This window comes from Streptomyces sp. NPDC056452 (assembly GCF_042796085.1).
GTDB lineage: Bacteria > Actinomycetota > Actinomycetes > Streptomycetales > Streptomycetaceae > Streptomyces.
Map to the genome: position 1 here is coordinate 1 of NZ_JBHTRI010000037.1, position 56,012 is coordinate 56,012.

Genomic DNA, 56,012 nt, shown 5'->3' on the forward strand with positions numbered 1-56,012 from the left:
GACGAGGGGCCCTTGGTGAAGGGCCCCTCGTCCATGCGCCGGACACCGTGTTCAGGAGGCGGCCGGAGCGACCGGGCTGTCGCGGTGGATGACACGGGAGCGGGTCAGCAGGCGGCCGTCACGGCGGACCAGCACGTCGTCCACGGTGAAGGTCGGCTGGAAGGAGACCTTCCCTTCACGGTCGGTCTGGGTGACCAGCGTGTAGTACGAGACACGCAGCGTGTCCTCGTCCGCCGGGTCGGCCTCGATGAGCAGATGGCCGAACCAGTGCCGCACGGCGATGTCCTGGTAGCGGGGCAGGTTGGCCCGCATCCCGGCGATCATCTCCACCCGGCCGCTCTGCCGCTGGCCGCCCGCGTGCACGACCTCGCCGTCGTCCGTGAACGTGTCGGCGAAGCCCTCGATGTCGAGGGCGTCGACCCGTCGCATCTGCTGGGCGTAGAAGGTCTGCACCTCGGCATACAGGTCACCCGTGACCTGCTGGCGGAGGGTCCCGACGGGCTGAGACATGGCAACTCCCTTCGCGACGGCCGCCCTCATGGCTGCGCCGTCACCACCAGGCTGCCGGGTGCGGCTGCAGCGCCGCTGGAGACGCGCTCGCTCCCTGCTCCGGGACGGCCCGCGGCGTCAGCCGAGCCGGCGGACCGGCTCCCCGTCGAGGAACGCGCGGATGTCCTCGACGGCATGCGTGTAGTACGTCGCGTAGTTGGCCCGGGACACATAGCCCAGGTGCGGGGTCGCCAGCAGGCGCGGCGCGGTCCGCATGGGGTGGCCGGCCGGAAGCGGCTCGATGTCGAACACGTCGACCCCGGCCCCCGCGATGGCCCCCCTGTGCAGAACGTCGAGCAGCGCGTCCTGATCGACGATCGCCGCCCGCGAGGTGTTGATCAGATAGCTGCCGGACCGCATCAGTCCGAGCTCCTCCGCCCCGAGCAGCCCGCGGGTGCGCTCGCTCAGCACCAGGTGTACGGAGACGAAGTCGCTGGTCTCCAGAAGCTCTTCCTTGGACGCGGCGAGCACGACACCTGCCTCCGCCGCCCGTTGTGCCGTCAGATTCCGGCTCCAGGCCACGACGTCCATGCCGAAGGCGAGGCCGACCCGGGCGACCCTGCTGCCGATCTTCCCCAGCCCGAGGAGCCCCAGTCTGCGCCCGTGCAGGTCCGCCCCGACGGTCGACTGCCAGGGGCCGCCGTCACGCAGGGCGTTGGCCTCGGGCACGATCCCGCGCGCCAGGCCGAGCAGGAGCGCCCAGGTGAGCTCGACGGGCGGGGTGGTGGTGCTCGCGGTACCGCAGACGGTGACCCCGTGCCGCTCGGCTGCGGCGTAGTCGATGACGGAGTTGCGCATCCCGGACGCGATGAGCAGCCGTAGCCGGGGCAGCCGCTCGATCAGGGAGGCGGGGAACGGCACGCGCTCGCGCAGGGTGACGACGATGTCGAAACCGGCGAGTGCGGCGGCGAGTTCGTCCTCGGAGGCGAAGTGCTCGGCGAAGCCGACGACATCGACGTCGTCGGCGACGGGCGACCAGTCCGCGGCGGTGGTGGCGACGGACTGGAAGTCGTCCAGCACGGCACAGCGAAGTTTCACGGCGTCTTCTCCCTCGGCGGCTCCCTCGGCGGCTCCCTCGGCGGCTCCCGAGGAATCTACCGGCCGCGTTCCGGGCTCACGCGTCCGGCCAGGCGTCCCGGTTCCGGGCGACGTCGTAGACCCTTTCGACCTGGGTGGGGGTGAGGACGTCCTTCAACGGGGCGAGGGCGGACAGGTGGCGGTCCCGGCAGACGCGGACGTCCGGCGGGGTGGCGAGCACGTCGAGGGCGGCGACTCCGACGAACACCAGCACGGACCGGACCGGCACGGCGAAGGCGCAGTGCGTCTCCAGCACCGTCCGGGCATGCCGGGCCCCGGGCACGGCTTCGAGTACGTACGTCTGCGGGGAGCCCTCGTCGATCTGCAGCGTGCCCTCCCCGATCCGTACCGACGCACCGGGCCGGTGCTCGGTGCGCACGGCGAACACCCCTCCGGGGCCGATCAGCAGATGCCCGATCTCCGCACCTCCCGGCAGGGGCAGGGAGTGCAGGACCCGCCAGCCGTGCCGCGTCAGCCACCTCAGCTCGGTCCCGACCCGCCGCTCCCCGGCGAGGGCGCCCCGGCGCGGATCCGCCTCCTTGGTCCGCCGCAGCGCCCCGGTGGTGGCCCGTGCGAGCAGCCCGGGGCCGTTCTCGGCGAGCTGTGCCCGCAGCGCGGCACCGGGCCGTCGGGTCGCCAGGTCGTTCGCGGCGGTGAGCGCGGGCAGCACGGGCCGCCGCCCCGGCGGCTGGTGCCCGGACTGCTCGGGCTGCTCTGCCGGCACCTGTTGCCCGGTGGCGGGCGCGGGCTCCCGGGCCCGGCCCTGCTCCGGCACCCGTATGCCGTCCGGCTCCCGGCCCGACTCCCCGTCCGGCGGGGCCGGGCGGGGAGCGTCGGGTTTCCGCATCCGCCGGAGCGGCGGGATCCGTGGGGCCGACGGCGGCCCCGCGGGCGCCGCCTCGCCGAGCGCGGGCATGTCCGGGACCTGCCGCGCGAGCGCGTCGGTCACGGCGTCGCGGTAGCGCGGGTGCAGGACCGTGATCGTGCCGCTGCCCAGATCCGCCCATCCGATCGCCGTGCCGTCCGGCAGGTTCACATAGAGCCGGTCGTGCCCGAAGAGTTGCCATGACGTGACCTTCAGATCCTGCATTCGTGCCCCCTCGCGTTCACGCGTGCGCCACCCGACTCCCCCAGCCTGTACGGCAGTTCGACGAACGGGCAGGGCGCAGAGCGGGCGCGCGGAGTCGAGCCCCCGGCGGTCCGGGCCGCCCCGCGCCCTCGGAGGCACCCTGGGGCGCCTCTCAGCGGGGCGGCAGACCGGGCGCCGGCCAGGCGTCCATCAGGGCCTTCACCTCGCCGCGGACCTTGGACACGGTGGCCTCGTCACCGGTGCGGGCCGCCTCGACCACGAGGTCGATCCACTGGGCGACGGCACGCATCTCGGACTCCGGAATGCCCCGGGACGTCAGCGCCGGCGTACCGATGCGGATGCCGGACGGGTCGAAGGGCTTACGGGGGTCGTAGGGCACCGTGTTGTAGTTGACGACGATCCCGGCCCGGTCCAGGGCCTTGGCCGCGATCTTGCCCGGTACGTCCTTCCCGGTGAGGTCGACCAGCAGCAGATGGTTGTCCGTGCCGCCGGACACCAGGTCGAAGCCGCGCGCGGCCAGCTCCTCCCCCAGAACCCGGGCATTTGCGACGACCTGACGGGCGTACTCGCGGAACTCGGCGCCGGCAGCCTCCTTCAGCGCGACCGCGATGGCCGCGGTGGTCTGGTTGTGCGGACCGCCCTGCAGACCGGGGAAGACCGCACGGTCGATGGCGCGCGCGTGCTCGGCCCTGGACAGCAGCATCGCCCCGCGGGGCCCGCGCAGGGTCTTGTGGGTGGTGGTGGACACGACGTCCGCGTACGGAGCGGGCGAGGGGTGCGCGCCCCCGGCGATCAGCCCGGCGATGTGGGCGACATCGGCCACCAGCACCGCCCCCACCTCGCGGGCGATGTCGGCGAACCCTGCGAAGTCGATCACCCGGGGCACCGCGGTGCCGCCGCAGAAGATCAGCTTGGGCCGCTCGGCGCGTGCCAGGTCGCGCACCTCGTCCAGGTCGATGCGCCCGGTGTCGCGGCGCACCCCGTACTGCACGCCCCGGAACCACGTGCCGGTCGCGGAGACGCCCCAGCCGTGCGTGAGGTGCCCGCCCATCGGCAGCGACATCCCGAGGACGGTGTCGCCCGGTTCGAGGAAGGCCAGGTACGCGGCGAGGTTGGCCGGCGAGCCGGAGTACGGCTGCACATTGGCGTGGTCCATCCCGAAGAGCGCCTTGGCCCGCTCGACGGCCAGCGTCTCCACCTGGTCGATGACCTGCTGGCCCTCGTAGTAGCGCTTGCCGGGGTAGCCCTCGGAGTACTTGTTCTGCAGGACGGTGCCGGTCGCCTCCAGGACGGCGGCGGACACGTAGTTCTCACTGGGAATCAGGCGCAGGGTGTCCGCCTGGAGCCGCTCCTCGGCGCTCACCAGGGCGGCGAGTTCCGGATCGGCTGCGGTCAGGGCGGGTCGGCGGTCATCGGACGGCTGTACGGCCACGGGGGTCCTCCCGGGTCGGTCGCACTGCTGCGACATGGACCCGGATGCCCAGGCGGACGGCCCTCCGGCGATGACGCCCCGGGCAGGCCCGGGGTGTGCCGCTCCCTCGTGGTCGTTTCCACGGAGCACCCTGCCGGGCACGCGCCAGTCGCGGCGTTCCGCACTTTACTGCCCGGACGTCCGCGGTGCTCGTCGGACGCGGTAGGCGATTTCACCGATGTTCCGGGAGAGCGGGCGGCGCGATGGTGTGCAACGGCACCCGCCCCCCATCCGCTCCCCCGGAGGAATCCCATGCGCATCCCCCGTGTGCTCACCGCGACCTTGCTGGCCATCGGGCTGGCGGGCATCTCGGTACCCGTGTCCGCGGCCACGTCCACCACGGCGGCGGCCGGCCAGTACGTGGCCCTCGGCGACTCGTACGCCTCCGGTACCGGCGCGGGCGACTACTCGGACACGGCCTGCACCCGGAGCAGGAACGCCTATCCGCAGCTCTGGGCGGACGCCCACGCCCCGGCCTCGTTCACCTTCGCCGCCTGCGGCGGGGCGAAGATCCCCGATGTCCTCGCCGGCCAGATGCAGCACCTGGGCACGGGCACCACCCTGGTCAGTCTCAGCATCGGCGGCAACGACTCCGGCTTCGCCTCGACGATGCTGAGCTGCAAGTACTCCACGCTCTCGGCCTGCGAGCGTGCCCTGGACACGGCCGCGGAGTACGTCCGCGACGAACTTCCCGACGAGCTGGACCAGTTGTACGCGACGGTGCGCGACCGGGCACCCGGCGCCCAGGTCGTCGTCGTGGGCTACCCGCACCTCTACAAGGAGGGCGGTCTGTGCCTCGGCGGTCTCAGTGCGGCCAAGCGCACGGCGGTGAACAAGGGTTCCGATCTTCTGAACGCGACGATCGCGGGCCGCGCCGCCGCGGCCGGTTTCGCCTTCGCGGACGGCCGTCCCGCGTTCGCGGGCCACGAGATCTGCACGAGCGACCCGTGGATCAGCGACTCGAACGTGCACCCCACGGCGGAGGGGCACGAGAAGGCCTACCTGCCGGCCCTCGAAGCGGCGGTCCCGGCCGGCTGACGGGCCGGACCGGCGGTCCTCCACCGCGCCCGCCGGTGGAGGACCGCGCCGCCCTTCAGGCCGTGGAGCGGGGCCGGCTCGATGCGGCCCGCTTGCCGGCCGGCTTCCCCGCGGTCTTCGGCGTCGTCCTCTTCGCCGCTGCCTTCTTCGCCGTCGTCTTCTTCGCGGCTGTCTTCTTCGCCGTCGTCTTCTTCGCCGCGGTCTTCTTCTGCGTGGTCTTCGCCGCGGTCTTCTTCTGCGTGGTCTTCGCCGCCGTCTTCTTCGCCGTCGTCTTCCCCGAAGCGGTCTTCTTCGCGCCGCTCGCACCGGTGGAGGCCTTCGCGCCCGTCTTCTTCCGGCCCTTGATGGGGTGGACGTCCGCCACCTCGCCCCCGTCCTCGCCGTGGGACTCCTTCGCCGCCCGCACACTGCTCTCCAGCGCCGCCATGAGGTCGATGACCTGGCCCCCGCCGCCCTCCTCCTCCGCGGTCTCCACGGTCTCCCCGGCGGCCTTCGCCGCGACGAGCTCCTCGACCGCCTCGCGGTAGTCGTCGTGGAGCGTGTCCAGGTCGGCTTCGCCGAGGGTGTTCATCAGGGTGTCCGCCAGGTCGAGTTCGGCATCGCGGACCTTGATGCCTGCGTCCGGGGCGATGCCTTCGGGGGTGCGGATCTCGTCCGGCCAGAGCAGGCCGTGCATCGCGATCACGTCGCCGACCACCCGCAGCATGCCGAGCCGTTCGCGGCCGCGCAGGGCGAACTTCGCGACGGCGACCTTCTCGCTCCGCTTCAGGGCCTCGCGCAGCAGGGCGTACGGCTTGGCCGCGGGCACCCCGTTGGCGGAGAGGTAGTACGCCGAGTCGAGCTGGAGCGGGTCGATCGCGGAGGCGGGCACGAAGCCCTCGATCTCGATCGTCTTGGCGGTGGGCAGCGGGAGTGAGGCGAGATCCTCGTCGGTCACGGGGATCACGGTGCCGTCGGCGTCCTCGTACGCCTTGCCGGTCTCGGCGCCGGTCACCTCCTGCTCGTCCAGTTCGCAGACCTTGTGGTACCGGATCCGGCCACCGTCGGCGAGGTGGATCTGGCGGAAGGAGATCGAATGGTTCTCGGTGGCGTTCATCAGCTTGACCGGGATGCTGACCAGCCCGAAGGAGATGGCTCCGTTCCAGATGGACCTCACCGTTCACCCCTAACGCCCACTAAGTCCTCTTCAGCACGATTTCATGTGATTCTTATCGTATGACGCCGATCACGGAGGTGGAGGGGCGGCGCCTGGCGCTCAGCAATCTCGACAAGGTGCTGTACCCCGCCACCGGCACCACCAAGGGCGAGGTGCTGCACTACTACGCGGCCACGGCGGCGGACGTCCTTCTCGCCCATGTGCGCGACCGGCCGCTGTCCTTCCTCAGATATCCGGACGGCCCGGCGGGACTGCGCTTCTTCACCAAGAATCCGCCCCCCGGTACGCCCGACTGGGTAGGCACCGCCCCGGTGCCCCGCCACGACGATCCGGACGCCCGGCAGATCCTCGTACAGGACCTGCCCTCATTGATGTGGGCCGCGAATCTGGTGGTGGAGTTCCATACGCACCAGTGGTGCCGGGACACGCCCGCGGTCGCCGACCGGATGGTGTTCGACCTGGATCCCGGGGCGCCCGCGAGCATCGTCGAATGCTGCACGGTGGCGCTCTGGCTGCGGGAGCGGCTGGCGGCCGACGGGCTGTCCGCGTACGGGAAGACCTCGGGATCCAAGGGGCTGCATCTGCTCGTCCCCCTGGAGCCCACCCCCAGTGACGAGGTGACGGCCTACGCGAAGGCACTGGCCGTCGAGGCCTGGAGCGAACTGCCCGAACTGGCCGTGCACCGGATGACCCGTGCGCTGCGCCCGGGAAAGATCTTCGTGGATTTCAGCCAGAACGCGGCGGCCAAGACGACCGCGGCCCCCTACACCCTGCGCGCGAAGGACAGCCCGACCGTGTCCGCACCCGTCACCTGGGACGAGATCGAGGCGTGCGGGACCCCCGCCGATCTGGTCTTTCTCGCCGGGGACATGGCCGCGCGGCTGGACCGGCACGGGGACCTGCTCGCCCCGCTGACCGATCCCGGCCAGGCGCGTCCGCTCCCCGGGAGCTGAAGCGGACGGCGGACGGACAGGCGGGGCACAGGCCCTCCACAGCTGCCGTGCCACCTGGCGAGGAAAGGCCACAAGTGGAGGGTGGATTGTCCTGGCAGTGGTGCACACTCTGCGCAGAGATGCTTCCTGAACACGGTGTCCGCCGGATTCGGGGTGCAGAGCATGACACGGGGAGGGAATGGCGTGTTCGCGGGGATCGACGAGGTCGACTGGGCCTCGATGGAGCATGCCTACGGGCCGGCCGACGATGTGCCGGGGCTCCTGCAAGGACTCGCGTCCGCCGATCCGGCGGAGCGCGAGAGCGCGCTCGACGGGATGTACGGCGCGGTTCACCACCAGGGCGACGTGTACGCGTGCACGCTCGCCTGCATTCCGTTTCTCTTCGAACTGGTCGCGGATCCCGGCATTCAGGACCGGGGCTCCGTCGTGGAACTCCTCACCAGCATCGGCGGCATCGATCTGGACGAGGACGACGAGGACGATCTGGACGAGGACGAGATGGAGGGCGCGGCGAACTACGCGATGGCGGCGGCTGCCGTCACCGCCGGAGCGGGGGTGTTCTTCGAGCTGATCGCCGACGAGGACCCGGGCGTGCGGCTCGCCGCCCCGCTCGCCCTCGCCACCCTGCACAGCCACCCGGTCAAGGTGCTGGCGCTGCTGCGGGAGCGCCTGCCGGTGGAGGCCGACGACGAGGTGCGGCTCGCCCTCGTCGAGGCCGCGGGGCGGGTCGCCCTGCGCCACCGGCCGCTGGCCGGGCAGGCCGCGGACTGGCTGAGCAGGCTCGCCGCGGAGGCGTACGCGCCGGGGCTGCGGCTCGCCGCCCTGGCGCAGCTGGCCCGGTGCGCTCCGGACGCGCTGCCCGGCGATGTCGTACGGGTGGTGTCCGGGCTCCTGCGGGAACTGCGCTCGCAGCCCGGACGGCCGGATCCGCACCCCGTGGAGACCCCGGGCGGTGACACCGCGTCGCTGGAGCGCACGTCGGCGCCGACGCTCCTGGGGCAGCTGCGGGCCCTGTCCGCGGAGGAGTCGGCGGGCCGCAGCGCCCCGTGGGCCGCCGATCTGCTGCGGACGCTGCACGTCGGCCTGGACGACCGCGTCGAGGACCGCACCGCGTTGCTGACCGACCAGCTGTGCAGCCCCGATCCCTGGCAGCGGATCGATGCCGTACGGATGAGCAGCGGGCTGATCAGGGCCTGGCGCGGTTCGTACGAGGGGCTGGTCCGGCTGGTCGGCGTACAGCTGGCCGATCCGGAGCCGCGGCTGGCCGAGGCGGCCTCGCACGTGCTGGAGGAGCTGTTCTGTCTGGCCGCGCCGGCCGCCGACGCCCTGGCCGAGCGGGTGGCGGGGGATCCCGGTGGCTGGGTGAAGGAGTGGGCGAGCGGGCCGCCCGGGCTGGGTTCCGCGGTGAAGGCGCTGGCCAGACTGGGCGACGCCCGGGTGCTGCCCGCACTGGCGGCGGCCCTGGAGCGGCCGGAGGTGCCGCACGACGTGGGGTTCGCCATCGGGTACCTCGGTGACACGGCGGCACCGCTCGCCGGGGTGCTGAGGCGCAGGCTCGGCGAGGTCGGCCTGGACGAGGGCGCGTACGACCGGGCGAGTCCGCTGCTCGGCGGGCTGACGGCGCTGCGGGCGGGCGAGGCCGCGCCGGAGGTGCTGCGGGTGCTGCGGGGGGCACCCGAGTACCGGGGCGAGTGGCTGCGTACGGCGGCGCTGCGGGCGCTGAGCTCGTTCGGGTCGGCTGCGCGGTGCGCCGTACCGGAGCTGCGGATGCTGATCAGGCGTCCGGGCACCGCGGCGGCCACGGAGGCGGCCGAGGCCCTCTGGGCGGTCGACGGGGATGCCGGTGCGGTGCTTCCGGTGCTGATCGAGGGTCTCGGAGCGGACCAGGTGCACGACTGCCGGGCTGCGGCGAGCGCGCTGGGCGGGCTGGGGAAGCTCGCGGCGGTGGCCGCGCCCCGGCTGCGCGCCCTGCTGACGCACGACGAGCTGTGGCTCCGGGTCGACGCCGCGATCGCCCTGTGGGAGGTCACGGGGCGGACCGGTGAGTCGGTGCCGGTACTCCTGGCAGCATGGGAGAAGAACCGTCACGTCAGGGTCCGGGTGGCCGGCTGCCTGGCCCGGATGGGTGTGGCGGGGGCGGGACCGGACGCGGCACAGGTGCTGCGTGCCGAACTCCTCTCCGTGCGCCGCCACAACGCGATGGACGGCGGATACGGCAGTCACGACACTTATGAGGACGAGAAACTGCTGGCGCTGTGCCGGCGGGCCCTTCTGGGGAAAACGGGAGAAGGAACGACATCATGATCATTTTCGGCACGCGGGGCTACATCTACCAGCTCGCCATCCTCACGATGGTGTGCGGCTGGTGCGGCAATCCCGCCGCACACACGCTGCGCAAGCGGGTCACGAAGTTCACGCTGTTCTTCGTTCCGCTGTTCCCGTTCTCGACGAAGTACGCGACGCAGTGCACCTTCTGCGGCGGCGAGCGCCAGATACCGAAGGAGCAGGCCGACCAGCTGCTCGCGCAGCACCACGCGGGGCAGGACGGCCTGCAGCACGGCGCCGCGCAGCAGCAGCCGGGCTACGCGCCTCCCGGCCAGAACCCGTACCAGAGCTAAGGACGAGTGCCACGAAGCCGACATAAGGGAAATAGCACCCGCGTCTTGCTACGTTGCGGGGCATGACCGCAACGACGGCGGACGCGCGCCCTCCCGAGCTACGCCTGCCCAAGCGGCGCGGGGTCGAGCTCTCGCTCCTGATCGGGGCCGTGCTGATCTCCGTCTACGGCTACGCGGCCGTCGGCCTCGCCAGGAACAACGCCGTGCCCCCGGATGTCGCCGGGTACGGCGCCGGTCTCGGCCTCCTCGCCCTGCTCGCCCACCTCGCGGTCCGCTTCCGCGCCCCGTACGCCGATCCGCTCCTGCTGCCCATCGCCGTCCTCCTCAACGGGCTGGGCCTGGTGCTGATCTACCGGCTCGACCTGGAGACCCCGAGGGACCAGGCGGCGACCACGCAGCTGGTCTGGTCCACCCTCGGGGTCGCGTTCTTCATCGCCGTCGTCGTCCTGCTGCGCGACCACCGGGTGCTCCAGCGTTACGCGTACCTCTCGGTCGCCGCCGCGCTGGTGCTGATGATCGTGCCGATCTTCTTCCCCGCGGTGAACGGGGCCAAGATCTGGATCAGGGTCGGCGGACTGTCCTTCCAGCCGGGCGAGTTCGCCAAGATCCTGCTCGCCGTCTTCTTCGCCGCGTACCTCGCGGCGAACCACAACGCGCTCGCGTACACCGGCCGCAAGATCTGGAAGCTCCAGTTCCCCACCGGCCGGGTGCTGGGCCCCATCGTGGCGATCTGGCTGATCAGCGTCGGTGTCCTCGTCCTCGAACGGGACCTCGGCACCTCGCTGCTCTTCTTCGGCCTCTTCGTGATCCTCCTGTACGTGGCCACCGGCCGGACCGGCTGGATCGCGGTCGGGCTGCTGCTCGCCGCCGCGGGTGCCTTCGTCGTCGGCTCGTTCGAACCCCATGTGCACAGCCGGGTGGAGGACTGGCTGGACCCGTTCGCGACGATCAACGCCGGGCAGGGGCCGAGCCAGCTCGCCCAGTCGCTCTTCGCGTTCGCGGCGGGCGGCATGCTCGGTACCGGCCTCGGACTCGGCCACTCCATCCTCATCGGTTTCGCCGCCAAGTCCGACTTCATCCTCGCGACGGCGGGCGAGGAGCTCGGCCTGGCCGGACTGACCGCGATCTTCCTGCTGTACGCCCTGCTGGTGGCCCGCGGCTACCGGGCGGGCCTCGCCCTGCGCGACCTGTTCGGGCGGCTGCTGGCGATCGGACTCGCCTCGATCATGGCGCTCCAGGTCTTCGTGATCGCGGGCGGGGTGATGGGGCTGATCCCGCTGACCGGCATGGCCATGCCGTTCCTGGCCCAGGGCGGCTCCTCCGTCGTCACCAACTGGATCATCATCGCGCTGCTGATCAGACTCAGCGACGTGTCCCGCACGCCGGATCCGGGCCGGGCCGGGACCGGGGTCGTCGCACAGGTCACCGAGGACGAGCGGTGATCCGCTACATCCGGCGGGCCGCCGCATTCTGTCTGCTGCTGCTCGTGGCGCTCCTGGCGAACGCCGCCCGCATCCAGCTCTTCGAAGCCGACGAACTGAACAGCAACTCCGCCAACCGCCGCACCACGATCGACCGCTACGACCAGCCGCGCGGCAACATCCTGGTCGGCGACGAGCCCGTCACCGGTTCCAAGAACACCGGCGAGCAGCTCGCGTACGAGCGCACCTACCGGCACGGCCCGCTGTACGCGCCGGTGACCGGCTACGCCTCGCAGACCTACGGCACCACGCTCCTGGAGAACGCCGAGGACGACATCCTGTCCGGCACGGCCTCGATCCTGGCGCCGCTCCCCCTCTGGGGCGACATCACGCGCAGCCGGCAGCCCGGCGGCAACGTCGTCACCACCATCAAGGACTCGATGCAGCGCGCCGCGTACGAGGGCCTCGACGGCCGCCGCGGCGCGGTCGCCGCCCTCGACCCGGCCACCGGCCGGATCCTGGCGCTGGTCTCCTCCCCCTCGTACGACCCCGAACTGCTCTCCGGTACGGGATCCTCCGTCACCGACGCATGGACGCGGCTCAACCGGTCGGCGAGCCAGCCCATGCTCAACAGGGCCATCCGGCAGACCTATCCGCCGGGCTCGGCCTTCAAGATCGTGACGGCCGCGGCGGCCCTGGACGACCGCGTGGTGACCGATCCGGACGCGGAGACGGACACCCCGTCGCCGTACGTCCTGCCCGGCACCTCGACCACGCTGCCCAACGAGGCGCGCGGCTGCGCGAAGGCCTCGCTGGCGGAGGCGATCCGGGTCTCCTGCAACACGGTGATGGCGCACCTGGGGGTGGAGGTGGGGCTGGACGGGATGCTGGAGGCGGCGGGCAGGTTCGGCTTCAACGACAACGACCTGAAGATCCCCTCCAGAGTGGCCCGCAGCAACTTCGACTCGGACATGAGCGACGACCAGCTCGCCCTGTCCTCGATCGGGCAGTTCGACACCACGGCGACGCCGCTGCAGATGGCGATGGTCGCGTCGGCGGTGGCCAACGGCGGCGAACTCAGGCGCCCCCACCTGGTGGACCGCACGACGGACGCCGACGGCGCCACGGTCAGCCAGCAGGGCTCGGACTCGTACCGGCAGGCGATGAACCCGGCAACGGCCATGCAGCTGCAGCGGATGATGGTCGACGTCGTGGAGAGCGGTACGGGGACGAACGCGGCGATCGACGGCGTGACGGTCGGCGGCAAGACCGGCACGGCCCAGCACGGCATCGACAACTCCGGTACGCCGTACGCCTGGTTCATCTCCTGGGCGCAGGCACCGGACTCCGGCCGTCCGGCCGTCGCCGTGGCGGTCGTCGTGGAGGACGCCTCGGCGAACCGCGCCGACATCAGCGGCGGCGGCAACGCGGCCCCGATCGCCAGGGCGGTGATGGAGGCGGCGCTCGAGGGCGGAGACTGACCGCATGAGTTCAGCAGTGGCGGCGGCGCTGGCCCGGATCGGCGAACTGGACCCGGAGCTCTGCGCGTTCACCGAGGTGTGGCACGAGGCCGCCCTGGCCAGGGAGCGGACCGCCCGGGACCTCCCGCTCGCCGGCCTGCCGTTCGCGGTGAAGGGCCGCGCGGGTATCCGCTCGTACGCGGCCCGCCGTCTGACCGCCGCCGGCGCGGTCCCGGTGGGTGCGACCGCGGTCCCCGGCGCGGGCACGCACTGGCAGACCTGGGGGCAGGGCGCGCACGGCCGTACGGTCAACCCCTGGCGCCCCGACCGCACTCCGGGCGGCTCGTCGGCGGGCTCGGCGGTGGCGGTCGCGACGGGCATGGTGGACCTGGCCACGGGCAGCGACGGGGCGGGGTCGGTACGGATCCCGGCGGCGTGGTGCGGTGTGTTCGGCCTGAAGACGACCACGGGGCTGCTGCCCTCCCCCGACCGCACGGGCCTCGCGTCCCCCGGCGTGCTCGCCGGCTCGGCGGCGCGGGCCGGGACGTATCTGCGCCACGTACTGGACGGGTACGCGCCCCGGCCGCCGCAGCTCCCGGTCCGCGCGGCCTACAGCCCGGACCTGGGATTCGCGTCCGTGGACCCGGACGTCGCCGAGGTGACGCGAGCCGCGGTGGAGCGGCTGGCCGCGGCCGGAATCGTCCGCCTCGTCAGGGACCCCGTCACGCTGCTCGACCCGGCGGAGGCCTGGTCGGCGGTACGCGGGCAATCTCCGACCCCCGCCACCCGGGCGCTCCACACCGCCAACGCCCGCGCCCTCGACGCCTTCTTCGCCCGTACGCCCCTGCTGCTCACCCCGGTCACGCCCAACGTGCCGCACGGTCACGACGGCCCGGGTGACGTCTACTCCACGGCTCTCACCTGGGCGTTCAACCTCAGCGGCCATCCGGCGGCGAGTCTGCCGGCCGGATTCACCCCGGACGGCTGCCCGGCCGGCCTCCAGCTGGTGACCGACCGGGGAAGGGACGCGGAGCTGCTGGGCATGGCGTGCGCGGCGGAGCGCGCCCTGCCGCCGTCGCGTCCGCCCCGGTTCAGCTGATCGGCTTGCGGATCTCGGAGCGGACCTTCGCGGTGTCCTCGGCGATCTTCGCCAGGTCGAGCGACTCCGCAGCCTCGTTGAGCTCGGCCGGCCGGATCACGGCGACCGTGGCGGCGGTGTTGCCGTCGCCCCACGCGCACATCGGCATGTTGACGGTCAGGCCGATCTCCTTGGACTGCACGACCTGGCACTCCACCGTGAGGTCGTATCCCTCGGGCGTGAACTCCTTGGGCGGCACGACCACCTTGGCGTTGTCCGCCTCGGCCGCCCCCTCCATCATCTTGCTCCGCATGAGGGCGGGGCCGGCGAGCCGTCCGTACATGCCGGAGAGCACCAGCATGCCGTTCTCCTCCGAGCCGTACTGCGCGACGACGGCCCTGCCGTCCCGGATGCTCGCGTCGGGGGTGTCCTCGATCTTCTTGCCCTCGGTGTCCGACATGTCCTTCGTGAGGGTGAACTCCCCCTCCAGGACGGTCTTCTCCACGACGAGCTTGTGCGTGGCCTCGGGGAACACGGCGTCCGCGCCCTTGCCGACCAGCTTGTAGACACCGAAGACGATGGCGAGGACACCGACGAGCGACCCGGCGACGATGCCGACGATCAGCCCGGTCCGCTTCCTGCGCGGCGGCGGCTGCGGCTGCCAGCCGGACATGCCGGGCTGCGGCTGCGGCTGCCCCCACGGCCCGGGTGCGCCCTGCGGCTGCTGGGGCGGGTACCCGTAGCCCGGTTGCTGGGGCGGGTACCCGTATCCCGGCTGCTGGGGGAACGCGGGCCCCGGGGGCTGCTGGCCGTACGGATTCTGCTGAGGCTGAGGCGGCCCGTACGGGCCCTGGGGCGGCTGCGGCGGCATGGTCATGCGCTCACGTTACGTCACCACAGGGAACAGATATTCGATGCGCGGGCATCGGCATCACGTCACGGCGTTCGTCCCGTCAGCCGGACCGTGGCGTCACGCCGGCGAGGCACCGCCCTCCGCTATCGCGTCCGCGACCTCCGCCACCCTGGCCTGCTCCTCCACCGCGAAGCGGTCCCGGTCCAGCTGCTCGGCTATCTCCTCGTCCTGGGCCATGAGCAGGTCGAGGCTGGAGTCCCCGAGTTCGAAGACACCCATGTCGACGTACGCCTTCTGGAGCCGTTCGCCCCACAGGCCGATGTCCTTGACGCAGGGGACGATCCGGCTGAACAGCAGCTTGCGGAACAGCTGCAGGTACTCCGAGTGCTCGGAGAGCTCCTTGGCCTCCTGCTTGCCGATGCCGAAGTTCTCCAGCACCTCGACGCCGCTGAGCCGGTCGCGCATCAGGTAGCAGCCCTCGATGACGAAGTCCTCGCGCTCACGCAGTTCCGCGTCGCTGAGCTGCTTGTAGTAGTCGCGCAGCGCCATCCGCCCGAAGGCGACGTGCCGGGCCTCGTCCTGCATGACGTAGGCGAGGATCTGCTTCGGCAGCGGCTTGGTCGTCGTGTCGCGGATCATGCCGAACGCGGCGAGCGCGAGGCCCTCGATGAGGACCTGCATGCCGAGGTACGGCATGTCCCAGCGGGAGTCGCGCAGGGTGTCGCCGAGCAGGCCCTGGAGGTTGTCGTTGATCGGGTAGAGCATCCCGATCTTCTCGTGCAGGAAGCGGCCGTAGATCTCCGCGTGCCTGGCCTCGTCCATCGTCTGGGTCGCGGAGTAGAACTTCGCGTCCAGGTCGGGGACCGACTCGACGATCCGCGCCGCGCAGACCATCGCGCCCTGCTCGCCGTGCAGGAACTGGCTGAACTGCCAGGAGGTGTAGTGCTTGCGCAGCTCACCCCGGTCCCGCTCGGTCATCTTCGCCCAGTGCGGGGTGCCGTAGAGCGTGAGGGCCTCGTCCGGGGTGCCCAGCGGGTCGGTGGGGTCGACCTCCAGGCTCCAGTCGATGCGCTTGTTGCCGTCCCACTGCTTGTCCTTGCCCTTCTGGTACAGGGCGAGCAGGCGTTCGCGGCCGTCGTCGTAGTCCCAGCTGAAGCGGGCCGCGCCCGTGGCGGGAACCTGCCACGACGGGGCTTGGGGGGCGTTGATGTAGAGGTCGTGTGTCGACACGGACAGCTCCTTCGCCTGGCAAGGATCGTAAGTTCCGTGGTGCTCACTGCAGTTGGCAGGTTCACACGTTGGTAGACGCCGGGTCAACAAGTCGTGCGCAAGGGATTGACTGCCTTGCTGACGAGCAGTCTCATAAGAGATGACCGCCGGTAACCCACGTGCGAGGTGCCCTCAGCCATGACGACTGTGACCGAGAAGGACGTTCAGGCGCTTCGTGATGCGCTCGGCCCTCTCAAGGACCGCGAACAGCTCGCCGCCCGCCTGCTCGAAGCCTCCGCCAAGCACTCCTTCGACCCCGACACCGAGCTCGACTGGGACTCTCCCGTCGAGGACGGCAAGTGGTTCTGGCCGCCCGAGCTGGTCTCCCTCTACGACACCCCGCTGTGGCGGAAGATGTCCGAGGAGCAGCGGATGGACCTCGCCAGGCAGGAGGCCGCCTCACTCGCCTCACTCGGCATCTGGTTCGAGATCATCCTCATGCAGCTGCTCGTCCGGCACATCTACGACAAGTCGGTGACCAGCAACCACGTCCGCTACGCGCTCACCGAGATAGCCGACGAGTGCCGGCACTCGATGATGTTCGCCCGCATGATCCAGTGGGGCAAGGGGCCCAGCTATCCGGTGCCTCCGCGCTACCACAACCTGGCGCGCGTGCTGAAGACCGTCTCCACCACCCCCGGTTCGTTCGCCGCGACCCTGCTCGGCGAGGAGATCCTCGACTGGATGCAGCGGCTGACCTTCCCGGACGAGCGCGTCCAGACGCTGGTGCGCGGAGTGACCCGCATCCACGTCGTCGAGGAGGCCAGGCACGTCCGGTACGCCCGCGAGGAGCTGCGCCGCCAGATGGTCACCGCGCCGCGCTGGGAACGGGAGTTCACCCGGGTCAGCTGCGGGGAGGCGGCGCGGGTCTTCTCCGTCTGCTTCGTCAACCCCCAGGTGTACGAGAACGTCGGCCTGGACCGCCGCGAGGCCGTCGCCCAGGTGAAGGCGAGCGGCCACCGCACGGAGGTCATGCAGACGGGCGCCAAGCGGCTGACGGACTTCTTCGACGACATCGGGCTGCTGAGCGGCGTCGGCCGCAGGCTGTGGAAGAGCTCGGGCCTGCTGGCCTGAGCGAACTCCCGTTCGCGGGCGCTTCGCTTAGGCTTCGGAGCATGACGCCCGCCGCTGCTGCCCCGCCGACCCGCGCGTACCGAAGGCTGGGCGTGGAGGAACGGCGCGCCCAGCTCCTCGGCGCGGCGCTCAGCCTCTTCGCCCACCGGGCCCCGGACGATGTGTCGCTCGACGAGGTGGCGACGGTCGCCGGGGTCTCCCGGCCACTCGTCTACCGGTACTTCCCCGGCGGACGTCAGCAGTTGTACGAGGCCGCGCTCGGCTCGGCCGCGGAGAAGCTGACGCTGTGCTTCGCGGAACCCGCTGCCGGCCCGCCCACCGAGCGGGTCGGCCGCGTCCTGGACCGCTATCTGGGCTTCGTCGACGAACACGACACCGGGTTCAGCGCGTTGCTGCGGGGCGGGAGCGTCGCCGAGACCTCGCGTACGACCACGATCGTGGACGGCGTACGGCGCGCGGCGGCCGAGCAGATCCTCCTGCACCTGGGCAGGGGACCGGGTCCCGGACTGCAGCCGGCCGGGCCCCGGCTGCGGATGATGGTGCGCACCTGGATCGCGGCCGTCGAGGCGGCCTCCCTCATCTGGCTCGACGAGGAGAAGCAGCCCGCGGCGCCCGAACTGCGCGGCTGGCTGGTCGACCATCTGATCGGCCTGATAGCGGTGACGGCCGCCACGGACTCGGAGACCGCATCCGTGGTGGTGGACCTGCTGGCCCAGGAGACCGCCGACGGCCCGGTCGGACGACTGGCGGCACTGGTGATCCCGGTGGCCGGCGAGGCGGCGACGCACCTGCTGCCCCCGGGACAGGCGGCATCCGGCTGAGGGCCGGCGGACGGTTCCCCCGGCGGATCCCGGGGCCGTCCTGCCCGCCGTACGGGCCGGGGGGCCGCGTCCGGTCCTCTGGGTCAGACTGGCACCGTGAAAAGCGAGAACACCCCCTTCACCGGCGGCCCCCTGGACGGCCGGGTCCTGCCCGTCCTGCTCGGCCCCACCGGACATCCACCCAAGTGGTACGAGGTTCCCGTGCCGGACGCCGACGGCGGACCGGACACCGTGTACGCCTACCGGCGCGCCCCGGCCGGCTATACGAAGCGGCTCGGGCTGCAGCGCGGCTGGGTGTACGAGTACGTGCCCGGGGGCCGCGAGCGCCGCACCCTCAAGTGGCCCTGGAACAAGCCCCGCAGCGGCGCCTGAGCCGGTGCGGGGACCGGACCAACTAAGATCGACGGTCAGGTGCCGAGGGCACGGTGACAAGGGGGGTGCGCCATGGAGGCGCTGCGTCAGGACGATCCACGCCACTTCGGGCCGTACACCGTGCTGGCACGCTTCCGTGAGACCGCGAGCGCTGTGCACTATCTGGGCAGGGGCGCCGACGGCGACGACATCGCCGTCGTGACCGCTGCCCGTCCCGCCCTGGCCGCGGTGCCCGCCTTCCGACGCCGCTTCCAGTCCGAGGCCCGCACGGCCGAGCGGCTGGCAGGCGGCTGGGTGCAGCCGCCGCTCGCAGCACCGGCGGAGGGCCTGTGGACGGCGACGGCGTACGTGCCCGCCCTGACACTCGCCGAGGCGATCGATCTCGCCGGGCCGCTGCCCGAGCGTGCCGTGCGGATACTGGGCGCGGGCCTGGCCGAGACCCTCTCCCGGGTGCACGCCACCGGGGCCGTCCTCCAGGGGCTCGCGCCCGGGACGGTGCTGCTGGCCGAGGACGGGCCCCGGCTGACCGCGTTCGGCCCGCTGGGCGCGGCTGCCGCGGCCGAGGCGAACGCGAGCGGGCAACTGTCCGTGCGGCTCGGCTACCTCACCCCCGAGCAGGTCGACGGCAAGGACGTGGGTCCGGCCTCCGACCTCTTCGTGCTCGGACTGCTGCTGGCGTACGCGGCGACGGGGACGACCCCGCTCGCCGACGGACCCGCCGCCGAGGCGGCCGAGCGGATCGCGCACGCCTCCGCGGAACTCGACTCCGTACCCGACGAGTTGCGTGACCTGATCGCCGGCTGCCTGGCGAAGGACCCCGCCGACCGGCCGAGCGCGGGTTCCGTCGCTGCGGAGCTGGCGCTGGAGGGCGCGGCGGGCCTCGCCAAGGGCGGCTGGCTCCCCGAGCGACTGGCTGCGTCGGTGGCTGACCAGGCCGCGCGGGTACATGCGCTGCAGGCGCCGGAGGAGGAAGCGGATCCGGACGCGGCAGCCGGTCCGGAAGCGACCGAACCTGACGACGGCGCACCTGCCCCGGCATCCGGTCCTGCCGCACCCGAGGACGTACGGCCCGCCTCAGAACCGGCCGACGGAATCGACGCCGGCCCGCAGGACGCACGGCCTCAGGACGTCGGTACCCAGAACGTCGCCGCCACGGGCCACCAGGAGGGAGGACTGCCCGTCCCCGCCTCTGCCTCCGCCGACGGCGACATCGGCGACAGCAGGACCACCCGTTTCCTGGGGACTGCCACGCCCCCTCCGCGGACCGACCGGGCGACGACCCAGCTCGCCGTACCGCGCGAACTGGCCGCCGGTCCGCAGCCTGGGTCTCCGCAGCCCGTCCGGCCCGCCGCCGCTCCTTTCCCGCCCTCCGCACCCGCCGCTCAGCCCCACCCGTACACGTACCCTGCCGCCGCACCGCAGAGCGCGCCCGCCCCGCTCCCCCTGCCCGCCCAGGCTCCCGTTCCCGCGCCGTCGGCAGCTGCCGCAGCGTCCGCGACGAGCCGGCGTGCGCTGCTGACCGTGGTCGCCGCCGGGGTGGCGGGACTGGTCGTCGGCGGGGGCGCGGTGGCCGCGCTGGGATCCGGTGACGACGCGTCGGACGCCGACGACAAGCCCGCGCCGAAGCCCCGCCGCACCCTTCCCGGGCAGGCACCCGAGCCGAGTTGGATCTACACGCATCCGGCAGCCGAGCCCGCCCCCCTCACCTCCGGGGTCTGGGAGGACAAGCTGCTGGTGCTGACCGGCACGACCGGGGCGACCGGCATCGATCTGCGGACCGGGCGGAAGATCTGGCAGCGCGCGGACGCCGCCGGTGCCCAGGCGGTCCTGGCCGCCGGCAAGGACCTCTGCTTCCTGGCGAGCCCCACCGAGTTCCTCTGGCTGTCCCCCAAGGACGGGCAGGTCAAGCACCGGGTCCGGTTCGTGGACCAGTTCACCGGCGTACCGAACATGAAGGTGGCGCCGCTCACCGGCCGGTCCGGCTCCGTCGTCTGGTTCACCGGCTCCCACACCGTCCTCGTGAAGGCGCCCAAGCCGAAGAAGGGCCAGAAGCCCGGCAGGGACACGCAGGTCGTCAAGGCGTACTTCTTCGCGTACGACATCGTCCTGCGCAAGGAACTCTGGCGCGTCGCCGTCCCGGCGGGCCGGGCACCCGGCACTCCCGCCTACCGGCTGACCGCCGTCCGGGCCGCCGACCTGGTCATCCGCCAGGACGCGGCGACGCTGACCCCGGCCGATGTCGCGGCAGGAAAGGGCAGGGCCCTCTTCCGCTGCTTCGACCGGAAGACCGGAAAGCTGCTGTGGGTACGGCAGTTCGGCGCACTCCTGCCGACCGGTGCCGCGCTCGGCGACGAGGAGGGGCAGCTGTACGGGGCTGTGGGCGACGACCTGCAGGCTTTCGAGATGGCCACCGCGAAGCCGGTGTGGACCTTGAACGGCACGGCCGCCTCCGTGTTCGGCACGCCCGTTCTGGCCGGGAAACTGCTCCACACCACGAATCGCAACCAGGAGGTCGGCGCGGTCGACCGGGCGACCGGGAAGCTGCTCTGGCGACGCTCCACGGAGGTTCCCCTCGGCGGCAACGCCCCCGCCCTCACTCTCAGCGGCGGCGGGACCCTGCTCGCGGCGGACGCATCGCAGGTGACCGCGTTCTCGGCGGCCGACGGGCGCCGGCTGTGGAAGTTCCAGGACATCGGGGCGCAGGACCCCAAGGGCGCCACCGTCAGCGCGCCGTACCAGGTGCTCGCCGCGGGGAAGACCGCCGTCGTCCAGCGGGGCGGGGTCTTCTACGCGTTCCCGGTGGAGTGAGGCGTTCGGGCGTCCACCGTCCGGGCGGTCCTCCGGACGCCACGCCCCGCGGTCCTTGCATCACCTGACACCGGATGACCGGATTGACGAGATCCGAGCATTTGTGGGGTAGTCCGATTTATGGGCGGCACCCCGTCACCGGAGGTGATGTCGTGTCAGGCAGAGTCGCGCGCACGCTCTGCACGGCGGTGCTGGCCGCGGTCGTGGCCGCCTCCCCCGCCACCGCGGAACCGGCGGACCCGAGCCCCGCACCGGCAGATCCGAGTCCCGCGCCGGCCCCCGACGCCCCGCAGAGCGTCGCCGGGCTGCTCAGGCAGCTGCAGACGCTCTACCAGGAGGCCGAGGAGGCCGGCGAGACCTACAACGGCACGGCCGAAGAGCTCAGGAAGCGGACCGCCGAGGCCAAGAAGCTGGACACCGCCCTCGCCAGGGCACGCACGGTGCTGGATTCGAGCCGCCGGGACGCCGGGCGCCTGGCCCGCGCCCAGTACCAGGGGCGCACCGACTTCTCCGTGTACATGCGGCTGCTGCTGTCCGACGACCCCGAGCACGCGCTGGCGCAGAGCCATGTGATCGAGCGGGCCCAGGCCGGCCGGTCAGCCACCGTCGGCAGGCTCACGGGCGCCGAGAAGCGCGCCGACAGCCTGGCGACCAGGTCGCGTGCCGTGCTGGACCGGCAGCAGTCGCTGGCCAGGAAGCAGAAGCGGCAGCGCGACACCGTGCGGTCCCGGCTGAACAAGGTCGAGGGGCTCCTCGCCTCCCTGTCCGACGAGCAGCTCGCCGCGCTGTCGCAGCTGGAGCAGAAGAACATCGACAAGGCCCAGGACGAGCTGGTCGCCTCGGGGGCGCTGAGCTCGGTCCGCCTGCCGTCCGAGCAGGGCGGTGACGCCGTGCGGTACGCGATCGAGCAGATCGGCAAGCCGTACGTCTGGGGGGCGGAGGGACCCGATTCCTTCGACTGCTCCGGCCTGACCTCGCAGGCGTGGACCGCAGCGGGGCGGAGCATTCCGCGTACGTCGCAGGAGCAGTGGCGGCAGCTGCCGAAGGTACCGGTCGAGTCGCTGCGCCCCGGCGATCTGGTGGTCTACTTCCCCAGGGCGACCCATGTGGCGCTGTACATCGGCGACGGCCTCGTCGTGCAGGCACCCAGGCCCGGAGCCACGGTCAAGGTCTCACCCGTGGCGTCGAACCCGCTGCTGGGCGCGGTCCGTCCGGATCCCGGCGGCGAGCCGCTGTCCACGTACACACTGCCGGAGCTGCCCGAGGACGCCTCCTCCGGGTCGGACACGGGCTACGACGCGCCGGACGAGTGAGCCGGGTCGCCCCGCCGTCGTGACCGGCGGGGCGGCCCGGCCGCCGTCGTACGTGTGACGGTCAGGCCTGCGCGCCCGAGACCTCGGCGAGGTACGCGTTCGTACGGTCCGGCTCGAAGAAGAAGTTGTCGAAGTCCGCCGGGTCGTTGAACCCGTTGGCGAAGCGGTCGGCGACCGGCTGGAGCTGACCGGCGGCACCGATCAGGTTCAGTACGTGCTCCGGCGGGACGCCGAGCATCGCGTTCGTCCACTTCGTCACGTGCTGGGCGGTGTCCCAGTACCGGTCGAACGTGGCCTGCATCCAGTCCGCGTCGAACGCGCGGTCGCCGTGCTCGATGATCGAGTCCAGGTACGCCTTCGCACACTTGGACGCCGAGTTGGAACCCTGGCCGGTGATCGGGTCGTTGGCCACGACCACGTCCGCCACACCGAGCACCAGGCCGCCGCCGGGCAGCCGGCCGATCGGCTTGCGGACGGTCGGGGCGTAACGGCCCGCCAGCGTGCCGTTGGCATCGGTCAGTTCGACCTTGGTGGCGCGTGCGTACTCCCACGGGGTGAACTTCTCCATGAGCTCCAGGGTCTTGGCCAGGTGCTCGGAGGGGTCCTTGATGCCCTGGAAGGCGTCGAGGGGGCCGCCCGGGATGCCCTCCCAGAACAGGATGTCCGCGCGGCCCGACGTGGTCAGCGTCGGCATCACGAAGAGCTCGCCCACACCGGGGACCAGGTTGCAGCGGACCGCGTCGAAGTCCGGGTGCTCCGGGCGCGGGCCCATGCCGTGGACGTAACTGACGGCCAGCGCACGCTGCGGGGCGTCGTACGGCGAACGGGACGCGTCCCGGCCGAACATGGAGACGAGCTCGCCCTTGCCCGCGGAGACCATCACCAGGTCGTAGGTGCGCGAGAAGAAGTCGAGGTCGGAGACGGCCGCGCCGTGGATGACGAGCTGACCGCCGCGCTGCGCGAAGGTCTCCATCCAGCCGGCCATCTTCACGCGCTGGTCGACGGACTGCGCGTAACCGTCCAGCTTGCCCACCCAGTCGATGGGACGCGAGGAGTCGGGAGCGGCGACCGAGACACCGAGGCCCTCGATCCGCGGCGCCTGCGACTCCCAGAAGTTGAGCTGGAGGTCGCGCTCGTGCTGGAGGGCCGTGTGGAACATGCACTGCGTCGACATGACCCGGCCGGTCCGGATCTCGTCCGCGGTGCGGTTGGACATGAGGGTGACTTCGTACCCGCTGGACTGCAGTCCAAGGGCAAGCTGGAGACCGGACTGACCGGCTCCGACTATCAGAATCTTCCGCATCGCGGTTCTCCGTTACGTGTACGTGGGTGCGTCTGGCAGTTACGCGGGAGTGACGTCGAGCGCGTGCCCCACGAGGGCGAGCAGCGATTCGACGACCGTGATCCTCTTACGCGCATCCATGATCACAACAGGCACGTGCGGCGGTACCGTCAGGGCCTCCCTGACGTCACCCTCCTCGTAACCGGTCGATCCCTCGAAGTGGTTGACGGCGACGATGTACGGAAGTCCGCAGCTCTCGAAGTAGTCGAGTGCCGGGAAGCAGTCGGCGAGACGCCGGGTGTCGGCGAGCACGACCGCCCCGATCGCGCCACGTACGAGGTCGTCCCACATGAACCAGAAGCGCTGCTGGCCAGGTGTGCCGAACACGTACAGCACGAGGTCGTCGTCGAGCGTGAGACGGCCGAAGTCCATCGCGACGGTCGTGGTGACCTTGTCGGGCGTGGAGGTGAGGTCGTCGGTCTCCTCACTGGCCTGCGTCATCATCGCTTCGGTCTGCAGAGGGGTTATCTCCGAGACCGAGCCCACGAAGGTCGTCTTGCCCACGCCGAAGCCGCCCGCGACCACGATCTTGGTGGCGATCGGCGCACGCGTGTGGTCCAGCTGCCAGGCCTGCACCGACTCGTCGGGCTGGTCCCGAGGCCCCGGCTGACGCGGGGTGAAGAGCGGAGCCTCAGAGACGGCGGAGTCCATTGAGCACCCTTTCGAGCAGTGCGCGGTCGGGCTGACCGGTTCCGTGACCGGTTCCGTACACGCGGATCTTTCCCTGGTCGGCCAAGTCGCTGAGCAGCACCCGGACCACACCGAGCGGCATCTTCAACAGGGCCGAGATCTCCGCGACCGTACGCATACGACGGCAGAGTTCGACGATGGCGCGGAGCTCCGGCATGACGCGCGAGGCGAGGTTGCCGTTCGTGAGTTCACGGCGCTCCTCGGGGGCCTCCAGCGCTGCGACGAACGTCTCGACGAGGAGGACGTGGCCGAAGCGGGTGCGGCCGCCGGTGAGGGAGTACGGGCGGACCCGTGCGGGCCTGCGGTCGGACCCCCGGACGGGGAGCTTGCGTACGGGTTCAGCAGCAGAGGTCACTGGGCGCTCTCCATCGATTTGCGCAGTTCACTGCGGAGTTCGGGGGTGAGTACGTGTCCGGCGCGGCCGACGAAGAGCGCCATGTGGTAGGCGACGACGCTCATGTCGCAGTCGGGGGTGGCGTGCACACCCAGCAGGGAGCCGTCACTGATCGACATGACGAAGACGCTGCCCTCGTCCATGGCGACCATCGTCTGTTTGACGCCGCCGCCGTCCATCAGCTTCGCGGCGCCGACGGTGAGGGAGCCGATGCCGGAGACGATGGTGGCGAGGTCGGCGCTCGAACCCTTGGGGCCCGTCTTCGTCTCGGCAGGCTTGGCCGTCGCGAGACCGGGGTCGGAGGAGAGCAGCATCAGTCCGTCGGACGAGACGACGGTGACCGAGTGGACCCCTGGCACCTCCTCCACGAGATTGCTCAGCAACCAGTGAAGGTTCCGGGCCTCGGTACTCAGCCCGAACGTGCTGGGCGCAGTCAACTGCGTGCCTCCTCGACTGTGTCCCCCGTCTCATCGAATCGATCATCGGTACGGTCGTTCAGCTCGATGTGGTCGGTCTGTGGGGCGCTCTCGGCGCCGTCGCTCCCGTCGGTGCTCCCGGCGATCTCGGCCTCGACATCGCGTCGGCCGTCCCTCGCACCCTGCTGGAAGCCGCCGAGCCTGCGGCGCAGGGCGTCCCTGTCCAGGCCGCCCTTGCGCTCCTTGACGGGCGCCGCGGCGGGGGTGACGACCTTGGGGGTGCGCTTGGGCAGCCCCTTGTCGGTGAGGGGCTCCGTCATCGGCTGCCGCGGGCCCGGGAGGACGTCGGCGGCGGAGACGGGGGCGTCCACGGGGTCGGCCGGGGAGGCCGCGGGGCTCGTGTCGGCCGCGCGCTCGTGGCTGTCGGGTCCGATGGCGTACGGGCCGGGCGCGTCCTGCGGCACCGGCAGCCGGACCTGCATCGTGGTCTCGGCCTCGGACTCGGCGGGCCCTGAGGCGTCCGCTTCGGGCCTCTCACTCCCGGGGCGGTCGCTCTCGGGCCCCTCGGGCGCTGGTACTTCGCCCGGGAGCACTGCCTGCGCGGGTTCCGCGTCCGTGGGTACGGCGTCCGCGGGTACGGCGTCCACGGGCTCCGCGTGCGCCGGCTCCTCGGGCGCGACGGGGGCGGCCGGGGCGCTGTCCGTGCCCGCTTCCAGGACCGTCCGCTCGGCTGCTGCGATCAGCGGGTCCTCGGACACCTGCGCCGAACGCGGCGGCAGCGCATTGGAGTTGGCCTCCGCGACGGAACCCGGCAGGTTCAGCGTGGGCGCGTCCCCGGGCATCTGCACGGGCGGCGGCGACGAGGCGGGCGGCGCCTTCGGCAGCAGGGCTTGCGGAAGGACGACGACAGCTGTCACTCCGCCCCCCTTCTGCTCACGCAGCTGCACCCGTACGCCGTGGCGTGCGGCCAGCATCGACGTCACCTGAAGTCCGAGTCCGGCCCCGTCCGCGGCCTGTTCACCGGCCTCGAACGATGCCGGGTCGGCCAGCCTGGCATTCAGCTCGCCCATCCGGACCGCCGACATGCCGATGCCCTCGTCCTGCACGGAGAGCATCACCTCACCGGACTCCAGCAGCCAGCCGGAGAGCTCGACATGGGAGTCGGGGGGCGAGAAGGACGTCGCGTTCTCCAGGAGTTCGGCGACCAGGTGGCTCAGGTCGTCGGCGGCGAAGCCGGCGATCTGGGAGTGCGGCGGCAGGGACTGGATGGTGACCCGCTCGTACCGCTCGATCTCGCTGACGGCCGCACGCAGTACGTCGACCAGCGGGATAGGCCCCCCGTGCCCGTGCCCGTGGTCGGTACCGGCGAGGACCAGCATGTTCTCGCTGTGACGCCGCATGACGGTGGCCATGTGGTCCAGCTTGAAGAGCGTGGCGAGACGCTCCGGGTCCTGCTCGCGCTCCTCGAGTCCCTCGATGACACCGAGCTGGCGCTCGACGAGACCGAGCGTGCGCAGGGAGAGGTTGACGAAGGTGTGGTGGACCGTGTTCTTCAGCTGCGTCAGCGCGGTGGTGAGCTCGGCGACCTGGGCCTGGAGTTCGGCCCGCTGCACGGAGAGGGCTTCGCGGCTCGCGATCAGTCCGCCGCGCTCGTTCTGCAGGCTCTCGAATCGGTCGGCCGTCTCGTGGTGCAGCCCGTGCAGCTTGCCGTGCAGGGTGTTGATGGACCGTACGACCTGCGCGAACTCGTCGTTGCGCCCGGTGTAGCGGACCGGCTCGGCGGTCTCCGGTTCGGCGGCGAGGCGTGCCGCGCCGATCCGCAGGACGGCGAGCGGCTGGGTGAGGGTGCGTGCGACCGCGGTGGAGACGCCGACGGCGATCAGCAGACAGCCGCCGAGCAGCGCGATGCGCAGTTCGAGCGCGGTGACGTCGTCGTCGCGCAGCTGTTCCAGGCTCTTGACCCGGGCGGTGCCCAGCGCGGACTCGACGCCCCGCATCCGGTCGATGCGGGCGGAGAGCGCGGTGCGGGCCTTCTTGCGGTCGGTCCTGCGGTCCGCCTCGGACAGCTCGGGGCGGTCGGTGAGCCGGGTGAGGTACTTCTCCGCGCTGTTGACCTCGGGGCCGGTCACGGTGGACGCGAGCTTGTCCCGGGCGGCCGGGCCGGCGGCCTGGTCGAAGTCGGCGAGCGAGGCGAGCTCGCGCACCCGGGCCTGCTGGGCGGCGGCGCTCAGCTCGTCGCGGTTGCGGTCGTTCTCGCTGTCGCCCTCGTCCCGGGTCTGGACGGGGAGCCCGGTGAAGGGATCGATCTGCGGTTCCGCCGGCTCCGCGCCGGGAACGGAGAGCGCGGCCAGGAGAAGCCCCCGGGTGGCGGAGGCCTGCTCGACGGCGCCACCGAGGGCGAGCGGTGCGCGGGTCGCGTCGGCGGCGCGCGGTGGGGTCTTCTCGGCCAGCTCGTCGGCGAGGTCGTGGAGTTTGGAGATGACCTCGGAGTACGCCTGGTGGGCCTCCAGCGCCGAGCCCTTGCCCGTGAGGGCGTCGCGGCGCAGCGAGGGGATGGTGGAGAGGTCGCGTCGCAGGGCCGCGGGGGCGGCAGCCCTGATCTCGTCCACCTGCTGGTCGACGCGGGCGGCGGGCACGCGCCCGGCGTCCTTGGCGTCGTCCTCGTCACGGCCGGCGGCGATGTGGGCGGTGACGTCGTCGCGTTCGTCGGCGAGGGAGTGGGCGAGCGTGATGGCCTGCTGGTTCAGCTCGGCGAGCGTGACCAGCCGCTGGGACTCGTTGAGGTCGGAGGACGCGCCGAGGGCCGCCGGGGCGCCCGCGGCGATGACGGTGATCCCTACGACGGCAACGCCGGCGACGAGCCGGCTGCGCACCCGCACGGTCCGCTTGTCAGCACCCGCTGCCGGAGGCGTCGCCCCGGAACCGTCGCGCGTGCTGTCCTTGCTCCGAGGCCGCTTCTTCTGCACCGGTGCTCGCAATCTTGACTCGTCCACCCTTGAAGCAGAGGTGACACACGGTCACGTGGAAAGGCGCCCCTTGCCCTGGTACGGCTTCTGACCATTCCAGTGCTTTTGAGAGGGGGGCGCGCATCAACCGCTCCGCCACTCGAACGAGTGAACATCACTCCGGAGTTGGCGAACAAGTCTCCCCACGGGCGCTCCCGGCCATGCACGGCCCCTTGGGTGGAACTTCGGCCCAGGCTTTGGCAGGATGCCCGCCCGCATATGCACGGAGCACCTCCTTCCATTCGGGGAGGCCGTTCTGACCTGCTGGTACGGCCCAACCCCCGGTTCGTGCAGCCCTCGTGAAGACATCGTGCAGACTGATCGCATGCGCATCGAACTCGCCACCGCGCCGGGTAGTCCCGAACGCCCCAACGAGGACTGGGTATCGACCGCCATCCCGGCAGCCGGCCTGGGCGGGGCACTCGTCCTGCTCGACGGCGTCACGCCACCCAGGGGCGACGACGGATGTGTGCACTCCGTGCCCTGGTTCACCGCGGGACTGGGTGGATCGCTGGTCGAACTGTCCGCTTCGCGACGGGATCTGACGCTGACCGAGATCCTCTCGATGTCCATTCGGCGCACCGCCGACACGCACCGTTCCCTGTGTGACCTTTCTCACGTACGAACACCACAGGCGACGGTGGTCGTGGCGCGTTGGGACGAACAGGAGATCGAGTACCTGGTGCTTTCCGACTCCGCACTCCTTCTCGAAGCGCCCGACGGCGCGGTGCGGGCGGTCCTCGACGACCGTCTCGACCGGCTCCCACCGGGCTCTCTCGCCTCCGAGGCGATCGCCGACGCGCGCGTACGGAACAAGGAGGGCGGCTTCTTCACGGCAGCCGCCGACCCCGCAGTGGCATCACGCGCAGTGACCGGCCGCACCCCGCGCGCGGAGGTCCGGACGCTGGCGGCGCTGACCGACGGGGCGAGCCGCTGGACGGAGACGTTCCGTGAGGGCGACTGGACGGCCACGCTGGGGCTGTTGCGCAAGGCGGGGCCGCAGGGACTGATCGACCGGGTCAGGGAGCTGGAGAGGGCCGACACGGACCGCGTGTACCTGCGCCGCAGCAAGACCCATGACGACGCGACAGCCGTCCTGGTCGAGCTGTAGACCTGCGCGGGCTGCCGCCCTGCCCGTGCCGCCCTGCCGGTGTCCGCCCGCGCCGGCCGACGCCCTCAGTCCTCGGCGCGCTCGTTCAAGTGGTGCAGCAGTCGCGCCAGTTCCGCGACCTCGGCGCGGTCCCAGTCCGCCAGCTTGCGGGCATAACGTCCGCGGCGGGCATCCCGGACACTCCGGAAGCGGGCGAGCCCCTCCTCGGTGAGCCGGACGAGCGAGGCGCGGCCGTCCGCCGGGTCGCTCTCGCGCGCCACCAGCCCCAGGGCCTCCAGTGCGCGCAGCTGACGGCTCATGGTCGCCTTGCCGACACCGAAGTAGGCGGCGAGCTCGGTGGCACGCTGCCGGCCTGCCGACTCCAGCCGTACGAAGAGCCCGTAGGCCGCCGACTCCAGGTCCGGGTGGACCTCACGGGCCATCTCCCCCGAGCTGGCCCGCGCCCGGCGCAGGAACACCGCCAACTCACGCTCCAGCGCAAGGAATTCGTGGTCCACACCACTCCCGGCCGCGGCACCGGGTTCACTCGCGCTTCCACTCCCGTGCACGTCAGCACCCTTCATACGCTTTCCCGCCGATGAAAGTTTCTTTCAGCCCCGGCCATCGCCGCAGCTGGGCCAGTATTTCGCAGGCGTAGACCATCGGCAGCGGCCGGTCCCCCTTCCGCCGGGCGGGTCTACGTGCGTAGCTTCATGAGTGTCACGGGTGGCATGTCCACACCATGACGGCACGCACTGCAGGAGTGTCCCGCACCCGCTCCTGGGCCAGCAGTTCCCCCCACCGAGTCCTCGGAGGCACGCAGATGCCCGTGCACAGATCCGGATCCGGAACGACCCGCCGCTCGCGCCTCGCCGTAGCGGGATCCCTCCTCGCAGCCCTCGCCCTCCTGCTCGCGCTGCCCGGCGCGGCCGGCGCCGCCGACATCCCCCAGCGCGGTACGGCCCGGATGGGCCAGGGCGTCATCGCCCACGACGGACAGCAGGGCGGCAGCCCCACCGGCCCCTCCGCCGTCCAGACCGAAGGCGTGGACGTCAGCGGCCACCAGGGCAACGTCGCCTGGCAGACCCTGTGGAACAGCGGCGTGAAGTGGGCCTACGTCAAGGCCACCGAGGGCACGTACTACAAGAACACGTACTTCACGCAGCAGTACAACGGCTCGTACAACATCGGCATGATCCGCGGCACGTACCACTTCGCCACCCCCGACACGACCAGCGGTGCGGCCCAGGCCAACTACTTCGTGGACAACGGCGGCGGCTGGTCCAGGGACGGCCGGACACTGCCCGGCGTGCTCGACATCGAGTGGAATCCGTACGGCGCCCAGTGCTACGGGAAGACCCAGGCCGCCATGGTCTCCTGGATCCGCGACTTCGCGAACACCTACAAGGCGCGCACGGGGCGCGACCCGGTGATCTACACCGCCACCAGCTGGTGGAAGGACTGCACGGGCAACAACGCGAGCTTCGGCGCCACCAACCCGCTCTGGGTGGCCCGCTACAACACCACGGTCGGTGAACTCCCGGCCGGCTGGGGCTTCTACACGATGTGGCAGTACACCTCGTCCGGCCCCACGGTCGGCGACCACAACCACTTCAACGGCGCCCTCGACCGCGTACAGGCACTCGCGAACGGCTGATCGGACCCCACCCCGCACGACCGGGCCCCGGTGACAAGCACCACGTCACCGGGGCTCCGTGCTGTTCCGAACCTCACTATACATAGTGCGTATACACGCTATGTATAGTCGCGGCGTGCCGCACCACCGGCGTGCGGCTCAGCCACGAAGGAGTGAGCCTGCCGTGCCCAAAAAGATGTCGCCGTTCGGTACGGGACTGGCCGCCGCCCTCGTCGCCGCGCTCACGCTGACGCTCAGCGGCTGCTCGATGCAGACCACCGCCCCGGGGTCGGCACGCCGGGACGCCGCGTCCGACGCGAAGGGGTCGTTCGGCCAGGTGGACTGCCGCAGGGCGAAGTGCATCGCGCTGACCTTCGACGCGGGCCCGGCGAAGGACACCCCGCACCTCCTGGACGTCCTCAAGGAGAAGAAGGTGCCGGCCACGTTCTTCCTGCTGGGCAGGGACCACGTCCTGAAGCACCCCGGCACCGTTCGGCGCATCGAGGCCGAGGGGCACGAGGTCGCCAACCACACCTGGACGCACGAGATCCTGACGGACAGGGAGCCGGACGAGATACGCGCCGAACTGGAGAAGACCCAGCGCGCGATCGAGAGGATCACCGGGAAGAAGCCGCGTCTGATGCGCCCGCCGCAGGGCCGTACGGACGACACGGTGTCCGGGATCTGCGCGGAGCTCGGGCTCTCCCAGATCCTGTGGAGCGCGACCGCCAAGGACTACTCCACGAACGACTCCGCGCTGATCAGGAAGCGGATACTCGACCAGGCCGGCAGGGACGGGATCATCCTGCTGCACGACATCTACCCGGGGACGGTCCCCGCGGTGCCGGGCATCATCGACGCCCTCAAGGACCGCGGCTACACCTTCGTGACTGTCCCCCAGCTGATGGCCCCCGCGGAACCGGAACCCGGCACGGTCTACCGCCCCTGAACCGCCCGCGGCCCTGCCCCGGGGCGCGGAACGCGGAACGGCCCGCCCCTCCCTCGCGGGAGGAACGGGCCGCCCGTACCGGCCGTGTCCGTGGTGCCACGCCCGTCACTGCGTGACGCCTACGCCGCAGCCGGGATCCTCTCCTCGGCCCCGACCGACGCCGGGGCGAGCGCGATCTCCAGCACCTGGCGGACATCGGTGACCGGGTGGACCTCCAGGGTGTCGAGGACCTCGGCCGGGACGTCGTCCAGGTCGGCCTCGTTCCGCTTGGGGATCACCACCGTGGTGATGCCCGCCCGGTGCGCGGCCAGCAGCTTCTGCTTCAGACCGCCGATCGGCAGCACCCGTCCGGTCAGCGACACCTCACCGGTCATCGCCACATCCGTACGGACGAGCCGCCCGGAGAGCAGCGAGGCCAGCGCCGTCGTCATCGTGATGCCGGCACTCGGGCCGTCCTTGGGAACGGCGCCCGCCGGGAAGTGGATGTGCGCGCCGCGGTCCTTCAGGTCCGCGACCGGCAGTTCCAGCTCCGCGCCGTGCGACCGCAGGAAGCTCAGCGCGATCTGGGCGGACTCCTTCATCACGTCGCCGAGCTGACCGGTGAGCGTCAGTCCGGACGCCCCGGTCTCCGGGTCGGCCAGCGACGCCTCGACGAACAGCACGTCGCCGCCCGCTCCGGTCACCGCGAGCCCCGTGGCCACGCCCGGCACCGCGGTGCGGCGCTCGGCCGGGACCTGGGCGGACTCGGGAACGTGGTGGGGGCGTCCGATCAGGCCCCGCAGGTCCTCGTCGGTCACCGTGAACGGGAGCTCGCGGTCGCCCAGTTCGTGCTGTGCCGCGACCTTGCGGAGCAGCCGTGCGACCGCCCGCTCCAGGTTCCGCACCCCGGCCTCCCTCGTGTACTCGCCGGCCAGCTTGCGCAGCGCCGACTCGTCGAGGCTCACCTCGTCCTTCTCCAGTCCGGCCCGCTCCAGCTGGCGCGGGAGCAGGTGGTCACGGGCGATGACGACCTTCTCGTCCTCGGTGTAGCCGTCCAGCCTGACCAGCTCCATGCGGTCGAGCAGGGCTTCCGGGATGGCTTCGAGCACGTTCGCCGTGGCCAGGAACACCACGTCGCTGAGGTCGAGCTCGACCTCCAGGTAGTGGTCGCGGAAGGTGTGGTTCTGCGCCGGGTCGAGCACCTCGAGCAGGGCGGCGGCCGGGTCGCCCCGGAAGTCCGAGCCGACCTTGTCGATCTCGTCGAGCAGGACGACCGGGTTCATCGAGCCGGCCTCCTTGATGGCGCGGACGATACGTCCCGGGAGCGCGCCGACGTACGTACGCCGGTGGCCGCGGATCTCCGCCTCGTCCCGGACACCGCCGAGTGCGACGCGGACGAACTTGCGGCCCATGGCGTGCGCCACGGACTCACCGAGCGAGGTCTTGCCCACCCCGGGCGGACCGACCAGCGCCAGCACGGCACCGCCGCGCCGCCCGCCGACCACACCGAGCCCGCGGTCGGCACGCCGCTTGCGCACCGCGAGGTACTCGGTGATGCGCTCCTTCACGTCCTGCAGGCCGGCGTGCTCCGCGTCCAGGATCTCCTGGGCGCCCCTGATGTCGTACGCGTCCTCGGTCCGCTCGGTCCACGGCAGTTCCAGGACGGTGTCCAGCCAGGTGCGGATCCAGGAGCCCTCGGGGCTCTGGTCGGACGCGCGCTCCAGCTTCTCGACCTCCTTGAGGGCGGCCTCACGGACGTTCGCGGGCAGTTCGGCGGCCTCGACGCGCGCCCGGTAGTCGTCGGACTCGTCCTCCGGATCACCGTTGAGCTCGGAGAGCTCCTTGCGCACGGCGTCGAGCTGGCGCCGCAGCAGGAATTCACGCTGCTGCTTGTCGACGCCCTCCTGGACGTCCTTGGCGATGGATTCGGCGACGTCCTGTTCGGCGAGGTGCTCGCCGAGCCACTGGACGGCGAGCTTGAGCCGGGCGACCGCGTCCACGGTCTCCAGCAGCTGGACCTTCTGGGCGGTGGTGAGGAAGGGCGAGTAACCGGAATTGTCGGCGAGCGCCGAGATGTCCTCGATCTGCTGCACCCGGTCCACGACCTGCCAGGCGCCGCGCTTCTTCAGCCAGCTGGTGGCGAGCGCCTTGTACTCCTTGGCGAGTTCGGCGGCGGAGCCGGGCAGGGGATCGGGCAGGGACACGTCGATCCGTGTGCCCTCCACCCACAGCGCCCCGCCGGGCCCGCTGGTCCCGGCACCGATCCGTACCCGGTCACGGGCGCGGATGAGTGCGCCAGGGTCCCCGTCCGAGAGCCGTCCGACCTGCTCGACGGTTCCGAGGACACCGGTCCCTGTGTAGTTCCCGTCGATGCGGGGGACGAGCAGCACCTCGGGCTTGCCCCCGCCGGGACGCGCGACGGCCTGGGCCGCCTCGACGGCGGCACGGACTTCCGCATCCGACAGATCGAGCGGAACCACCATTCCGGGAAGCACGACCTCGTCGTCGAGCGGCAGCACGGGCAGGTCGATCGGCGTGAACGCCTGGGACGCATTGGACTCAGCAGTCATGATCTCCCCTTCGGCAGGCAAGTTGAGTTATGTGGACTCAATGCTCCTGAGCTGCCGAATGTTCCCCACCCTGCGTTCGCTCTCAGCGATCACTCTGGAACCCTGCCCCCGCCCCGAGTCGCGCAGACCGTGCGGCGCCTGCCCCTACGGCAGCATTCCGCGTGGCCCGGCCATTCCCGACGGGCTGCCGGCGGGCCGCGGAATCGAACGCCGCCGCCGCTCGGACGGGAGGGTGACACTGCGGAAATCGACTGGTCCCGACCGCGGCGCGTGGGGATGATGAACCGGCCGACCGCCCCACCGCCGACCGGAGACCGCCCCCATGTCCGTCACAGACGCCCACCGCCCCGTCACTCTCGACCGGCGCGAAGGACCGTACGGTGAAGTCGTCCTGCGCGAGCGCGGCGACGACTTCGAGATCATCGCCAACGGCTGCTTCCTCATGGACACCTCCGACGGGCGCTCCGAGCGGCTGCTGATCGACGCGGCGCTCGACGCGCTGCCCGACGGGCGGCCGGACCCCGCCGTGCTCATCGGCGGGCTCGGCGTCGGCTTCTCGCTGGTTCGCGCGGCGGCCGGCGAGCGGTGGGGCCGGATCGTGGTGGTCGAGCGGGAGCAGGCGATCGTGGACTGGCACCTGGAGGGGCCCCTCGACCGGATCTCGGGTGCCGCCCTCGCCGATCCGCGGACCGAGATCCTCCGTACGGACCTCGTCGAGCACCTCCGTACGACCACGGAGCGTTACGACGCGTTGTGCCTGGACATCGACAACGGCCCCGACTGGACCGTCACGGAGGACAACGGAAGCCTCTACTCACCGGCCGGTCTCGCGGCCTGCCTGGCCCGTCTGACGCCCGGCGGAGTCCTTGCCGTGTGGTCCGCACAGCCGTCCGCGGACTTCGAGAAAGCCTTGCGGAATGCCGGATTCCACGCGGTACGGACCGAAGAAGTAGCCGTTGCCCGAGGTGTGCCCGACGTGGTCCATCTCGCACTCCGGAGTGTCTGAACCCCCACCCGGTATCCACAGCCCCGGTATCCCACGGGCCAAGCGGCACAAGGCCGACGATCCGCCTCTCCCGCGGAGGTAACACCTTCACCTCGGTCAACACCCTGCGTAGCCGGGAGCCGTCTTCTGCCTTTACGCTCTGACCGGCACAAGGGATCACCCACGAAATCCACAAGCGATAACCGTGCCTCCGGGGGAATGGCCTCCGCGAGAACGGGCAGGGGCGGGGCGATGGAACAGACACACACCACCCACAACGGCGTCGCGGCCACCCCCGGGGCTCAGCGCCGGGTTCTGGTGGTCGAGGACGACGCGACAATCGTCGACGCCATTTCCGCCCGTCTGCGGGCCGAGGGCTTTCTGGTGCAGACCGCACTGGACGGGCCTGCGGCCGTGGATGCGGCCGAGGCCTGGCAGCCCGATCTGATGGTGCTCGACATCATGCTTCCCGGCTTCGACGGCCTGGAGGTCTGCCGCCGTGTGCAGGCCCAGCGCCCCGTGCCGGTGCTGATGCTCACCGCACGCGACGACGAGACAGACATGCTGGTCGGGCTCGGGGTCGGCGCCGACGACTACATGACCAAGCCGTTCTCCATGCGTGAGCTGGCGGCGCGGGTGCACGTCCTGCTGCGGCGGGTGGAGCGGGCCGCGCTGGCCGCCGTCACCCCGCGCAGCGGCATCCTGCGCCTCGGCGAGCTGGAGATCGACCACGCGCAGCGCCGTGTCCGGGTGCGCGCCGACGACGTCCACCTGACGCCGACCGAGTTCGACCTGCTGGTCTGCCTGGCCAACACACCGCGCGCGGTGCTCTCCCGGGAACAGCTGCTGGCGGAGGTGTGGGACTGGGCCGACGCCTCGGGCACCCGCACGGTCGACAGCCATATCAAGGCGCTGCGCCGGAAGATCGGCGCCGAGCGGATCCGTACGGTGCACGGCGTCGGTTACGCCCTGGAGACTCCCGCGCCATGACGCGGCCCGGCTCCGGACTGCGGCCCTTCTCGATCAAGGCCAAGCTGGGCACGCTCGTCGTGGTCTCGGTGTTCATCACGACAGGTCTGCTGATCGTCGCGCTGCGCACCAGGACCGAATTCAGGTTCATCACGGTCTTCTCCGTGATCGCCACGCTGCTGATCACCCAGTTCGTGGCCCATGGCCTGACCGCGCCGCTCGACGAGATGAGAGCGGTCGCCAGATCGATCTCGCACGGCGACTACACGAGACGCGTGAGCGGCGCCGGACGCCGCGACGAGCTCGGCGACCTGGCGCAGACGATCAACCGCATGGCGGACGACCTGGAGGCCGAGGACCGGCACCGCAAGGAGCTGGTGGCCAACGTCTCGCACGAGTTGCGCACCCCCATCGCGGCGCTGAGAGCCGTGCTGGAGAACGTGGTGGACGGGGTGTCCGCCGCCGATCCCGAGACGATGCGTACGGCCCTGAAGCAGACCGAGCGCCTCGGCAGGCTGGTGGAGACGCTCCTGGACCTCTCACGGCTGGACAACGGCGTGGTGACGCTGAAGGCCCGCCGCTTCGAGGTGTGGCCCTACCTGTCGGGGGTCCTGAAGGAAGCGAACCTCGCTGCCTCGCACCGCAGGCTCTCCTCGGGCTCCGGCAACCACTCCCGTACGGACGTCCATCTGCACCTCGATGTGTCGCCGCCCGAGCTGACGGCGCACGCGGACGCGGAACGGCTGCACCAGGTGGTCGCCAATCTCATCGACAACGCGGTCAAGCACAGCCCTCCGCACGGCCGGGTCACGGTGCTGGCGCGGCGCGGGGACTACCCCGAGTCGCTCGAACTGGAGGTCGTCGACGAGGGCCCCGGCATTCCGGAGGCGGAGCGCCACCGGGTCTTCGAGCGCTTCAACCGAGGCCAGGCGCCCTACCCGCACGGCTCCGGCAACGACGGCGGTACGGGGCTGGGGCTGGCGATCGCCCGCTGGGCGGTGGATCTGCACGGCGGCCATATCGGCGTGGCCGAATCAGCCCGCGGATGCCGGATCCAGGTCACTCTTCCGGGGACATCTCAGTTCCGCGGTTGACATAGAGTTCGAACCGGAAGGCGGCGTTCTACGCTGCGGCCCTGAAAGAGATACGGTCCAAGGGGCCGTGTCCACGGCCTCGCGTACCCGAAGTGCAGCGGAACCCCGCTTGTTTCCCGCCATTTCATGCGCCGAAACCCGGCTTCCGATGTGATGTGCACGACGAAGACCGGCCCGGCCTGCACGTAACGGCTGGGGAGGCGTAGCCTTGATTTCCGCTGTCCATCACCTTGTGAAGCGGAAGAGGGCGGTTGCCGCCGTGTCGTCTCAGTCCCCCAGTAACTCGAGCATCTCGACCGATCAAGAAGCAGGCTCCGGGTCCAACCCGGCGGCCGCATTCGGCCCCAATGAGTGGCTTGTCGACGAGATCTACCAGCAGTACCTCCAGGACCCCAGTTCGGTCGATCGCGCCTGGTGGGACTTCTTCGCCGACTACAAGCCGGGCACGTCCGGCACGGCGGACAAGCCCGGCCCCGCAGCCGCGGGGGCTGCGGTGACCCCGGCTCCCGCCGCGACCACCGTCAACAACGCCGTCCCGGCCGAGCCGGTGGCGAAGGCCCCGGCCACGGCCGCGGTACCCGCACCCGCCGCTCCGGCGCCGAAGGCTGCGGCCCCTGCTCCGGCAGCGCCCGCCCCGGCCAAGGCAGCACCCGCGAAGGCCGCCGAGGCGACCGAGGCTCCGGCCGGCCCGGAGTACGTGACGCTGCGCGGCCCCTCGGCCGCCGTCGCGAAGAACATGAACGCCTCGCTGGAGCTGCCGACGGCCACGTCCGTCCGCGCGGTCCCGGTGAAGCTGCTCTTCGACAACCGCATCGTCATCAACAACCACCTCAAGCGGGCCCGCGGCGGGAAGATCTCCTTCACCCACCTCATCGGCTACGCGATGGTGCAGGCCCTCAAGGCCATGCCGTCGATGAACCACTCCTTCGCGGTCAAGGACGGCAAGCCGACCCTGGTCAAGCCGGAGCACATCAACCTCGGCCTGGCCATCGACCTGGTGAAGCCGAACGGCGACCGCCAGCTGGTCGTCGCGGCCATCAAGAAGGCCGAGACGCTCAACTTCTTCGAGTTCTGGCAGGCGTACGAGGACATCGTCCGCCGCGCCCGTGTCGGCAAGCTCGGCATGGACGACTTCTCCGGCGTCACCGCTTCGCTGACCAACCCCGGCGGCATCGGCACCGTTCACTCGGTGCCCCGCCTGATGCCCGGACAGGGCCTCATCATGGGCGTCGGCGCGATGGACTACCCGGCGGAGTTCCAGGGCACCTCGCAGGACACCCTGAACAAGCTGGGCATCTCGAAGGTCATGACGCTGACCTCGACGTACGACCACCGGGTCATCCAGGGCGCCGCCTCCGGCGAGTTCCTGCGTGTGCTGTCCCAGCTCCTGCTCGGCGAGAACGACTTCTACGACGAGATCTTCAAGGCGCTGCGCATCCCCTACGAGCCGGTCCGCTGGCTCAAGGACATCGACGCCTCGCACGACGACGACGTCACCAAGGCCGCACGGGTCTTCGAGCTGATCCACTCCTACCGGGTCCGCGGCCACGTCATGGCCGACACCGACCCGCTGGAGTACCGCCAGCGCAAGCACCCCGACCTGGACATCAACGAGCACGGCCTCACCCTGTGGGACCTGGAGCGGGACTTCGCGGTCGGCGGTTTCGCCGGGCAGACGCTGATGAAGCTCCGCGACATCCTCGGTGTGCTGCGTGAGTCGTACTGCCGCACCACCGGCATCGAGTTCATGCACATCCAGGACCCGAAGGAGCGCAAGTGGCTCCAGGACCGGGTGGAGCGTCCGCGCCCCGCGCCGGAGCGCGAGGAGCAGCTGCGGATCCTGCGCCGTCTGAACGCCGCGGAGGCCTTCGAGACGTTCCTGCAGACCAAGTACGTCGGCCAGAAGCGGTTCTCGCTGGAGGGCGGCGAGTCCGTCATCCCGCTGCTCGACGCGGTCATCGACTCCGCCGCCGAGGCGCGCCTCGACGAGGTCGTCATCGGCATGGCCCACCGCGGCCGCCTGAACGTCCTGGCGAACATCGTCGGCAAGTCGTACGCGCAGATCTTCCGGGAGTTCGAGGGCAACCTCGACCCGCGGTCGATGCACGGCTCCGGCGACGTCAAGTACCACCTGGGCGCCGAGGGCACCTTCACCGGTCTGGACGGCGAGCAGATCAAGGTCTCGCTGGCCGCCAACCCCTCGCACCTGGAGGCGGTCGACCCGGTCCTCGAGGGCATCGCCCGCGCCAAGCAGGACATCATCAACAAGGCCGGCACGGACTTCACGGTCCTGCCCGTCGCGCTCCACGGCGACGCGGCCTTCGCGGGCCAGGGCGTCGTCGCCGAGACGCTCAACATGTCTCAGCTGCGCGGCTACCGCACCGGCGGCACCGTCCACGTCGTCATCAACAACCAGGTCGGCTTCACCGCCGCCCCGGAGGCGTCGCGCTCCTCGATGTACGCCACCGACGTGGCGCGCATGATCGAGGCGCCGATCATCCACGTCAACGGTGACGACCCGGAGGCCGTGGTCCGCGTCGCGCGGCTCGCCTTCGAGTACCGGCAGACGTTCAACAAGGACGTCGTCATCGACCTCATCTGCTACCGCCGCCGCGGTCACAACGAGGGCGACAACCCGGAGTTCACCAACCCGCAGATGTACACCCTGATCGACAAGAAGCGCTCGGTGCGCAAGCTCTACACCGAGTCCCTCATCGGTCGCGGCGACATCACGCTGGAAGAGGCCGAGCAGGCGCTCCAGGACTTCCAGGGCCAGCTGGAGAAGGTCTTCGCGGAGGTCCGCGAAGCCACCTCCGCGCCGTCCCAGCCGCATGTCCCGGACGTCCAGGCCGAGTTCCCGGTGGCGGTGAACACCGCGGTCTCCTCGGAGGTCGTGAAGCTGATCGCCGAGTCCCAGGTCAACATCCCCGACGGGATCACCGTCCACCCGCGTCTGATGCCGCAGATGCAGCGCCGCGCGGCCTCGGTGGACAACGGCACGATCGACTGGGGCATGGGCGAGACCCTGGCCATCGGATCGCTGCTGATGGAGGGCACCCCGGTCCGGCTCGCCGGCCAGGACACCCGCCGCGGCACGTTCGGCCAGCGTCACGCGGTCCTCGTCGACCAGAAGACCGGCGAGGACTACACCCCGCTGCTCTACCTCTCCGACGACCAGGCCCGTTACAACGTCTACGACTCGCTGCTCAGCGAGTACGCGGCGATGGGCTTCGAGTACGGCTACTCGCTGGCCCGCCCGGAGTCGCTGGTCATCTGGGAGGCCCAGTTCGGTGACTTCGTCAACGGCGCGCAGACGGTCGTGGACGAGTTCATCTCCTCGGCCGAGCAGAAGTGGGGCCAGACGTCCGGCGTCACGCTCCTGCTGCCGCACGGCTACGAGGGCCAGGGCCCGGACCACTCGTCCGCCCGCCCGGAGCGCTTCCTGCAGATGTGCGCGCAGGACAACATGACGGTCGCGATGCCGACCCTGCCGTCGAACTACTTCCACCTCCTGCGGTGGCAGGTGCACAACCCGCACCACAAGCCGCTGATCGTCTTCACACCGAAGTCGATGCTCCGTCTCAAGGCGGCGGCGTCGAAGGCGGAGGAGTTCACCACCGGCGGCTTCCGTCCGGTGATCGGCGACGAGTCGGTCAAGGCGGAAGCGGTCCGCAAGGTCGTCTTCTGCGCCGGCAAGCTCTACTACGACCTGGACGCCGAGCGCGAGAAGCGTGGCGACACGGAGACGGCGATCATCCGTCTGGAGCGCCTGTACCCGCTGCCGGGTGCGGAGATCCAGGCCGAGATCGCCAAGTACCCGAACGCGGAGAAGTACCTCTGGGCCCAGGAGGAGCCGGCCAACCAGGGTGCGTGGCCGTTCATCGCGCTCAACCTGATCGACCACCTGGACCTGGCCGTCGGCGCCGATGTGCCGCACGGTGAGCGCCTGCGCCGTATCTCGCGCCGGCACGGCTCGTCCCCGGCGGTCGGTTCGGCCAAGCGTCACCAGGCCGAGCAGACCCAGTTGGTCAACGAGGTCTTCGAGGCCTGACCGGCTGTCGTACGCACCGTCGGTGCCCGGTCCCGCGAGATCATCGCGGGACCGGGCACCGCGGCGTTTCGGCCTCGTTATTCTGGTCGCATGTACTTCACGGACCGTGGCATCGAGGAACTTGAGAAGCGGCGCGGCGAGGAGGAGGTCACCTTCGAGTGGCTCGCCGAGCAGCTGCGCACGTTCGTCGACCTCAACCCCGACTTCGAGGTTCCCGTCGAGCGCCTGGCGACCTGGCTGGCCCGGCTGGACGACGAGGACGAGGACGAGTAGTCACCGCCGGGGCGTTCCCGCTGCCTCCGCTTCGCGTCTGAACCGGTTGTAGGCGAGCCCCAGGGCGCCCTGCACCAGCAGGATCAGGCCCGCCGCGACCCAGCCCCCGCTGCGCCGGCGGGCACCCCACAGGGTGAGAGGCACTCCTACCGCGACCTGCGCCGCGGCCGCCGCGCGGGCCCGGGGACCGAGCACCCACGGCCCGAGGCTCCCGCTCTCGACCGCGTCGAGCTCCACCCGTACGGCATCGCGCCAGCCGGCCCACTCGATCTGTTCCGCTCGGGGGTGCGCCCCGGCCACGCTGCGCAGCCGGTCTGCCGTCTCTCCGGGGGTGAGGCCGGCCGGGAGCGAGACTCCGGTACGGGCGAGGACGGAGAGAAGTCCGCGCAGCCGGGCGTCGGCGTCCGCCTCCGGATCCGGCCGGGTCAGCGCCTCCAGCTCCTGGACGTCCAGGACCGGATCGAGGCCCAGCCGTACCGCGAACGTCCGCATGGCCTCGTCCTCACCTGCCGGGGTGCCGTCGGCCAGCCAGATGTAGCCGACCGGGCGGCGGAATCCCGAGGCGAGGGTGTAGCCGGAGCGGTCGCCGTCCCACCACAGGGCGAGCACCGGCCAGGCCGAACCCACGGCGAGCGCGGTCGCCCAGCCGCCGAGGACCCGGTCGACCGGCTCGCCGCCCTCGCTGCGCCAGGGCTTCCCTTCGGGAACGACGGCGCTCCACCCGTCGCCGGCCGGGGTGAGCACCATCGGCTCACGCAGGAGATGCGCCAGGGGCCGTACGGTCTCGGGGTCGGCCCGGCACAGCAGCAGAGCGCCCACGGATGTCGCGGTCATGGTCCACACGCTAGGGCAATTCGCCCGCACATGACTCTATTTGTCCGCTCTTGCCGCTCATCCACAGCCCCTTGACTTCCGTAATCCGCGATATATCGTGTTCTCAAGAGACGCGATATGTTGCGTCACGGCACGCTCTCCGGGAGGTCCGATCCATGCCTGAGTCGACGTGGTCCGTCGCCGAGCCTCAGAAGCTCACATTCGACGACCCCGTGACGGCGCTCAGTGTGCGCATCGTCAACGGGGCGGTCAATGTCGTCGGCACCGATGAGGCCACCGCCCGCCTGGAGGTCTCCGGCATCGAGGGCCCCCCGCTGATCGTCACCCAACGGGACGGCACCCTGACCGTGACCTACGAGGATCTGCCGTGGAAGGGGTTCCTCAGCTGGCTCGACCGGAAGACGCCGCGCCGTCACGCCGTCGTGTCGCTGGCCGTGCCCTCCGGTGCGGCGGTGGAGGTGGGCGTGGTCGGCGCCGGGGCGGTCGTCTCCGGGATCCGGGGCCGCACGGAGCTGCGGGGTGTCACCGGTGACACGACCCTCGTGGGACTCTCCGGCGTGGTCCGCGCGGAGACCGTCTCCGGCAGCCTGGAGGCCCAGGCCGTCACCGGCGACCTCCGCTTCCAGTCCGTGTCGGGAGACCTGACGGTCGTCGAGGGTGCCGGGACGTCCGTACGGGCGGAATCGGTCAGCGGCCACATGGTCCTGGACGTCGATGCGTCCCCCGGGCCCACGGACATCAGGCTGACCACGGTCTCCGGCGAGATCGCCATCCGGCTGCCCCACCCGGCGGACGCGAAGGTGGAGGCGAACACCGCGAGCGGCGCGGTCTCCAACGCCTTCGAGGACCTGCGGGTCGGCGGCCAGTGGGGCGCGAAGAAGATCACCGGCACGCTCGGCGCCGGGACGGGGAAGCTGAAGGCGACGACCGTCTCCGGCTCGATCGCCCTGCTGCGCCGCCCCCCGGCCGAGGACGACCCGTACGACGCCGAGCCGACCGGAAAGGTGCTCTGACATGCCCCCCGTATTCGCCCACGGCCGCCTGCGCCTGTACCTCCTGAAACTGCTGGACGAGGCCCCTCGCCACGGCTACGAGGTGATCCGCCTGCTGGAGGAACGCTTCCAGGGGCTGTACGCACCGTCGGCCGGCACCGTGTACCCGCGCCTGGCGAAGCTGGAGGCCGAAGGCCTGGTCACCCATGCGACGGAAGGCGGCCGCAAGGTCTACTCGATCACCGACGCCGGGCGCTCCGAGCTGGCGGGCCGCGGCGGCGAGCTGGCCGACCTGGAGCTGGAGATCCGCGAATCGGTCTCCGAGCTGGCCGCGGAGATCCGCGACGACGTACGCGGCGCGGCGGGCAAGGTGCGCAGCGAGATGCGGGCGGCGGCATCCGAGTCGCGGCAGGCCACGGGCGGTGCCCGGAGCGGCTGGGACTCCGACTTCGGGGACAGCGAGACGTGGCGCACGGCGAAGGAGGAGCTCCGCAAGGCCAAGCAGGAGTGGAAGGAACAGGCCCGCCGGGCGAAGGACGAGTCCCGCCGCGCCCGCGAGGACGCCGAGCAGGCCCGCCGGCAGGCCCGGGAGGCCCACGAGAAGGCGCGCGAACAGATGCAGAACGCCGCACGCCAGGTGCAGGAGCATTTCGCTCGGGGCGACTGGCCCACGGGAGTACGGGAAGGTCTGGCCGAGATCACCGGTCAGCTCGGCAACTTCGCCAAGAGCGGCAGCTGGCCCTCGTACACGAGGCCCGACCCCGCCGCCCCCGATGTCGAGTGGGCCGCCGACGCGACGGCCACGGGTGACCCGTCCCGCGACCTGGACCGCCTGCTGGACCGCTTCCGCGACGACATCCGGGACGCGGCGCGGGACCAGGGAGTCACTGAGGCCCAGCTGACGGAGGCCCGCCGCCACCTCGCGACGGCCGCGACACACATCGGCACGCTGCTCCGGGGCACCGCAGACGACAAGGCCGAGAACACCAAGAAGGGCTGACCGCCCGAGCCCACCGGGCCGCAGGCGCCGACCAGGCCCGGTGGGCGCCTGCGGCCCGGTGGGCAGGGCAGGGCAAGCCGGGTAGCCCCTTCGCCCGGTGGGCGGGGCCGACCCGGTGAGCGGGTCAGCCCGCCTTGGCCCGGCCTTCCCCCTCGTCTCCGTACAGCGCACGCTCCACCGTGGCGTAGGTCGCGCCGTGTTCCGCGAGCACGTCGGCGACCACTCCGGGGCAGGCCGTCAGCGCCAGCAGGACGTGCTCCTCGCCGATGAATTTGTCGCCGCGTCCCAGGGCGACGCGCAGGGACTTCTCCAGGATGCCCTTCGCTCCCCCGGTGAACGGGCGCTGCGCCGACCACCACCGGCGGTTCCTGCGGTCACCCTCCAGGGCTCCCTCGCCATGGGCGCCCTCGACCCTGGCCACGATCTCGGTGACGTCGATGCCGAGGCCGGCCAGCGCCTCCGTATCGGCCTTGGTGAGGCCGCCTCGACGCCTGGCCTCGGCGAGAGCCGACTCCAGGGAGGAGCGTCGGTCGACAAGTCCGAGGGAGGCGACGGCGAAGGCCGCCCGGCTCCCTGTCCGGTCCAGCAGCGAGAGCAGCAGGTGTTCCTCGGTGACCGAGTCCGAGCCGGTCCGCTCGGCATGAACCACGGCGCCGGTCACCGTGGACCGGGCACCCTTGGTGAATCGCTCGAACATCAATGCCTCCCGTACTTCTTGTGCACGGCCTGCCGGCTGACACCCAGCTCGGCAGCGATTTCCTGCCACGACCAGCCCTGGGCGCGGGCACTTCTCACTTGCACGGCTTCGAGTTGCTCAAGCAGCCGCCGCAGCGCGGCGACGGCCCGCAACCCCACGCGCGGGTCGTGATCACCGGCGCGTGCGGCGAGATCCGTTGCTTCGGTCATGATGTCAACCTACATTGACACCTGGGCGACGTCAATCAAAGTTGACAGGGTCGGTGGCCAGCCGGGCGTGGCGCTCCACGTCGTACCGGACCTCGCCGTAGCGGAGCTTCCCCCGTTCGAGGCCCTCCACCGCGAAGCCGGCCCGCTCGGCCACCTTGCAGGAGGCCGGGTTGTTCGTCCGGTGCCCGAGTTCCAGCCGGTGGAGACCCAGGTCGTCGAAGGCCCAGCGGGCGAGCGCCCGTACGCCCGCGGCGGCAACACCCCCGCCACGCGCCCCCTCGACCGTCCAGTACGAGACCCAGCCGGTGTCGTGGACATGGTCCACCGCGGTCACGGCGACGCACCCGAGCACCACGTCGTCCCGGACGACGGCCCACGCGTACCCGGTGCCGGCCGCCCGCTCCTTCTCACGGCCGGCGATCCAGTCCAGCGCCTCGGCCGGGGAGGTGACCGGCCGGCCCGACTGGCGCGCCATCTCGGCCGGGGCGAACGCACGGAGGACGGCCGGGGCGTCGTACGGCTGCCAGGGGCGCAGCGACAGCCCCTCCCCGGCGCCCGGCCAGGCCCCTGTGGTCACGTGGTGGTCAGCACGATCTTCCCGAACTGATCTCCGGCGGCGAGCCGCTCGAACCCCTCACGGGCCCGGTCCAGCGGGAGGACCTCATCGATGACGGGACGTACGCCGGTGGCCGCGCAGAACGACAGCAGGTCCTCCAGCTCGTCCTTGGAGCCCATCGTCGAGCCGACCACCTTGAGCTCCAGGAAGAAGATCCGGGTCAGCTCCGCATGCGCGGGACGGTCGCCGCTGGTCGCACCCGAGATGACCAGGGTGCCGCCGGGACGGAGGGACTTCACCGAGTGGGACCAGGTCGCGGCGCCGACGGTCTCGATGACGGCGTCGACGCGCTGCGGCAGCCGGGCGCCGGGCTCGTACGCCTCGATAGCACCCAGCTCGACGGCCCGCTTGCGCCTGGCCTCGTCACGGCTGGTGGCGTACACCCTGAGCCCGGCGGCCCTGCCCAGCACGATGGCCGCGGTGGCCACACCGCCACCGGCCCCCTGGACGAGGACGGAGTCGCCGGGCCGGACGCCCGCGTTGGTGAAGAGCATCCGGTACGCGGTGAGCCAGGCGGTCGGCAGGCAGGCGGCCTCCTCGAAGGTGAGCTCCTTCGGCTTGGGCAGCACGTTCCAGCTCGGGACCGTGACCTGCTCGGCGAACGTCCCCTGGTAGCGCTCGGTGAGGATGGAGCGGGGTTCCCGGGGGCCGACCCCGTGCCCGGTCTGGCCGATCACCGAGTGCAGGACGACCTCGTTGCCGTCCTGGTCGATCCCGGCGGCGTCGCAGCCGAGGATCATCGGCAGCTTGTCCTCGGCGAGACCGACGCCCCGTAGGGACCAGAGATCGTGGTGGTTGAGGGAGGCGGCCCTGACGGAGACGGTGGTCCAGCCGGATCGCGCCTCGGGAGCGGGGCGTTCGCCCAGCTCAAGTCCGTTGAGGGGCTGGTCCCGGTCGATGCGTGCGGCGTAGGCGGCGAACATGGCCCCGACGATAGGCGGTGACGCGCCGTGACGTAACTGTCCGATGGTGTGACGCTCGCCCCAACAGACCCGCCCCAACAGGAACAGGGGCGGGTGGGGGAACAGACCCGCACAGCGGACCCGCTCCCCGACCCACCCCCGCCTCACCGCGTCAGCGGCGTGCCACGCCCTCGGCCCGCGCGGCCGCGGCCACGGCGGCCGTGACCGCCGGGGCGACCCGCTCGTCGAACGGCGAGGGGATCACGTAGTCCGCCGCCAGTTCGTCGCCGACGACGTCCGCCAGGGCGTTCGCCGCGGCGATCTTCATGCCCTCGGTGATCCGGGAGGCCCGGACCTGGAGCGCGCCCGCGAAGATGCCGGGGAACGCCAGCACGTTGTTGATCTGGTTCGGGTAGTCCGAACGCCCGGTCGCCACGACGGCCGCGTACTTGTGCGCGATGTCGGGGTGGACCTCGGGGTTCGGGTTCGCCATGGCGAAGACGAACGCGCCGGGTGCCATCGAGGCGACAGCCGGCTCGGGCACCGTACCGCCGGAGACCCCGATGAAGACGTCCGCGCCCGCGAGGGCCGTCTCCAGCGGACCGGAGAGGCCCGCCCTGTTCGTCAGTTCCGCCAGCTCGCGCTTGACGTCCGTGAGGTCGTCGCGGTCCCGGCTGACGATGCCCTTGCGGTCGGCGACGGCGACGTCACCGATGCCCGCCTCCAGCAGGAACTTCGCAATCGCCACTCCGGCCGCACCGGCGCCGGAGATGACGCCGCGCAGATCACCGAGGGTCCGCCCCGAGAGCTTCGCGGCGTTGCGCAGTGCCGCGAGCGTCACGACGGCCGTGCCGTGCTGGTCGTCGTGGAAGACCGGAATGTCCAGGCGCTCCTGGAGCTTGCGCTCGATCTCGAAGCACCTGGGGGCCGAGATGTCCTCCAGGTTGACCCCGCCGAAGGACGGCGCGAGGCGCACCACGGTCTCGATGATCTCGTCCGTGTCGGTGGTCGCGAGCGCGATCGGAACCGCGTCGACGCCGCCGAACTGCTTGAACAGGATCGCCTTGCCCTCCATCACCGGGAGGGATGCCTCGGGGCCGATGTCCCCGAGGCCGAGCACGGCGGTGCCGTCCGTCACGACGGCCACGACCTGCGACTTCCAGGTGTAGTCGTGGACGAGCTCGGGATTCTCGGCGATGGCGCTGCACACCTTGGCCACGCCGGGCGTGTACGCGAGGGACAGGTCGTCCTTGTCGCGGATGGGCACGGTGGCCTGCACGGCCATCTTCCCGCCGCGGTGGAGGGCGAAGGCCGGATCGAAGAGCTCGCCCGCACTGCTGATGTCGTTCGCACTGGCCGCACCGTGCGTCTTGCTGTCGTCGCTGCGAGGATTGACGATCTCCGCTGCCATTGTGTTGACCCCTTAAGTCTTCATCATTTGAGGGTGGCCACTCCTGGTTGAGGAGGGGTGGGCGGGCACCGCGTACGTTCCCGGCACTGAGCGGTTGGCCCGCTCCGCAGGGGGAGGTACGTACGCGCGGGCGCGCCGCACACGCGCCCTGGGCCCCGGATGAGGGGTGTAAAGGTCCTTCTTACCGGACAGGCCGTACCGCCGACGAGTCGTTACGCCCACGGTGACGTGACTCATAGTGGGACATACACACAAGTCGGCCACGTGCCATGAAACCCTCCCAGAGCAGGCTCAGGGCGGGAGATCCTCCGGCAGGAAGGATGGTTTCCAGCGAAAGGTTCGGCCTGGATGTGCCGACCCGCTGGGTTCGGGGGTGTCCCGTTACCCGATTTTGACATGCGATGCCCCCTAAATGGGCTAGTCCGAATGGCAAGATGCCGAAAACAAGCTGGCGAAACTCGAAGATGAGTACGCAGTCAGCTGGCAACTGCCCTCACCTGCCGGAGGACCCCGATCATGACCGCACGCACCACCCGCCGTAAGCCCACCGCCAAGTCCCGGATCGCCGCGGTGGGCACCATCGCGGTCGCTGGCACGCTGCTACTCACCGCCTGCGGTGACCAGACCGGCTCGGGCTCTGGCACCAAGGAGAGCGAGGGCACCAAGTCGTCCGCCGCCCCGCTGTTCGACAAGCTGCCGAAGAAGTACCAGGACGCCGGCGTCATCAAGGTCGGCACGGACGCCGCGTACGCGCCGATGGAGTACGAGGAGGGCGGCAAGATCGTCGGTATCGACCCCGACCTCGCCGCGGCCCTCGGCAAGGAGCTCGGCGTCGAGTTCAAGTTCACGAGTGGCACCTTCGACGGCCTGATCACGTCCCTGAACACGGGGCGCCAGGACGTCGTCATGTCCGCCATGAGCGACACCAAGGCGCGCCAGGAGGGCCTGGACGACACGGGCAAGAAGGCCGGCAAGGGCGTCGACTTCGTCGACTACTTCAGCTCGGGCGTCTCGCTGCTGGTCAAGAAGGGCAACCCGGAGGGCATCCAGTCCCTGGACGACCTGTGCGGCAAGAAGGTCGCCGTCCAGCGCGGCACGATCTACGAGGACACGTTCAAGGCGCAGGCCAAGAAGTGCGGCTCGAAGAAGCTTGAGATCTCGGCATTCGAGACCGACGCCGAGGCGCAGACCCGCGTCAAGATCGGCGGTGCGGTCGCCGACCTCAACGACTACCCGGTCGCCGCGCACATCGCGAAGACCGCGGGCGGCGGCAAGGACTTCGAGGTCGCCGGCGGCCAGACCGACGCGGGCCCGTTCGGTATCGCTGTCAACAAGGACAACACGGAGCTCCGTGACGCCCTCAAGGCGGCACTGGACGCGATCATCAAGAACGGCGAGTACGAGAAGGTCCTGGAGAAGTGGGACGTCAAGAACAGCGCCGTCACCGAGGCGACCATCAACGCCGGCAAGTAGATCCCGGCATCTTCGCCTCAAGCGTTTCACTGAAGGGCAGTCACCGTGACTGACAAGTTCGACAAGGCGCCGGCCGAGGAGCCCCCGGAGGGCTCGTCGGTCGCCAAGGCGGCAACCACTGCCGCCCCGCCCGAGCAGATCAAGGCCATCCCGGTTCGGCACTGGGGCCGCTGGGTCTCGGGCGTGATCGTCGTCGCCCTGCTGGGCTCGCTGATCTACGCCTTCTCACAGGGCAACGTCCGCTGGGACACGGTCGGAGACTTCATATTCGACGACCGGATCCTGGCCGGAATGGGTCGCACCCTGCTGATCACCGTGCTGTCGATGCTCATCGGCCTGGTGCTGGGAGTCATCGTCGCGGTCATGCGGCTCTCGAAGAACCCCGTCACAGGGGCGGTCGCCTGGCTGTACATCTGGTTCTTCCGCGGCACACCGGTCCTCGTGCAGCTGCTGCTGTGGTTCAACCTGGCCCTTGTTTTCGAGTACCTGAACCTCGGGCCGATCTACAAGGACCAGATGGTCGATGTCATGACCCCGTTCATGGTTGCCCTGCTTGGGCTCGGCCTGAACGAGGGTGCCTACATGGCCGAGATCGTCCGGGCCGGCATCCAGTCGGTCGACGAGGGCCAGACCGAGGCCTCGCACGCACTGGGCATGAACAACAGCAAGACCATGCGGCGAATCGTGCTGCCACAGGCCATGCGGGTGATCGTGCCGCCGACCGGCAACGAGTTCATCAACCTGCTCAAGACGTCCTCCCTGGTAGCCGTTGTGACGTATGTGGACCTGACACGTGCCGCGCAGAGCATCGGCTCGACGTCGTTCGCCGTGATGGAGATGCTGCTCGTGGCCTCCGTCTGGTACCTGGTCCTCACCAGCGTGTTCAGCGTCGGCCAGTACTACCTCGAGCGGCGCTACGCACGAGGTTCACTCCGCACGCTGCCGCCCACCCCATGGCAGAAGATCAAAAAGAACCTGCCCCTCACCAGCCCCAGGGGGGTGTGACATGACGACCCCCATGGTGAAGGCCGAGGGCGTACACAAGTCCTTCGGCACAGCCCACATTCTCAAGGGCATCGACCTCGAGGTCGCTCCACGTGAGGTGTTCTGCTTGGTCGGTCCGTCCGGCTCAGGCAAGTCCACGTTCCTGAGGTGCATCAACCACCTGGAGCAGATCTCCGCCGGCCGGCTGTCGGTCGACGGCCAGCTGGTGGGCTACCGGCAGAAGGGCGACAAGCTCTACGAGCTCAAGGACAGCGAAGTCGCGCTGCACCGCCGGGACATCGGCATGGTCTTCCAGCGCTTCAACCTGTTCCCGCACATGACGGCCCTCGAGAACGTCATGGAGGCGCCGATCCAGGTCAAGGGCGAGGCCAAGGCCGTTGCCCGTGCCCGTGCGGAGCGGCTCCTGGACCGGGTCGGCCTGTCCGACAAGGCCAAGAACTACCCGTCCCAGCTCTCCGGCGGACAGCAGCAGCGGGTGGCGATCGCCCGGGCCCTGGCCATGGAGCCGAAGCTGATGCTCTTCGACGAGCCGACTTCGGCGCTCGACCCGGAGCTGGTCGGCGACGTCCTGGACGTGATGCGCGGCCTGGCCGAGGACGGCATGACGATGATCGTCGTCACCCACGAGATGGGCTTCGCCCGTGAGGTCGGCGACGCGCTGGTCTTCATGGACGACGGCGTCGTCGTCGAATCGGGCCACCCGCGGGACGTCCTCACGAACCCGCAGCACGACCGCACCAAGTCGTTCCTGTCCAAGGTTCTGTAGAGCCTCGCTCCGCGAAGCAAGGGCGGTACGGGCCTCGCGCCCGTACCGCCCTTCCGCGTGTGTGCGCCCCTACTTCTGCGGCAGCACCTGCGGACTCAGCAGCAGCGTGCGCAGTTCCTCCCGGCTGAGCGGGGGGCTCGTGAGCAGCGGCCCCTGGGACCGGTCTCCGGTGTAGCCCGTGCTGGACCGGACGGCCAGCAGCGAGCCGTCCTTCAGCTCGAGCCGTCCGGTGAACTCCGGGCCCCACCGGGGCGTACCGCCGTCCCCGTACGCCATCGAATCGCTCCAGATCGTCAGCGCGCTGCCGTCCGGCAGCTTTTCGTGCACGCAGTCGGAGCGGGGCGAGTCCTGCCCCTGCGGCACGCAGAGGTCACCCCTGGGCGACCCCTTGAACTTCTTGGCCACCTGGGCGCGGTCCATGACCGACAGGGCGAGGTAGCCGACACCGCCGTCCCTGCGGACCGCGTACTGCCCGTCCAGTGGGCCCGCATACTCCTTGTCGTCCTGCTCGGCCGTCGCCTGCTTGATCAGGACGGCCAGTGAGACCTGCTCGATGTCCCCCACCCCGGGCGGGAGAAGCGCAGCGAGCCGCTGCGCCTTCTCCGTCCTTCCGGTCTGCGGCGCCGGCGCCGAAGCCACCGAGGACTGCTCCGCCTTCGTCCCGTCCGCGTACCCGGGCAGGGTGACCGCTCCGACCGCGACGACCGCGAGCGCGGCGGCCGACACGGCGGCGCGGCGCCTGAACCGGATCCTGGCGGCCCGCGCGTACACCGCCTCGGTGGAGACGTCCGGCCGGCCGGCACTCTCAGCGGCCCGTTCCAGCAGTTCGTGCACGTTGTTCATACGAGTTCCTCCGCCATTTCGGCGCGCAGCGCCGCCAACCCCCGAGCCGTGTGGCTCTTGACCGTGTTCTCCCGCATCCCGAGCAGCTCGGCCGTGGCCTCGACGCTCAGGTCGTCCCAGTAGCGCAGCACCAGTACGGCCCGCTGCCTGGCCGTGAGCCGGGCGAGTGCCGCCCGGACCATCAGGCCGGTGTCCGTGTCGGCCACAGCGCCCGCACGGTCGGGCAGCTCCCCGTACGCCTGCTCGCGCCGCCAGAACCGGCGGCGGCTCGCGATGAAGGTGTTGACCAGGGTCTTGCGTGCGTACGCCTCGATGTTGTCGAGCCGCCCGTGACGCCTCCCACCGAGGACGACCTTCACGAGCGTCGTCTGGACCAGGTCCTCGGCCTCGTGCCGGTCGCCGCACAGCAGGTAGGCGCTGCGGAACAGAGCGGTGCGTCGGTCCTCGACGAAGGCGTACAGCGCGGCGTCGTCATCGATCCGCATCGTCGGCGCCCCCTCTCCCGGTCCGCGGGCGCGGACCGTCTCACCCTTCCAGTGCGCCGGGGCGGGCGGCAGGTTGCAGCGACGGCCGGACGCGGAAGAGGGGCGGCCGCGGCCGCCCCTCTTCCTCTGCTGGTACTGCTTCTGCCGTTCTACTTCACCGCGAGCACCAGGGTGTCCGACGGTGAGGACCAGACCGCGCGCGCCTCCCCGAAACCGGCTTCGCGCAGCGTGCGGGCGTGCCACCGGGCGGAGGGCATGTCGCCGTCCGCGTGCTCGCCGTAGATCGTGAAGCGCTCCGCGGTCGGTCCCGCGAGGACCGGGTCCTTGGCGGCGAGGGCCCACCACTCCGCCCAGTCGAGTGCGCCTCCGGCCCGGGCCCGGTCCATCGCGGCGTGCCGGTGGGCGCGTTCGGCGGCGTTGATCCGCGGGGTGTCGGTGTCGATCATGTGGTCGGCATTCATGAACACGCCTCCCTCCCTGACCAGTTGCCCGACCTGCCCGTACAGCGCGGCGAGCGGCTCGCTGTGCAGCCAGTGCAGGGCCGTGGCCGTGAGGACGGCGTCGTACGAGGTGTGCGGGAGCCGCTCGGTCCAGCGGGGGTCCTTGAGGTCGGCGGTGACGAAGGTGACCCGCTCGTCGCCGTCGAAGGTGCCGCGGGCGATGGCGAGCAGCGCGGGGTCGAGGTCGACACCGGTGCTGGTGGCCTTCGGGAACCGCTTGAGGAGCCGGTCCGTAATACTTCCCGTACCGCACGCCAGGTCGAGCACTCTCGGTTCGGGCCCCACGACGGCCTCGACCATGTCCAGCATGACCCGGAACCGCTCCTCGCGGTCCGGCATGTACCACTCCTGCTGCCGGTCCCAGCTCTCCTGCCAGGACTGCCAGTCGGTGCCCGTCGCCGTCTCCGTCACACGAACCTCCACGTAATACCCAATGATCGTGTCCACCCATTACACTGGCCGACACATCGACCATAGACCGACGCCGTAAGGACTACAAGTGGAACTGGCCTATTACTCGGACTACGCCGTGCGTCTGGTCAACACCGAGGAGCCGGCCCGCAACAAGGACTCCCTCACCACCGTCGAGTCCGTCCGCGACCTCTTCGGCGCCAACGCCCAGGCCGCCCGCCGCGCCACCGACGCGGACGTGACCCGTTTCCGCTCGGTACGGGCGCGGCTGCGCGCGGTCTTCGAGGCGGCGGACGGCGGCGACGAGACCCTGGCGGTGGACCTGCTCAACTCACTGCTGCTTGAGTTCCCGGTGAGCCCGCAGATCTCCGGCCACGACATCCGCGACGAGGACGACAAGCCGGACTGGCACATGCACCTGGCCGACCACCCGTCGAACGCCACGGCCGGCTTCGCCGCCATCGCGGCGATGGGCCTCGCCTTCCACCTCACCTCGCACGGCGTGGACCGGCTGGGCCTGTGCGAGGCAGCGCCGTGCCGCAACGCCTACCTCGACACCTCCACCAACCGTTCGCGGCGCTACTGCTCCGACCGCTGTGCGACCCGGGCCAACGTGGCGGCCTACCGGGCCCGCAAGCGCCTGGAGACGGAACGGTCCGAGGAGACCGGCCGCAGCGCGGACACCGCCCAGCCCAGCACACCGAACACGGACCGCTGATCCTTCTTCAGCGGCCGGTAACGGGCCCGCACCCGGGCAAGTACGAGCTCCTCGGGCACCGTTCCGTAGTCCGTGCTGTCCCCGCCCGCGAACGAGTTGTCACCCAGCACCCACCAGCCCGTGCCGCGGCGCTCGGCCGCCCGCTTCACGACCAGCAGGTCCTGCTGGAAGGGGTGACGCAGGATCACCACGTCCCCCGGGCGCACCGGCGCCCCGTGCTGCACCAGCAGCCAGTCCCCGTGGTAGAGGGTGGGCACCATCGAGGGCCCCGTCACCTCCACCACCTGGAACGAGCCCCGCGCCGCCCGCCCGTTTCCCGGATCCTGCGTCAGTTCCGGCATCTGTGGCACCTCCCGGTCCGTCCTCCAGTACACCGCCGCGCACCGCTCCGTACATTCGGCCACTGGTCCCATCGTCACCCTGGACTTTTGACCTAAGCCCATGGGGGCAGCCGCAAAAACCCGCCCCCCACGGAGTAATGTCCCACCTGAGAAGACGATCACGAGGAAGGACAGCTCCATGCTTTCCCGCCTGTTTGCCCCCAAGGTGAAGGTCAGCGCCCACTGCGACCTGCCCTGCGGTGTGTACGACCCGGCCCAGGCCCGCATCGAGGCGGAGTCCGTCAAGGCCGTCCAGGAGAAGTACCAGGCCAATGAGGACGCGGACTTCCGCACGCGCGCCGTTCTGATCAAGGAACAGCGCGCCGAGCTCGCGAAGCACCACGTCTCGGTGCTCTGGAGCGACTACTTCAAGCCCCCGCACTTCGAGAAGTACCCGGAGCTGCACCAGCTGGTCAACGACACCCTGAAGGCGCTCTCCGCGGCCAAGGGCTCGAACGACCCGGCCACGGGCCAGAAGGCTCTGGACCTGATCGCCCAGATCGACAAGATCTTCTGGGAGACCAAGAAGGCTTGATCTGCGGTCTTCGGATCAGCAGGACCGGTGTGTCCGCACCCGGTCCGCGCGGCTTCCCGTCCGGGAGGCCCTGCGGACCGGGTGCGGGCGTTTCCGGGAGATCAGGCCTCCGCGGCCGCACGGTGGAGGATCCGCGCCAGCTCACGCGGCTCGGAGAACATCGGCCAGTGCCCGGTGTCCATCTCGACCAGTTCCCAGCGTTTGCCGGTCAGCAGCGCGGCCACGTCGTCGTTCGGCTCGGGCCCGTCGAGCAGGCACTTGATGTACGTCGCGGAAAGCTCGCCGAGGGGCCTTTCCAGCACGGCCCGCTCGGTGAGCGTGGCGCCCGGGTGCGGTGTGGAGCCGCTCACGAAGCGTCGGATCTGCTCGTC

At 70.8% G+C, this 56,012-nt stretch carries 52 protein-coding genes (1 of these 52 running past the window's edge); 27 read left to right on the top strand and 25 right to left on the bottom strand.

What is annotated here, in order from left to right:
• Positions 1-51: 51 nt before the first annotated feature.
• From ACFQ6X_RS29385 to glyA, 4 genes are all read right to left on the bottom strand, one after another.
• The gene (locus tag ACFQ6X_RS29385; RefSeq protein WP_329207431.1) at positions 52-510 is read right to left on the bottom strand and encodes a nuclear transport factor 2 family protein; all 459 of its coding nucleotides are present in this window, start codon (positions 508-510) and stop codon (positions 52-54) included.
• A gap of 117 nt (positions 511-627) precedes the next feature.
• Positions 628-1,587 (bottom strand): D-2-hydroxyacid dehydrogenase family protein, encoded by a 960-nt coding sequence (locus ACFQ6X_RS29390; protein WP_383185806.1) that lies wholly within the window; start codon positions 1,585-1,587, stop codon positions 628-630.
• A gap of 76 nt (positions 1,588-1,663) precedes the next feature.
• Positions 1,664-2,716: a nuclease-related domain-containing protein gene (locus ACFQ6X_RS29395; RefSeq protein WP_383185808.1), complete on the bottom strand. Its 1,053-nt coding sequence runs from the start codon at positions 2,714-2,716 to the stop codon at positions 1,664-1,666.
• A 151-nt stretch (positions 2,717-2,867) separates the two neighbouring features.
• On the bottom strand, positions 2,868-4,184 hold the full coding sequence (gene glyA, locus ACFQ6X_RS29400) for a serine hydroxymethyltransferase (RefSeq protein ID WP_383185810.1): 1,317 nt from the start codon (positions 4,182-4,184) through the stop codon (positions 2,868-2,870).
• A 255-nt stretch (positions 4,185-4,439) separates the two neighbouring features.
• Here glyA and ACFQ6X_RS29405 point away from each other — a divergent pair, with 255 nt between their 5' ends.
• Positions 4,440-5,225 (top strand): SGNH/GDSL hydrolase family protein, encoded by a 786-nt coding sequence (locus tag ACFQ6X_RS29405; protein WP_383185811.1) that lies wholly within the window; start codon positions 4,440-4,442, stop codon positions 5,223-5,225.
• Between the two features lie 55 nt (positions 5,226-5,280).
• Here the strand turns inward: ACFQ6X_RS29405 and ACFQ6X_RS29410 are convergent, their stop codons facing one another.
• Entirely contained in the window at positions 5,281-6,381 is a 1,101-nt protein-coding gene (locus tag ACFQ6X_RS29410; RefSeq protein WP_383185813.1) for a Ku protein, read from the bottom strand.
• A gap of 59 nt (positions 6,382-6,440) precedes the next feature.
• Between ACFQ6X_RS29410 and ligD the strand changes: the two genes are divergently transcribed.
• The 6 genes from ligD (at position 6,441) to ACFQ6X_RS29440 (ending at position 13,932) form a co-directional block, all read left to right on the top strand.
• Positions 6,441-7,334, top strand: a complete 894-nt coding sequence (ligD, locus tag ACFQ6X_RS29415; protein ID WP_383185815.1) for a non-homologous end-joining DNA ligase — start codon at positions 6,441-6,443, stop codon at positions 7,332-7,334.
• 183 nt (positions 7,335-7,517) lie between these two features.
• Positions 7,518-9,638 carry a HEAT repeat domain-containing protein gene (locus tag ACFQ6X_RS29420; protein WP_383185817.1) on the top strand — a complete coding sequence of 707 codons (2,121 nt, stop codon included), beginning with the start codon at positions 7,518-7,520 and terminating at the stop codon, positions 9,636-9,638.
• Entirely contained in the window at positions 9,635-9,952 is a 318-nt protein-coding gene (locus ACFQ6X_RS29425; protein ID WP_329207445.1) for a zinc-ribbon domain-containing protein, read from the top strand. Before ACFQ6X_RS29420 ends, ACFQ6X_RS29425 begins: the two co-directional genes overlap by 4 nt.
• 62 nt (positions 9,953-10,014) lie before the next feature.
• Positions 10,015-11,394, top strand: a complete 1,380-nt coding sequence (locus ACFQ6X_RS29430; RefSeq protein ID WP_383185819.1) for an FtsW/RodA/SpoVE family cell cycle protein — start codon at positions 10,015-10,017, stop codon at positions 11,392-11,394.
• Positions 11,391-12,854: a peptidoglycan D,D-transpeptidase FtsI family protein gene (locus ACFQ6X_RS29435; protein ID WP_383185820.1), complete on the top strand. Its 1,464-nt coding sequence runs from the start codon at positions 11,391-11,393 to the stop codon at positions 12,852-12,854. The genes ACFQ6X_RS29430 and ACFQ6X_RS29435 overlap by 4 nt, the downstream gene beginning before the upstream one ends.
• 4 nt (positions 12,855-12,858) lie before the next feature.
• Positions 12,859-13,932 carry an amidase gene (locus tag ACFQ6X_RS29440; RefSeq protein ID WP_383185822.1) on the top strand — a complete coding sequence of 358 codons (1,074 nt, stop codon included), beginning with the start codon at positions 12,859-12,861 and terminating at the stop codon, positions 13,930-13,932.
• On the opposite strand, the gene ACFQ6X_RS29445 is transcribed toward ACFQ6X_RS29440, so the two are convergent.
• Together ACFQ6X_RS29445 and ACFQ6X_RS29450 are read right to left on the bottom strand one after the other, a co-directional pair.
• Positions 13,925-14,788, bottom strand: a complete 864-nt coding sequence (locus ACFQ6X_RS29445; RefSeq protein ID WP_383185823.1) for a hypothetical protein — start codon at positions 14,786-14,788, stop codon at positions 13,925-13,927. The two genes, ACFQ6X_RS29440 and ACFQ6X_RS29445, sit on opposite strands and share 8 nt — an antisense overlap.
• A gap of 93 nt (positions 14,789-14,881) precedes the next feature.
• Positions 14,882-15,994, bottom strand: coding sequence for a ferritin-like domain-containing protein (locus ACFQ6X_RS29450; RefSeq protein ID WP_329207453.1), 1,113 nt, complete (start codon positions 15,992-15,994; stop codon positions 14,882-14,884).
• Positions 15,995-16,171: 177 nt separating this feature from the next.
• Here ACFQ6X_RS29450 and ACFQ6X_RS29455 point away from each other — a divergent pair, with 177 nt between their 5' ends.
• The 5 genes from ACFQ6X_RS29455 to ACFQ6X_RS29475 all read left to right on the top strand — a co-directional run bounded on the left by ACFQ6X_RS29455 (position 16,172) and on the right by ACFQ6X_RS29475 (position 22,421).
• The gene (locus ACFQ6X_RS29455) at positions 16,172-17,107 is read left to right on the top strand and encodes a diiron oxygenase (RefSeq protein ID WP_383185825.1); all 936 of its coding nucleotides are present in this window, start codon (positions 16,172-16,174) and stop codon (positions 17,105-17,107) included.
• Between the two features lie 41 nt (positions 17,108-17,148).
• The gene (locus ACFQ6X_RS29460; protein WP_383185827.1) at positions 17,149-17,928 is read left to right on the top strand and encodes a TetR/AcrR family transcriptional regulator; all 780 of its coding nucleotides are present in this window, start codon (positions 17,149-17,151) and stop codon (positions 17,926-17,928) included.
• A gap of 96 nt (positions 17,929-18,024) precedes the next feature.
• Positions 18,025-18,300 carry a hypothetical protein gene (locus ACFQ6X_RS29465; RefSeq protein WP_383185828.1) on the top strand — a complete coding sequence of 92 codons (276 nt, stop codon included), beginning with the start codon at positions 18,025-18,027 and terminating at the stop codon, positions 18,298-18,300.
• 72 nt (positions 18,301-18,372) lie between these two features.
• Complete coding sequence (locus ACFQ6X_RS29470) at positions 18,373-21,108, top strand: PQQ-binding-like beta-propeller repeat protein (protein WP_383185829.1); 2,736 nt, start codon at positions 18,373-18,375, stop codon at positions 21,106-21,108.
• A gap of 152 nt (positions 21,109-21,260) precedes the next feature.
• Positions 21,261-22,421, top strand: coding sequence for an NlpC/P60 family protein (locus ACFQ6X_RS29475; RefSeq protein WP_383185831.1), 1,161 nt, complete (start codon positions 21,261-21,263; stop codon positions 22,419-22,421).
• A gap of 61 nt (positions 22,422-22,482) precedes the next feature.
• Here ACFQ6X_RS29475 and ACFQ6X_RS29480 read toward each other — a convergent pair whose 3' ends face one another.
• From ACFQ6X_RS29480 to ACFQ6X_RS29500, 5 genes are read right to left on the bottom strand one after another with little or no spacing between them, the layout of a single operon-like run.
• On the bottom strand, positions 22,483-23,724 hold the full coding sequence (locus tag ACFQ6X_RS29480; RefSeq protein ID WP_383185833.1) for a styrene monooxygenase/indole monooxygenase family protein: 1,242 nt from the start codon (positions 23,722-23,724) through the stop codon (positions 22,483-22,485).
• A gap of 39 nt (positions 23,725-23,763) precedes the next feature.
• On the bottom strand, positions 23,764-24,414 hold the full coding sequence (locus tag ACFQ6X_RS29485; RefSeq protein ID WP_383185835.1) for an ATP/GTP-binding protein: 651 nt from the start codon (positions 24,412-24,414) through the stop codon (positions 23,764-23,766).
• The gene (locus ACFQ6X_RS29490; protein WP_329207468.1) at positions 24,395-24,808 is read right to left on the bottom strand and encodes a DUF742 domain-containing protein; all 414 of its coding nucleotides are present in this window, start codon (positions 24,806-24,808) and stop codon (positions 24,395-24,397) included. Before ACFQ6X_RS29490 ends, ACFQ6X_RS29485 begins: the two co-directional genes overlap by 20 nt.
• Positions 24,805-25,284, bottom strand: coding sequence for a roadblock/LC7 domain-containing protein (locus tag ACFQ6X_RS29495; protein ID WP_383185837.1), 480 nt, complete (start codon positions 25,282-25,284; stop codon positions 24,805-24,807). Before ACFQ6X_RS29495 ends, ACFQ6X_RS29490 begins: the two co-directional genes overlap by 4 nt.
• Positions 25,281-28,229 carry a nitrate- and nitrite sensing domain-containing protein gene (locus tag ACFQ6X_RS29500; RefSeq protein WP_383185918.1) on the bottom strand — a complete coding sequence of 983 codons (2,949 nt, stop codon included), beginning with the start codon at positions 28,227-28,229 and terminating at the stop codon, positions 25,281-25,283. Before ACFQ6X_RS29500 ends, ACFQ6X_RS29495 begins: the two co-directional genes overlap by 4 nt.
• A 364-nt stretch (positions 28,230-28,593) precedes the next feature.
• Here ACFQ6X_RS29500 and ACFQ6X_RS29505 point away from each other — a divergent pair, with 364 nt between their 5' ends.
• Positions 28,594-29,379, top strand: coding sequence for a hypothetical protein (locus ACFQ6X_RS29505; RefSeq protein ID WP_383185839.1), 786 nt, complete (start codon positions 28,594-28,596; stop codon positions 29,377-29,379).
• A gap of 65 nt (positions 29,380-29,444) precedes the next feature.
• Here the strand turns inward: ACFQ6X_RS29505 and ACFQ6X_RS29510 are convergent, their stop codons facing one another.
• On the bottom strand, positions 29,445-29,942 hold the full coding sequence (locus ACFQ6X_RS29510; protein WP_383185841.1) for a MarR family winged helix-turn-helix transcriptional regulator: 498 nt from the start codon (positions 29,940-29,942) through the stop codon (positions 29,445-29,447).
• 239 nt (positions 29,943-30,181) lie between these two features.
• On the opposite strand from ACFQ6X_RS29510, the gene ACFQ6X_RS29515 reads away from it, so the two are divergent.
• Both ACFQ6X_RS29515 and ACFQ6X_RS29520 read left to right on the top strand, forming a co-directional pair.
• A complete protein-coding gene (locus ACFQ6X_RS29515; RefSeq protein WP_383185843.1) occupies positions 30,182-31,015 on the top strand; it encodes a lysozyme in 834 nt (277 codons plus the stop codon).
• Positions 31,016-31,178: 163 nt separating this feature from the next.
• Complete coding sequence (locus ACFQ6X_RS29520; RefSeq protein WP_383185845.1) at positions 31,179-31,943, top strand: polysaccharide deacetylase family protein; 765 nt, start codon at positions 31,179-31,181, stop codon at positions 31,941-31,943.
• Positions 31,944-32,062: 119 nt separating this feature from the next.
• On the opposite strand, the gene lon is transcribed toward ACFQ6X_RS29520, so the two are convergent.
• Entirely contained in the window at positions 32,063-34,492 is a 2,430-nt protein-coding gene (gene lon, locus ACFQ6X_RS29525) for an endopeptidase La (RefSeq protein ID WP_383185847.1), read from the bottom strand.
• A gap of 322 nt (positions 34,493-34,814) precedes the next feature.
• On the opposite strand from lon, the gene ACFQ6X_RS29530 reads away from it, so the two are divergent.
• The 5 genes from ACFQ6X_RS29530 to ACFQ6X_RS29550 all read left to right on the top strand — a co-directional run bounded on the left by ACFQ6X_RS29530 (position 34,815) and on the right by ACFQ6X_RS29550 (position 41,864).
• Entirely contained in the window at positions 34,815-35,498 is a 684-nt protein-coding gene (locus ACFQ6X_RS29530) for a spermidine synthase (RefSeq protein ID WP_383185849.1), read from the top strand.
• A gap of 231 nt (positions 35,499-35,729) precedes the next feature.
• Positions 35,730-36,467, top strand: coding sequence for a response regulator transcription factor (locus tag ACFQ6X_RS29535; protein WP_014154105.1), 738 nt, complete (start codon positions 35,730-35,732; stop codon positions 36,465-36,467).
• Complete coding sequence (locus ACFQ6X_RS29540; RefSeq protein WP_351167058.1) at positions 36,464-37,540, top strand: HAMP domain-containing sensor histidine kinase; 1,077 nt, start codon at positions 36,464-36,466, stop codon at positions 37,538-37,540. Before ACFQ6X_RS29535 ends, ACFQ6X_RS29540 begins: the two co-directional genes overlap by 4 nt.
• A gap of 259 nt (positions 37,541-37,799) precedes the next feature.
• Positions 37,800-41,591: a multifunctional oxoglutarate decarboxylase/oxoglutarate dehydrogenase thiamine pyrophosphate-binding subunit/dihydrolipoyllysine-residue succinyltransferase subunit gene (locus ACFQ6X_RS29545; protein ID WP_383185851.1), complete on the top strand. Its 3,792-nt coding sequence runs from the start codon at positions 37,800-37,802 to the stop codon at positions 41,589-41,591.
• Between the two features lie 90 nt (positions 41,592-41,681).
• Positions 41,682-41,864, top strand: coding sequence for a DUF6104 family protein (locus tag ACFQ6X_RS29550; RefSeq protein ID WP_003961784.1), 183 nt, complete (start codon positions 41,682-41,684; stop codon positions 41,862-41,864).
• Here the strand turns inward: ACFQ6X_RS29550 and ACFQ6X_RS29555 are convergent, their stop codons facing one another.
• Positions 41,865-42,698 (bottom strand): hypothetical protein, encoded by an 834-nt coding sequence (locus tag ACFQ6X_RS29555; protein WP_383185853.1) that lies wholly within the window; start codon positions 42,696-42,698, stop codon positions 41,865-41,867.
• Positions 42,699-42,853: 155 nt separating this feature from the next.
• Here ACFQ6X_RS29555 and ACFQ6X_RS29560 point away from each other — a divergent pair, with 155 nt between their 5' ends.
• Both ACFQ6X_RS29560 and ACFQ6X_RS29565 read left to right on the top strand, forming a co-directional pair.
• A complete protein-coding gene (locus ACFQ6X_RS29560) occupies positions 42,854-43,711 on the top strand; it encodes a DUF4097 domain-containing protein (RefSeq protein ID WP_383185855.1) in 858 nt (285 codons plus the stop codon).
• A gap of 1 nt (position 43,712) precedes the next feature.
• Complete coding sequence (locus ACFQ6X_RS29565) at positions 43,713-44,690, top strand: helix-turn-helix transcriptional regulator (protein ID WP_383185857.1); 978 nt, start codon at positions 43,713-43,715, stop codon at positions 44,688-44,690.
• A 124-nt stretch (positions 44,691-44,814) separates the two neighbouring features.
• Here the strand turns inward: ACFQ6X_RS29565 and ACFQ6X_RS29570 are convergent, their stop codons facing one another.
• The 5 genes from ACFQ6X_RS29570 to ACFQ6X_RS29590 form a co-directional block, all read right to left on the bottom strand.
• Complete coding sequence (locus ACFQ6X_RS29570; protein WP_383185859.1) at positions 44,815-45,387, bottom strand: Clp protease N-terminal domain-containing protein; 573 nt, start codon at positions 45,385-45,387, stop codon at positions 44,815-44,817.
• Positions 45,387-45,596: a helix-turn-helix domain-containing protein gene (locus tag ACFQ6X_RS29575; RefSeq protein ID WP_329207492.1), complete on the bottom strand. Its 210-nt coding sequence runs from the start codon at positions 45,594-45,596 to the stop codon at positions 45,387-45,389. Before ACFQ6X_RS29575 ends, ACFQ6X_RS29570 begins: the two co-directional genes overlap by 1 nt.
• 31 nt (positions 45,597-45,627) lie before the next feature.
• Positions 45,628-46,173, bottom strand: coding sequence for a GNAT family N-acetyltransferase (locus ACFQ6X_RS29580; protein WP_383185861.1), 546 nt, complete (start codon positions 46,171-46,173; stop codon positions 45,628-45,630).
• Positions 46,170-47,135 carry a zinc-binding dehydrogenase gene (locus ACFQ6X_RS29585; RefSeq protein WP_383185863.1) on the bottom strand — a complete coding sequence of 322 codons (966 nt, stop codon included), beginning with the start codon at positions 47,133-47,135 and terminating at the stop codon, positions 46,170-46,172. The genes ACFQ6X_RS29580 and ACFQ6X_RS29585 overlap by 4 nt, the downstream gene beginning before the upstream one ends.
• 151 nt (positions 47,136-47,286) lie before the next feature.
• Complete coding sequence (locus tag ACFQ6X_RS29590; RefSeq protein WP_383185865.1) at positions 47,287-48,525, bottom strand: NADP-dependent malic enzyme; 1,239 nt, start codon at positions 48,523-48,525, stop codon at positions 47,287-47,289.
• A gap of 516 nt (positions 48,526-49,041) precedes the next feature.
• Between ACFQ6X_RS29590 and ACFQ6X_RS29595 the strand changes: the two genes are divergently transcribed.
• From ACFQ6X_RS29595 to ACFQ6X_RS29605, 3 genes are read left to right on the top strand one after another with little or no spacing between them, the layout of a single operon-like run.
• Positions 49,042-49,998 (top strand): ABC transporter substrate-binding protein, encoded by a 957-nt coding sequence (locus tag ACFQ6X_RS29595; RefSeq protein WP_383185867.1) that lies wholly within the window; start codon positions 49,042-49,044, stop codon positions 49,996-49,998.
• A 45-nt stretch (positions 49,999-50,043) separates the two neighbouring features.
• Entirely contained in the window at positions 50,044-51,003 is a 960-nt protein-coding gene (locus tag ACFQ6X_RS29600) for an amino acid ABC transporter permease (protein WP_383185869.1), read from the top strand.
• A 1-nt stretch (position 51,004) separates the two neighbouring features.
• Positions 51,005-51,769, top strand: coding sequence for an amino acid ABC transporter ATP-binding protein (locus ACFQ6X_RS29605; RefSeq protein ID WP_383185871.1), 765 nt, complete (start codon positions 51,005-51,007; stop codon positions 51,767-51,769).
• Positions 51,770-51,838: 69 nt separating this feature from the next.
• Here ACFQ6X_RS29605 and ACFQ6X_RS29610 read toward each other — a convergent pair whose 3' ends face one another.
• From ACFQ6X_RS29610 to ACFQ6X_RS29620, 3 genes are all read right to left on the bottom strand, one after another.
• Entirely contained in the window at positions 51,839-52,612 is a 774-nt protein-coding gene (locus ACFQ6X_RS29610; protein ID WP_383185873.1) for a hypothetical protein, read from the bottom strand.
• Entirely contained in the window at positions 52,609-53,097 is a 489-nt protein-coding gene (locus tag ACFQ6X_RS29615) for a SigE family RNA polymerase sigma factor (protein WP_383185875.1), read from the bottom strand. The genes ACFQ6X_RS29610 and ACFQ6X_RS29615 overlap by 4 nt, the downstream gene beginning before the upstream one ends.
• Positions 53,098-53,246: 149 nt before the next feature.
• Entirely contained in the window at positions 53,247-54,008 is a 762-nt protein-coding gene (locus ACFQ6X_RS29620) for a class I SAM-dependent methyltransferase (protein WP_383185877.1), read from the bottom strand.
• An 88-nt stretch (positions 54,009-54,096) separates the two neighbouring features.
• Between ACFQ6X_RS29620 and ACFQ6X_RS29625 the strand changes: the two genes are divergently transcribed.
• Positions 54,097-54,726: a CGNR zinc finger domain-containing protein gene (locus tag ACFQ6X_RS29625; RefSeq protein WP_383185879.1), complete on the top strand. Its 630-nt coding sequence runs from the start codon at positions 54,097-54,099 to the stop codon at positions 54,724-54,726.
• Here ACFQ6X_RS29625 and sodX read toward each other — a convergent pair.
• A complete protein-coding gene (sodX, locus tag ACFQ6X_RS29630) occupies positions 54,630-55,067 on the bottom strand; it encodes a nickel-type superoxide dismutase maturation protease (protein WP_383185881.1) in 438 nt (145 codons plus the stop codon). The two genes, ACFQ6X_RS29625 and sodX, sit on opposite strands and share 97 nt — an antisense overlap.
• Positions 55,068-55,245: 178 nt before the next feature.
• On the opposite strand from sodX, the gene sodN reads away from it, so the two are divergent.
• Positions 55,246-55,641, top strand: a complete 396-nt coding sequence (gene sodN / locus ACFQ6X_RS29635; RefSeq protein ID WP_033298259.1) for a superoxide dismutase, Ni — start codon at positions 55,246-55,248, stop codon at positions 55,639-55,641.
• Between the two features lie 101 nt (positions 55,642-55,742).
• On the opposite strand, the gene ACFQ6X_RS29640 is transcribed toward sodN, so the two are convergent.
• On the bottom strand, positions 55,743-56,012 hold the final stretch of the coding sequence (locus ACFQ6X_RS29640; RefSeq protein WP_383185883.1) for an alpha/beta fold hydrolase. The gene runs 432 nt beyond the window's last position; only the last 270 of its 702 coding nucleotides appear in the window; the start codon falls outside the window, past its right edge; it ends in the stop codon at positions 55,743-55,745.

Bases quoted from the DNA above. Each gene is read 5' to 3' on its own strand.
- glyA (WP_383185810.1), bottom strand. From the start codon at position 4,184: ATGTCGCAGCAGTGCGACCGACCCGGGAGGACCCCCGTGGCCGTACAG.
- ligD (WP_383185815.1), top strand. From the start codon at position 6,441: ATGACGCCGATCACGGAGGTGGAGGGGCGGCGCCTGGCGCTCAGCAAT.
- ACFQ6X_RS29590 (WP_383185865.1), bottom strand. From the start codon at position 48,525: ATGGCAGCGGAGATCGTCAATCCTCGCAGCGACGACAGCAAGACGCAC.
- lon (WP_383185847.1), bottom strand. From the start codon at position 34,492: ATGACTGCTGAGTCCAATGCGTCCCAGGCGTTCACGCCGATCGACCTG.
- ACFQ6X_RS29445 (WP_383185823.1), bottom strand. From the start codon at position 14,788: ATGACCATGCCGCCGCAGCCGCCCCAGGGCCCGTACGGGCCGCCTCAG.
- ACFQ6X_RS29550 (WP_003961784.1), top strand. From the start codon at position 41,682: ATGTACTTCACGGACCGTGGCATCGAGGAACTTGAGAAGCGGCGCGGC.
- ACFQ6X_RS29570 (WP_383185859.1), bottom strand. From the start codon at position 45,387: ATGTTCGAGCGATTCACCAAGGGTGCCCGGTCCACGGTGACCGGCGCC.
- ACFQ6X_RS29555 (WP_383185853.1), bottom strand. From the start codon at position 42,698: ATGACCGCGACATCCGTGGGCGCTCTGCTGCTGTGCCGGGCCGACCCC.
- ACFQ6X_RS29405 (WP_383185811.1), top strand. From the start codon at position 4,440: ATGCGCATCCCCCGTGTGCTCACCGCGACCTTGCTGGCCATCGGGCTG.
- ACFQ6X_RS29510 (WP_383185841.1), bottom strand. From the start codon at position 29,942: ATGAAGGGTGCTGACGTGCACGGGAGTGGAAGCGCGAGTGAACCCGGT.
- ACFQ6X_RS29610 (WP_383185873.1), bottom strand. From the start codon at position 52,612: ATGAACAACGTGCACGAACTGCTGGAACGGGCCGCTGAGAGTGCCGGC.
- ACFQ6X_RS29530 (WP_383185849.1), top strand. From the start codon at position 34,815: ATGTCCGTCACAGACGCCCACCGCCCCGTCACTCTCGACCGGCGCGAA.
- ACFQ6X_RS29540 (WP_351167058.1), top strand. From the start codon at position 36,464: ATGACGCGGCCCGGCTCCGGACTGCGGCCCTTCTCGATCAAGGCCAAG.
- ACFQ6X_RS29585 (WP_383185863.1), bottom strand. From the start codon at position 47,135: ATGTTCGCCGCCTACGCCGCACGCATCGACCGGGACCAGCCCCTCAAC.
- ACFQ6X_RS29535 (WP_014154105.1), top strand. From the start codon at position 35,730: ATGGAACAGACACACACCACCCACAACGGCGTCGCGGCCACCCCCGGG.
- ACFQ6X_RS29395 (WP_383185808.1), bottom strand. From the start codon at position 2,716: ATGCAGGATCTGAAGGTCACGTCATGGCAACTCTTCGGGCACGACCGG.
- ACFQ6X_RS29470 (WP_383185829.1), top strand. From the start codon at position 18,373: ATGGAGGCGCTGCGTCAGGACGATCCACGCCACTTCGGGCCGTACACC.
- ACFQ6X_RS29505 (WP_383185839.1), top strand. From the start codon at position 28,594: ATGCGCATCGAACTCGCCACCGCGCCGGGTAGTCCCGAACGCCCCAAC.
- sodX (WP_383185881.1), bottom strand. From the start codon at position 55,067: ATGCCGGAACTGACGCAGGATCCGGGAAACGGGCGGGCGGCGCGGGGC.
- ACFQ6X_RS29385 (WP_329207431.1), bottom strand. From the start codon at position 510: ATGTCTCAGCCCGTCGGGACCCTCCGCCAGCAGGTCACGGGTGACCTG.
- ACFQ6X_RS29455 (WP_383185825.1), top strand. From the start codon at position 16,172: ATGACGACTGTGACCGAGAAGGACGTTCAGGCGCTTCGTGATGCGCTC.
- ACFQ6X_RS29480 (WP_383185833.1), bottom strand. From the start codon at position 23,724: ATGCGGAAGATTCTGATAGTCGGAGCCGGTCAGTCCGGTCTCCAGCTT.
- ACFQ6X_RS29515 (WP_383185843.1), top strand. From the start codon at position 30,182: ATGCCCGTGCACAGATCCGGATCCGGAACGACCCGCCGCTCGCGCCTC.
- ACFQ6X_RS29575 (WP_329207492.1), bottom strand. From the start codon at position 45,596: ATGACCGAAGCAACGGATCTCGCCGCACGCGCCGGTGATCACGACCCG.
- ACFQ6X_RS29430 (WP_383185819.1), top strand. From the start codon at position 10,015: ATGACCGCAACGACGGCGGACGCGCGCCCTCCCGAGCTACGCCTGCCC.
- ACFQ6X_RS29605 (WP_383185871.1), top strand. From the start codon at position 51,005: ATGACGACCCCCATGGTGAAGGCCGAGGGCGTACACAAGTCCTTCGGC.
- ACFQ6X_RS29425 (WP_329207445.1), top strand. From the start codon at position 9,635: ATGATCATTTTCGGCACGCGGGGCTACATCTACCAGCTCGCCATCCTC.
- ACFQ6X_RS29595 (WP_383185867.1), top strand. From the start codon at position 49,042: ATGACCGCACGCACCACCCGCCGTAAGCCCACCGCCAAGTCCCGGATC.
- ACFQ6X_RS29485 (WP_383185835.1), bottom strand. From the start codon at position 24,414: ATGGACTCCGCCGTCTCTGAGGCTCCGCTCTTCACCCCGCGTCAGCCG.
- ACFQ6X_RS29560 (WP_383185855.1), top strand. From the start codon at position 42,854: ATGCCTGAGTCGACGTGGTCCGTCGCCGAGCCTCAGAAGCTCACATTC.
- ACFQ6X_RS29440 (WP_383185822.1), top strand. From the start codon at position 12,859: ATGAGTTCAGCAGTGGCGGCGGCGCTGGCCCGGATCGGCGAACTGGAC.
- ACFQ6X_RS29615 (WP_383185875.1), bottom strand. From the start codon at position 53,097: ATGCGGATCGATGACGACGCCGCGCTGTACGCCTTCGTCGAGGACCGA.
- sodN (WP_033298259.1), top strand. From the start codon at position 55,246: ATGCTTTCCCGCCTGTTTGCCCCCAAGGTGAAGGTCAGCGCCCACTGC.
- ACFQ6X_RS29460 (WP_383185827.1), top strand. From the start codon at position 17,149: ATGACGCCCGCCGCTGCTGCCCCGCCGACCCGCGCGTACCGAAGGCTG.
- ACFQ6X_RS29565 (WP_383185857.1), top strand. From the start codon at position 43,713: ATGCCCCCCGTATTCGCCCACGGCCGCCTGCGCCTGTACCTCCTGAAA.